Below are 40882 nucleotides of genomic sequence, written 5' to 3'. Positions count from 1 at the left end.
CCAGTCGCCGCGCGAGGACGAACCAGAGGTGAACTTCCTCACGATGTAGACCAGTCCGCCGACCAGCAGCAGTGTGCCGGCGTAGGCGTCGAGGGCGGACTCCAGCTGCTCGATCGCGGGAAGGTCGAGGTGGTTGGTCGGCTCGTCGAGGACGAGGAGGTTGACGCCGCGGCCCTGGAGCAGGGCGAGGGCGGCGCGGGTCCGCTCGCCCGGGGACAGGGTCGCCGCCGGGCGCAGCACATGGGCCGCCTTCAGGCCGAACTTGGCCAGCAGGGTGCGCACCTCGGCCGGCTCGGTGTCCGGGACCGCCGCGCAGAACGCCTCCAGGAGACTCTCGGGGCCGTGGAACAGGCCGCGCGCCTGGTCCACCTCGCCGACCAGCACGCCCGAGCCGAGTGCGGCATGCCCGGCGTCCAGCGGAACCCGTCCGAGCAGCGCGCCCAGCAGGGTCGACTTCCCCGCGCCGTTCGCCCCGGTGACCGCGACCCGGTCGGCCCAGTCGATCCGGAGGGAGACGGGACCGAGGCGGAAACCGCCGCGGTGGACCTCGGCATCCCGCAGCGCGGCCACCACCGCCCCGGAGCGCGGGGCCGCCGCGATCTCCATGCGCAGTTCCCACTCCTTGCGCGGTTCCTCGACGGCGTCCAGGCGTTCGATCATGCGCTGGGTCTGCCGAGCCTTGGCGGCCTGCTTCTCGCTGGCCTCGCTGCGGAACTTGCGGCCGATCTTGTCGTTGTCGCCGGCCTTGCGTCGGGCGTTCTTCACGCCCTTGTCCATCCAGGCCCGCTGCGTCCGGGCACGGTCCTCCAGCGCGGCCCGCTTGCCGGCGTACTCCTCGTACTCGTCCCGCGCGTGCCGGCGGGCGACCTCGCGCTCCTCCAGGTAGGCCTCGTAGCCGCCGCCGTAGAGGTTGATCTGCCGCTGTGCGAGGTCGAGTTCGAGGACCCTGGTGACGGTGCGGGTGAGGAACTCGCGGTCGTGGCTGACGACGACGGTGCCGGCGCGCAGGCCGGTCACGAAGCGCTCCAGGCGCTCCAGTCCGTCCAGGTCCAGGTCGTTGGTCGGCTCGTCGAGGAGGAAGACGTCGTACCGGGACAGCAGCAGCGAGGCGAGTCCGGCGCGGGCCGCCTGGCCGCCGGAGAGGGCGGTCATCGGCTGGTCGGGGCCGACGGCGAGGCCCAGCGAGTCGGCGACCTCCTCGGCGCGCTCCTCCAGGTCGGCGCCGCCCAGGTCCAGCCAGCGCTCCAGGCTCGCCGCGTAGGCGTCGTCGGCGCCCGGAGCCCCGTCGACGAGCGCCCGGGTGGCCTCGTCCATGGCCCGCTGCGCGGCGGCGACGCCCGTGCGCCGGGCGAGGAAGGCGCGGACGGTCTCGCCCGGCCTGCGCTCCGGCTCCTGCGGGAGGTGACCGACGGCCGCGGTCGGCGGAGAGAGCCTGATCTCCCCCTGCTCCGGTGCGGTGAGCCCCGCGAGCAGCTTCAGCAGGGTGGACTTGCCGGCACCGTTGGCGCCGACCAGCCCGATCACGTCACCGGGCGCGACGACGAGGTCGAGCCCGCCGAACAGGGTGCGGTCGCCGTGCCCGGCGCTGAGGTTCTTGGCGACGAGGGTTGCAGTCATCAGAGCGCCGATTCTATGGGGCGCCGCCACCGGCCCGTGCCGTGCTCCCTCAGGGGTCCGCCGTCTCCACCAGCACCTCCGAGGAGGTCCTGGCGACGACGTAGGGGCGGCCCCCGACCGCCCGCGCGTCCAAGGGGATGCGGTGGAGTCCGGCGTCGAGGACGCCGTCGAACACCTCCCGCGCCCGGGTGCGGGAGAGCCGGCCGAGCCGGTAGGCGGTGAGGCGGACCCGGCACGGCGCGGTGACCTCGATCCGCGCCTCGCCGTCCGCGGTGACCAGCCGGGCCAGCCGGCGCTGCTCCGCGGGGCTGCGGTCCAGGGCGTGCTCGATGCGGGCGACCAGGAGCGGCAGGACGGGGGTGCGTGCGTCGACGTAACCGACCTCCAGGCCGGCCGCTTCGAACGCCGCGCGTACGGAGGCGCGTTCCGCCTCGCCGACCGTGTGGCCGAACGCGACGGCGCCGTAGCGGCCCAGTTCGTCGGCGGGCACGCCGTGCGCGTCCCGGGTGATGTCGGCGCCGACGCCGATGGTCCGCAGGACGGCGGCGAGCCTGGCGAGCAGGGCGACGCGCGCGCCGATCAGCAGGACGCGGCGGCGTCCCGGTTCGGGCCGGTCCAGCAGGGAGCGCAGCACGGCCCGGTACTCCTCGCCGCGGAAGCGGAACGGCCCTGTGCCGGGGTAGCCGTTGAGCTCCAGGTCGACGTCCTCGGACGTCTGCCAGGCGAAGTCCCGCCAGACGTAGTCGTCGCCGTCCCGCTCGATGAGCGCGGTGACCGCGCCGCAGCCGAGGTCGGCGCACTCGGGGCAGCCGTAGAGCACGTACCGCCCGCCGGGCAGGAGGGCCCCGCCCTCCAGCAGGAGGCTGCGGACCTGCTCGGTGAAGAGGGCGGGCGGCACGTCGGAGGCGAGCGGGGAGACGGCGTCCAGGTCGGACAGCGACAGCAGCAGCGGCCGGCCGTCCACGACGAAGTCGAGGAAGTCCCGGTGGATCTGGTAGCCACCGCCGGCGAGCACCGAACCGGCGCGCATCGCCGGGGCGAGGCCGAAGGTCGCATACACGGCAGACATACGGTGAGTATCCCCGGCGAAGAGGGAAGCCGGGCACGGTGCGGCCCGTTGTGCCGGGGCCGATGCGTGCGGGGCCCGGGGGTGCCCGTGCGCTGCTGGCCGGCCCTCCGCCGGTCCTCCCCCACGCTCCTCCCCGGCCCGCCCGCGGCACTCCCCCCGGATCCGCTCCGGCCGGCGTGGCCGGACGGCTCCCAGGGTGCCGCGGGCGGCGCACGGATGGTCGAAGGGGCACGGCCGGTACGGAGCTGGACGGGGCGCGCGGAACGGGGGAACGGCGTGCGCCGGGCGGGCTGCGGAGCGGCCCTCCGGCGAGGCGGCAGGAGCGTGTGCACGAGGTTCGGACACGGCGGCCGGATGACGATCGTGTGGTCGCGGGGGCCGTGGACATGCTCCGTGACACAGGGATTCCATAGGGTCCCGACGGACACCGTGCTTCTACCCCTTGGAGCTCTCGTGCACCGCAGAATCCTCGCGCCGGGCGCACTCGCCGCGGCGTCGGTCCTGCTGGCGATCCCGGCATCGGCCGCGAGCTACTCCCCCGGCGCGCCCGGCATCGGCGACCCCTACTACCCGGAGTACGGCAACGGCGGATACGACGTCTCCCACTACGACCTGCGGCTGAAGTACCAGCCGGCCACGGACGAGCTGGAGGGCACGGCGACGATCCTGGCGAGGACCACGCAGGACCTGTCGCGCTTCGACCTGGACTTCCTGCTCGATGTGAGCGAGGTGCGCGTCAACGGCACCGCCGCGTCGTTCGCGGCCTCCGGCGAGCACGAGCTGGCGATCACCCCGAAGAGGCCGCTGCCCAAGGGCACGGCCCTCACGGTGGTCGTCCGCTATCGCGGCGTGCCCTCCACGAAGAAGGCCTACGGCTTCACCAGTTGGCACCGCACGCCGGACGGCGGCATCGGGGCCAACGAGCCCGAGGCGGCCTGGTGGTGGTTCCCGAGCAACGACCACCCCCTCGACAAGGCCACCTACGACGTGTCCGTGCTGGTGCCCGACGGTGTCCAGGCCATCTCCAACGGCCGCTTGAAATCGACGAGATCACGGCTCGGCTGGACGCGCTGGAACTGGCGGCAGGACAAGCCGCAGACCACCTATCTGGCCACCCTGGCGGTGGGCCGGTTCGACATCACGCGCAGCACGTCCGAGGGCGGCATCCCCGTCATCAACGCCTACAGCCGAGACCTGGGCGAGAACGAGGGGGCGGCCCGGGCGAGCGTCGAACGCACCGGCGAGATCGTGGACTGGCTCAGCGGGTACTTCGGGCCCTATCCGTTCGGCACGGCGGGCGGCTACGTGCCCGACACCACGACCGGGTACGCCCTGGAGACGCAGACCCGTGTCTACTACAGCCCACGGCAGTTCGCGAACGGCTCCAACACCTCGGTGGTGGTGCACGAGCTGGCCCACCAGTGGTGGGGCGACAGCGTCTCCGTCAAGGGATGGAAGGACATCTGGATCAACGAGGGCTTCGCGCGCTACGCGCAGTGGCTGTGGTCCGAGCACGAGGGCGAGGGCACGGCACAGGAACTGGCCGACTACGTGTACGCCTCGCACCCGGCCGGCGACCCGTTCTGGACGGTGCTGCCCGGTGATCCGGGCCCGGACCACCAGTTCGACATCGCCGTGTACGACCGGGGCGCTCTTGCCATCCAGGCGCTGCGCAACGAGATCGGCGACAAGGCCTTCTTCGCGCTCCTGAAGGACTGGACGCGGCGGTACCGGTACGGCAACGCCTCCGTCGCCGACTTCCGGCGCCTGGCCGAGAACGTCTCCGGCCGGCCGCTGGCCGCGCTGTTCGACACCTGGCTGTTCCAGCCGGTCCGGCCGGGCGCCCCGGCTGCGCGAGAGGCGTCCGTGGCGATGCGGGCGACGGGCTCCCCGGCTGCCCCGGTGCCGCCGAGGTCCTGGAAGAAGATCGCGGCGACGAACGGGGTGCACGGGCACTCCGGCTGATTCCCCGTCAGCAACCGTCCGGTGCCGGCCGGGTCCCGGCCGCGCGGGCGAACAGCTCCGCGCGGCCGATCGCGGCGGTCCCGGTCGACGGCACCGTACAGGCGTGGGCGCCGGCGATCGCTCCGTGGCGGGCACACCGCGCGGGAGGTTCCCCGTTCAGCAGGCCGTGGAGGAAGGCAGCCGCGAAGGCGTCGCCGGCCCCGTTGGAGTCCACCACCGGGGCGGGCGGCGCCACCGCCGGTATGCGGGTCAGCTCTCCGTCGGTCAGCAGATGCGCGCCCTCGGCGCCGGCCGTGGCGACGACGGTGCGAGCCCGGCCCCGTGCGGCGATGCGGCGCATCACCGGCTCGGGGTCGCCCAGCGCGGCGGCCGACAGGAAGACGACGTCCGCGCCGTGGGCGAACGGCTCGTGGTAGGGGTTCTCGCCGTCCCAGTCGTGCAGATCGGTGGAGACCGTGACGCCGGCCTCCCACAGTACGGGCAGCGCCTGCGCGCACGGCTGGGTGATGCAGACGTGGACGTGCCGGGCACGCGCGGCGAGTCCGCGCAACGTGTCCTCGGGCAGCCGGTCGCCGTCGCGGGTGCGGCTGGTGTCGTACAGCGACAGGCGCCGGCCGTCGGGTCCCACGAGGTTGACCGCGCGTTTGGTGCCGGCCGGCTGCGGGACCGCGGTGAGGCCGATGCCGTGGTCCCGGTGGAGCGCGCGGACCAGGTCGCCCTCGGGGTCGTCGCCGAGCAGGTCCAGGTGGTGGGTGCGCAGGCCGAGCGTGGCCAGGCCCACGGCGACGAAGTCGCCGGTCTGTCCGGCACGGGTGCGGATCCCCGACTCGATCATGTAGCTGTCGGCGTAGGGGAGTGGCAGCTCCGGCACGTACACGATGGTGTCCGCACCGGCCCCGCCCAGGACGAGAACGTCGATGTCCCGGTTCACCGGCGTCCCTCCCGGAGTTCGTGCACCGTCGTGACGATCCCCTTTCCGGCCCACCTGCGGCCGGCGGGCGGCGCGGTGCGGGACCATCGGCCGCCCGCCGGTCCTCGCCCCGTGCGGGGCACCTGGACCGGCGCGCCGAGCTGCTCCGTCCGCCCCGCGAGCCGGCCGAGGGCCTCGTCGATCGCCTGGTGGTGCACGGGTGCGCGCCTGCCGCCGGTTCCGACGCCCCGCTGGCCGATCATGTCGGCGCCCCCCACCTCATGAGCGAGCGGGGCGAGTCGCACGGCGCCCAGCGCGCAGTCGTTCGTCGCACGCGCCCGGTGCCGGGCGCGGTGGGCCTGCTCCGGTTCGGGCCGGCGGCGCGACAGCGACCGCCCGAAGCCCCTCCCCCATCCCCCGATGTCGTTGCGGACATGGGCGATCGCCTGGGCACCCCGGCCCGACGGTGCGGTGGCGTCACCCCGGGCATGCATGGTCTCCGGCATGCCGCCACCGTAGACGACGCCACCGACATCGGCTCCGGACCGCCCGCGCGGCTACCGCGTGAGCTCGCTCAACTCGTCGTCGACGTGCTGGGCGACCCGGCGGCGCACGGCGAACCAGCCGGCGACGAGCAGGGCGGCGAGGACCGGGATCAGCAGCAGCGTCTTGCGGCCGACCTCGGGGTCGTTCCCCATCATGCCGAGGCAGACCAGCAGGAAGACGACGGTCACGATCTCGGTGACCGGGCTGCCGGGCAGGCGGAAGGCCGGCCGCGTCACCAGGCCCGCCCGGGCGCGGCGCACGAAGACCAGGTGGCAGACCATGATGATCACCCAGGTGCTGATGATGCCGAGGGAGGCGACGTTCAGCACGATCTCGAAGGCCTGACCGGGCATGAGGTAGTTCAGGACCACGCCGAGCACGCAGACGGCGCAGGTGAGCAGGATGCCGCCGTAGGGCACCTGGCTGCGGCTCATCACGCGGGTGAACCGGGGGGCGGAACCGGCCATGGCCATGGAACGCAGGATGCGGCCGGTGGAGTACAGGCCGGAGTTGAGCGAGGACATGGCGGCCGTGAGGACGACGAGGTTCATCACGTCGCCGGCTCCCCGGACGCCGATCTTCGACAGCACCGTGACGAAGGGGCTCTCGCCGGCGGAGTACAGCGATCCCGGCAGCAGCAGGGCGAGCAGGACGACCGAGCCGACGTAGAACAGGCCGACCCGCCACATGATCGAGTTCACCGCGCGCGGGACGACCCTCTCCGGTTCGGCGGTCTCCCCGGCGGCGACTCCGACCAGTTCCAGCGCGGCGTAGGCGAAGATCACGCCCTGCATGACGAGGACCACGGGCATCACACCGTGCGGGAGGACTCCGCCGTGGGCGGTGATGACGTGCGGGCCGGGGGTCCGGCCGTCCACCTCGTGCCGGGTGGCCAGCAGGAAGACGCCGACCAGCATGAAGGCGACGAGCGTGGCGACCTTGACGATGGCGAACCAGAACTCCATCTCACCGAAGATCTTCACGGAGATGAGGTTGACGGCGAGCACCACCGCGAGGGCGATCAGTGCCAGCACCCACTGCGGGACGGGGGTGAACGGGCTCCAGTAGTGCGTGTAGAGGGCGATCGCGGTGATGTCGGCGATGCCGGTGGTCGACCAGTTCAGGAAGTACATCCAGCCGGCGACATAGGCGCCCTTCTCACCCAGGAACTCGCGCGCGTAGGACACGAAGGAGCCGGACGACGGGCGGTACAGCACCAGTTCGCCGAGCGCGCGGACGACGAAGAAGGCGAAGACGCCGCAGACGAGGTAGGCCAGGGCCAGTGCGGGCCCCGCGTCATGCAGGCGTCCCCCGGCGCCGAGGAAGAGGCCGGTGCCGATCGCGCCGCCGATCGCGATCATGTTGACGTGGCGGTGCTTGAGGTCCTTGCTGTAGCCGGCGTCGCCCGCGTCCGCGGGCGACGTGGCCGCCTCGGGGTGGGCGGCGGCCTGTGCCGTCTGCACGGCGTCCTTGCTCACGGGTGGTTCAACTCTCTGGTGCGCCCGAGCGGGTTGCCCTCGGGTGTCGTACGTGCCTCGGCCCGCGCCGCCGTCGACGCGGCACGGGCCGGAAGATCATCTTCGCAGAAGGATCAACCGCCCTGCGACGGCCCCTGTCACACGGCGTCGCTCCCCACCCGGCACCACCTGCCGGTTTCCGGTGGTGCCGAGGTGGCGTTCCCGTGTCACAGCGCCGGTGAGACAGCGATACTGCTGCACATGACGACCGACACCGAGCAGCCGACGGATCCGACGCTCACCATCGACGAGCTGGCCGCACGCGCGGGCGTCACGGTCCGCACCGTGCGGTTCTACGGCACGAAGGGGCTGCTGCCGCCGCCGGTGATCGGCCCGCGCCGGGTGGGCCGCTACGGGCCGGAGCACCTCGCGCGGCTCGCGCTCATCGAGGAGCTTCAGCACCAGGGGATGACCCTGGCCGCGATCGAGCGCTACCTCGGGCAGCTGCCGCCCGATCTGAGCGCCCGGGAACTCGCGCTGCACCGGGCCGTGGTGGCGTCGTGGGCACCGGACACGGTGGAGACACTGACCCGTGCGGAGCTGGGACGGCGCGCCGGCCGGCCGCTCGCCGACGCGGACGTGGAACGGCTGGCGGCCATGGACGTCGTCGTGCCGGACGGCGGCGCGTACCGCGTCGACGCCGGGCTGCTGCGGCTCGGCGTCGAACTGCTGGACGTGCCGCTGTCGCAGGAGACGGTCCTCGCCGCCCGTGCCGCCCTGATCGAGCACTCCCGCGCCGCCGCACACGCGCTGTCGGACCTGCTGCGTGCCGCGGTCGGCGACCGCGGCACGCGGGACGTGAAGTCCCTGTCCGCCCATATGCACCCACTGGTCGTGCAGGCCCTGCTCACCACGTTCCAGCGGTCGCTGCGGGAGGAGCTGCGCCAGTGGCTCGACGCCGAGGCCGACCGGACCACCGGGCAGGCCGCCTCGCGCCCCGCGGAGCGCGCCGCCCGGCGGCCGGGCGGCTGAACGGCACGCTGCCGCCCGCTCCCCCGTACGCCCCCGCGCAGCCGGCACCCGCGTCCGGCGGGGTGCCGGCCGGACGGCGCACCCTCCGGGGCGACGCCGCCGGTCGGCGCGTCGCCCCGGCGGCGGCTCAGCGGGCGTCGGTGAAGGTCCCGCCCTTCTCCGCCTTCTCCACCAGCAGCGCGGGCGGCGTGAAGCGGTCACCGTAGCGGTCGGCGAGTTCCCGCGCGCGTGCCGCGAAGCCGGCCGGGCCGCCGTCGTAGCCGTCGATGTACTGCAGGACGCCGCCGGTCCAGCCCGGGAAGCCGATCCCGAGGATCGACCCGATGTTGGCGTCGGCGACGGAGGTCAGCACGCCTTCCTCCAGCAGCCGGACGGTGTCCAGTGCCTCGGAGAAGAGCATGCGCTCCTGCATGTCCTCGAACGGGATCCGGTGGCCCGGCCGTGTGAAGTGCTCACGCAGACCCGGCCAGAGGCCCAGGCGCCCGCCGTCCTCGCCGTACTCGTAGAAGCCCGCGCCGCCACTGCGGCCGGTGCGGCCGAACTCGTCGACCATGCGGTCGACGACGGCCTCGGCCGGGTGCGGCGTCCAGGTGCCGCCGGCCTCCTCCACGGCCCGCTTCGACTCGCCCCGGATCTTGCGCGGCAGGGTGAGCGTGAGGTCGTCCATCAGGGAGAGGACCTTGGCCGGGTAGCCGGCCTGGGCGGCCGCCTGCTCCACGGAGGCGGGCTCGATGCCCTCGCCGACCATCGCGACGCCCTCGTTGATGAAGTGCCCGATGACGCGGGAGGTGAAGAAGCCGCGCGAGTCGTTGACGACGATCGGCGTCTTGTTGATCTGCCGCACCAGGTCGAAGGCGCGGGCCAGCGCCTCGTCGCCGGTGCGCTCGCCCTTGATGATCTCCACCAGGGGCATCTTGTCGACGGGCGAGAAGAAATGCAGCCCGATGAAGTCGGTCTGCCTGCGGACGCCCTCGGCGAGCACGGTGATCGGCAGGGTGGAGGTGTTGGAGCACAGCAGCGCGTCCGGCGCGACGACGTCCTGGATCTCCTGGAACACCTTGTGCTTGAGCGCGGTGTCCTCGAACACGGCCTCGATGACCGCGTCGCAGCCCGCGAGGTCGGCGGCCTCGGCGGTGGGCGTGATGCGGGCGAGGAGCGCGTCGGCCTTCTCCTGGGTCGTACGGCCCCTGGCGACAGCCTTGGCGCACAGCTTCTCGGAGTAGCCCTTGCCCTTGGCGGCGGCCTGGGCGGAGACGTCCTTCAGGACGACGTCGAGGCCCGCGCGGGCACAGGAGTAGGCGATGCCCGCGCCCATCATCCCGGCGCCGAGCACGGCCACCCTGCGGACCCGGCGGGGCTCGACGCCCTTCGGGCGGTTGGCACCGGAGTTGACGGCCTGGAGGTCGAAGAAGAACGCCTGGATCATGTTCTTCGAGGTCTGGCCCGCCGCCAGCTCCACGAAGTAGCGGGCCTCGATGAGCTGGGCGGTCTCGAAGTCGACCTGGGCTCCCTCGACGGCGGCGGCGAGGATGCTGCGCGGCGCCGGGTAGGGGGCGCCGTGGGTCTGCTTGCGCAGGGTGGCCGGGAAGGCGGGCAGGTTGGCCGCGAACTTCGGGTTCGACGGCGTGCCGCCCGGGATCCTGTATCCGGGCCGGTCCCAGGGCTGCTGCGACTCCGGGTGGGCGTCGATGAAGGCGCGCGCCCGGGCGATCAGTTCCTCCCGGGTCGTCACGACCTCGTCGACCAGGCCGTTGTCCAGCGCGCGCCGCGGGTTGTACTGGGTGCCCTGGAGGAGGACCTTCAGCAGTGCGTCGGCGATGCCGAGCAGCCGGACGGTGCGCACGACGCCGCCGCCCCCGGGCAGCAGGCCGAGGGTGACCTCCGGACAGCCGATCTTCGAGCCGGGGGCGTCCAGCGCGATGCGGTGGTGGCAGGCCAGCGCGATCTCGTAACCGCCTCCCAGGGCTGCGCCGTTGAGGGCGGCGACGACCGGCTTGCCGAGGGTCTCGATGCGGCGCAGGTTGCGCTTGATGGCGAGGCCGCCGTCGAGCAGGTCCTGTGCGGTCTCGGGGGTCGCGCGGATGAGGTCGCGCAGGTCGCCGCCGGCGAAGAAGGTCTTCTTGGCGGAGGTGACGACGATGCCGCGGATGCCGTCCTTCTCGGCCTCCAGGCGGTCGGTGACCGCGGCGAGGGAGTCGCGGAACGCCTGGTTCATGGTGTTCGCGGACTGGTTGGGGTCGTCCAGGACGAGGGTGACGACGCCGGTGCCGTCCTGCTCCCAGCGGATGGCGGTGGGCTCAGTGCTCATGGAATGTGGCTCCGTGGGTGATCCGTGGTGATCCGTGGGGAGGAGGTCAGATGCGCTCGACGACGGTGGCGATTCCCATGCCGCCGCCGACGCACAGCGTGGCGAGTCCGTAACGCTTGTCCTGGCGCTCCAACTCGTCGACGAGCGTGCCGAGGATCATCGCGCCGGTGGCCCCGAGAGGGTGCCCCAGGGCGATGGCGCCGCCGTTGACGTTGACCTTGTCCAGGCTGAGGCCCATGTCCTTGACGAAGCGCAGGACGACCGCGGCGAACGCCTCGTTGATCTCGACGAGGTCGATGTCGTCGATGGTCAGCCCGGCCTTGGCGAGGGCCTTGCGGGTGGCGGGCGCGGGCCCGGTGAGCATGATGGTCGGCTCGGAGCCGGAGACCGCGGCGGAGACGATCCGCGCGCGGGGGGTCAGCCCGTGGCGCTCTCCGACCTCCCTGGAGCCGATCGCGACGAGGGAGGCGCCGTCGACGATGCCGGAGGAGTTGCCGGCGTGGTGGACGTGGTCGATCTTCTCGACCCAGTGGTACTGCTGCAGGGCGACGGCGTCGAAGCCGCCGAGTTCGCCGATGTCCGCGAAGGACGGCTTGAGTTTCGCCAGGGAGTCGGCGGTGGTGCCGGGGCGCGGGTGCTCGTCGTGGTCGAGGACGACCAGTCCGCTGCGGTCCTTCACCGGGACGACGGACCGCTCGAAGCGGCCTTCCTTCCAGGCGGTGGCCGCCCGTTCCTGCGACAGTGCCGCGTACTCGTCGACGTCCCGGCGGGAGAAGCCCTCGATGGTGGCGATGAGGTCGGCGCCGATGCCCTGCGGGACGAAGTTGACGGCGAGGTTGGTCATGGGGTCGTTGAACCAGGCGCCGCCGTCGGAGGCCATGGGCACGCGCGACATGGACTCGACGCCGCCCGCGAGGATCAGGTCCTCCCAGCCGGACCGGACCTTGGCGGCGGCCAGGTTGACGGCCTCCAGGCCCGAGGCGCAGAAGCGGTTCTCCTGCACGCCCGCGACCGAGTCCGGCAGTCCGGCGGCGATCGCGGCGATGCGGGCGATGTCGGAGCCCTGGTCGCCGACCGGGCCGACGACTCCGAGCACGATGTCGTCGATCGCCGCCGGGTCCAGGCCCGGGAAGCGGTCGCGCAGCTCGTGGATGAGACCGACGACCAGGTCGATGGGCTTGGTGCCGTGCAGGGCGCCGTCTGCCTTGCCGCGCCCGCGCGGGGTGCGGATCGCGTCGTACACGTACGCTTCGGTGCTCACGAGGTGGCCTTTCGCTGAGGGTGACCGGGCGTGGTTCCCGCGTGCGGGTGCGCGGCCGGGTTTCCGGGCGGGGGAAGCAGGTGGGGTACGTCCCAGTCGCGGGCCACGTCCGCCGTGTGGGCGCCGGGCCGGGCGGGACCGGTGCGGACGGCGGTCGGGGTCGCCGAGAAGCGGGGCGCGGGGGCGGGCTGGGTGAGGCCGGCGTGGTCGGTGAAGGTGCCGCGGGCCGCCAGATGCGGGTGGTGCGGCGCCTCCCGCAGGGACAGCACGGGCGCCACGCACGCGTCCGATCCCTCGAACAGGGCGGTCCACTCGTCCCTGGTGCGGGTCCGGAACCGGGCGGCGACCTCCTCGCGCAGGGCGCCCCAGCGCGAGGGGTCCTCGTGGGCACGGGCCTGGTCCTCGATGCCGAGGATGCGGACGAACTCCTCGTAGAACCGCGGTTCCAGCGCGCCGACGGCCATGTACTGCCCGTCGGAGGTGGCGTAGGTGCCGTAGTACGGGCAGCCGCCGTCCAGGAGGTTGGCGCCGCGCCGGTCCTGCCAGGCACCGGCCGCGAGCATGCCGTGGATCATGGAGGCCAGGTGGGCGGCACCGTCGACGATGGCGGCGTCGACGACCTGCCCGGTGCCGCCCGCGCGTGCGTGGTGGAGGGCGGCGAGGACGCCGACGACGAGGTAGAGGGAGCCGCCCGCGTAGTCGCCGACCAGGTTCGCGGGGACGGCCGGCGGCTGGTCGGCGCGGCCGATCAGGCCGAGGGTGCCGGTGACGGCGATGTAGCCGATGTCGTGGCCGGCGCGCTGGGCCAGCGGCCCCTGCTGGCCCCATCCGGTCATCCGGCCGTAGACGAGTCGGGGGTTGCGGGCGTGGCAGTCGGCGGGGCCGACGCCGAGGCGTTCGGCGACGCCCGGGCGGTAGCCCTCGATGAGGACGTCGGCGCGGGCTGCGAGGTCGAGGACGCGGGCGGGGCCGTCGGCCGCCTTCAGGTCGACCACGACCGAGCGCTTGTTGCGGTTGGTGACGTCGCAGGCGGGGTCGATGCCGAGTCCGGGCCCGCCGGGACGGTCCACGCGGACGACGTCGGCGCCGAGGTCGGCCAGCAGCATGGCGGCGAAGGGGCCCGGGCCGATCCCGGCCAGCTCCACCACGCGCACGCCGCTGAGGGGGCCCTGCCCCGCTGTCGGTGCCGCTGTCATCCAGCCCCCTCGCTGTGACACAAACGATGTAACACCAGTGATGCTAAGAACGTGTTCCAGTGGGCACAAGACCCGGACGAGCAAGCGCTTAGCCAATTATGGATGCGCGGACGGCCGCCCGGGGAGCGACGCGACGGGCGTGGTGTCGCGCGGTCGCACCGGGGGCGCCCGCACCGCGGCCGTCGCCCCGCGCTAGCCTCGGCCCCCGACAGCGGCCCGACGCAGGATCGAGAGGTGTCATGAGCAGGCTGAAAAAAACGGATCGCCCGTACGACATCGTGCTCTTCGGAGCCACCGGCTTCGTCGGCACCCTGACCGCGGAGTACCTCGCCGCGCACGCGCCCGAGGACCTGCGCTGGGCGATCGCCGGCCGCAGCGAGCGGAAGCTGGCGCAACTGCGGGAGCGGCTGCCGGACGGCGAACGGGTGGGGGTGCTGACGGCGGACGTCTCCGACCCCGCCTCGGTGCGCGCTCTCGCCGAGCAGGCGCGCGTGGTGGCGACGACCGTCGGCCCCTACGTCCGGTACGGCGAGCAACTCGTCGCCGCCTGCGCCGAGACCGGCGCCGACTACGTCGACCTGACCGGCGAGCCGGAGTTCGTGGACCTGATGTACGTCCGCCACGACGCACGCGCACGTGAGACGGGTGCCCGCCTGGTGCACGCCTGCGGGTTCGACTCGATCCCCCATGACCTGGGCGTCCTGTACACCGTGCGGCACCTGCCCAAGGGCGTGCCGCTGGCGGTGGACGGCTTCGTGACCGCCGACGCGACGTTCTCCGGCGGCACCCTCGCCTCGGCGCTGAACCAGTTCGCGCGCGGTGGGCACCTGCTGGCCGCCGCGCGGGAGCGCAGGCGGCACGAGCCGAGGCTGCTCGGCCGCCGGGCGCAGGCCCCGGCTGGGGCGCCCCGGTTCGCCAGGGAGGTGGGCGCCTGGGCGCTGCCCCTGCCGACCATCGACCCGCAGATCGTGCGCCGCTCGGCCCAGAAGCTCGCCGCCTACGGTCCCGACTTCCGCTACCGCCACTACGCCGCGGTACGGCATCTGCCCATGGCGCTGGGCGGGGTCGCGGCCGTCGGGGCGCTGTTCGCCGCGGCGCAGGTGCCGCCCGCCCGGCGCTGGCTGTCGGACCGGCTGAAGCCGGGCGAGGGGCCGGACGCCGAGAAGCGGGCGCGGAGCTGGTTCACGGTGCGCTTCGTCGGTGAGGGCGGCGGTCGGCGCGTCCTCACCGAGGTCTCCGGCGGCGACCCCGGCTACGGCGAGACGGCGAAGATGCTCGCCGAGTCGGCGCTCTGCCTTGCCCTCGACGACCTGCCACCGACAGCGGGGCAGGTGACCACGGCGGTGGCCATGGGCGACACACTGGTCGAACGGCTGCGGGCGGCGGGCCTGCGGTTCCGGGTGGCGGCGCAGCGCTGACGAAGTCGCCCCGGGAGCGGGCGCGTCGGGGGCGGACCCCGCGAGCGGGCCGGTCCGGCGGCGTCCGGCCCCACCCGCCGCCGCGGTGCCGGTGCAAGAGCCTACGCCTCGGGCCCGCGGGGCGTGGGTGCCCGCCGGGTCGTCGCCTCCCGAAGCGCCCGCCGGCACAGGGAGTCCGCCCGGCGGGTCGTCTCGGGCAGGCGGTGGGCCGGGGTGAGCGCCAGGACGTGGGCGCAGGCGTTGCCCAGGGCGACGCGGTGCCCCACGGACACGAAGACCGGCTTGACCCCGTCCCGGGTGCGCAGGGCCCGGCCGACCACCTCCTCGCCCGCGAGCAACGGCGAGGAGGAGCCGCGCCGTGGGCCGGGATCGTCGTACGAGAAGGTGAACGGGTTCTTGGCCACCCCGATCACCGGCAGGCCGGTGAGCACGCCGAGGTGGCTGGCCAGGCCGAAGCGGCGCGGGTGGGCGAGGCCGTAGCCGTCGCACACGACCAGGCCGGGCGGACGGGGCAGGGCGTCCAGCGCCGCCAGCACCGCGGGAATCTCCCGGAACGCGAGCAGACCGGGCACGTAGGGGAAGGACACCCGGCCGACCGCGGTGGCCTCGGCCGCGACGTCGAGGCTGGCCGCGTCCAGGACGACGGCCGCCGCCACGACGACGTCCCGTTCGTCGTCGTAGGCGACGTCGACACCGGTGACATGCCCGGTCCCCGGTTCCGGTCCCGGCTCGTCGATCACCACTCGGGCCCGCAGCTCGTCCTGGACGGCGCGGGCCTCCTCCTCGGTCGCGGGCCATCCCGCGGGAATGCGCACGGTCATGATGGGGCGAGCCTACGGGGCGCCACCCGGACGCCGTAGGCTCTCGATCATGTTCGTACTGGAGCTGGACTACATCGCCCCACTCGACGCCGTGGACGCTCTTCTCGACGCGCACGTGGCGTGGCTCGACGGGCACTACGCCCGGGGGACCTTCCTGGCGTCGGGCCGCAAGGAGCCCCGCGAGGGCGGGATCATCCTCGCCGTGGCCGAGAGCCGGGCACGGGTCGAGGAACTCACCGCCGGCGACCCGTTCGTCGTCGCGGGGGTCTGCACCTACCGGATCACCGAGTTCATCGCCACCAGGACAACGCCCGCGCTGGCCGCCTTCCGGGAGACGCTCGGCTGAGCCCGGCGGCTCCCCGGGACGCTACGAGCCCTCACCGGCCACGGCGGAACCGGCTGCCCGGCCGCGGCTGCGCACGACTGCGGTGACAGAGGTCACTCGGCTCCGGGGTGCACGCTGGGGCCGGTTCCTACGTCTGTTGAAGTGCCGGTGCCCTCCACCCGTCCAGGGCCGAGCCGTCACAAGGGAGCAAGGCGTTGTCCACCGTCATCGCGCAGCCCGTCGAGGCGCGGCTCGTCGCCGCCGCGCCCCGCATGCCGAACATCCCCGCCACGCTGCACTACGACCGGCGGGACCCCTTCGCGGTCCGCATGACCTTCCCCGCCCCGGCCACGCTGGAGGGCGTGGACGTCTGCTGGACCTTCGCCCGTGAGTTGCTCGCGGCCGGCCTCGACGGCCCCGAGGGCCACGGCGACGTCCGGGTGTGGCCGTACGGGTTCGACCGCACGGTCCTGGAGTTCCACGCTCCGGAGGGCACCGCGGTCGTCCATGTCCACTCCTCCGACATCCGCCGGTTCCTGGAAGCGACCGGCGCCCTGGTGCCGGTCGGCCTGGAGCACGTGCAGCTCGATCTGGACCACCACCTGGCGGAGTTGATGCGCGACGCCCGCTGACGGGCGGAGTCGGCCAACGCGTCGTACCCGCCGCGGTCGAGGCCACCGGCCAGGACCCGTACGCCCCGTGCCCAGCAGCTCCCCTGCGGCGCGGCGGACCACGGCCTCCGCGGCCCGAGCGAGTCACGCACCGGCGCTGATCCGCGCGGCACCAGGGGCCGCCGGCACTAGTAGCCGTCCAGAGGCGAGGTTATTCGCCGGGAGCCGCCGCCGACCTGGTGGTCCGTTCCGCTGAGCAGGGTGTTCGTGGCGCGGAGCGACTCCTTCTCACCGCCCAGCCGGGTCAGCAGGGCCTGAACCTGAGTACCCCAGGTGTCGTGTGCGGCCCTGAGGGCGCCCGAGGTCGCCCAGCCGTCTCCGTCCCTGGCGGAGAACGCCTTGATCGCGGTGCCGGTCGCCTCGTCCGCCAGGTCGCCCGCCCTGCGGGTGCCCGGCTCGATGGTGACCTCGATGGATCTGGCGGCCTTCTTCTTCTCCGCCGGGGTGGAGGCGAGGCAGGGACCCTGCGCGCTGCCGCCGTTCCCGCCTGTCCCGCCCGGATCCATCGGTACCTGGTTGAGCTGCATGCCGACATCGCCCATCGCGTGTCTCCTCCCCCTTGCGCCGGTTGGCTGCGTCACGCGCACCGCATGGCCGTGCCGGCCGCCTCGGTGAACTCCTCGGTGAACCCTGCCGCGTCCGGCAGGTGTGTGGCGGCACGTTCGGATGCGTCGAAGTACCTGAGGTCGAGCGCGAAGACCGTGGCCCTGCCCGCGCACTCGGCCCGATTGACGTCGCGTCCGGTGAAGGCGGCGGCGAGAGCGGGATCGCTGACGACGGCGAGGTGGGCGAAGGCGCCGTCCTTGTCACCGTCGAACGAGAGGTCGCAGTACAGGCTGCCCCGGTCAGGCGATCCGATGACCTGCTCGATCACACGGCGGCCCGTGGGCCCTTGCGCCTTCGCGAGCTGGAACCCTGCGATGCCGCACACCTTGTCGAGATCCGCTGCCCGGGCGGGCGACGGCGCCAGTGTACGGGTGACCGCGTCACCGTAGCCGGGCGCGGCGCAGCCGGCGGACCCGTCGATCAGGGCACGTGAGGCCGCTGCCAGCAGATCCCGCATGCCGTCTGCGTCGCCTGTGGTGTCCTGACTGGTGACGCTGGCGTGCAGGACCGGGCTCGCTCCCTGACTGTCACCGGACTTCGCGCAGGCGGCCGGCAACAGCGCCCACCCGCCGTAGGCGTCGTACGCGCCGTGTGTGCCGCCCGACATGACGTGTCGGTCCGCGGAGATCTCCCAGGTGCCCCTTCGGAAGGGGAAACCGGCCTGCTCCGTCACGCTGCGCAGACTGAGGCGCTTGTCCTGTCCCGGCAGCCACCCGGCCTGCCGGATCGTGCATGTGGTGGCCGAGTCCTCGGAGGCCGACACTCTGCCGAGGCCACCGCCCAGGGCCCGGGCCGCCTCGTCGGGAGTCACCCAACCGTGACAGATCCGACCGGAGTTGAGGACGTTCGTGTTGAAGTACGCGAACGCCCCGCCCAGGAGCACGGCCATCGCGGCCGCACCGGCGGTCCAGGCCCCCCGGCGGGATCGTCGCCGGGGCGGATCGCCGACCGCCGTGTCGTCCACCGACTGCGTGTTGTCCACCGTGTCCTACTCCCAACCGAGATAGACGGCCGCGTCTCCGCGCGACGCTCCGTACGACTGCTTGGCCTCGTCCCGCATCGCCTGCCACGCGTCCCAGTCGGGGTCGTGCCCGGAGTTGGTCTGGGCGTGGATGTCCACGCCGCGTTCCTCGGCCCAGCGGTCGATCATGTCGTACGTGCCGTTGACACCGGACGCGTAGTGGGCCGAGTTGTTCTCCTGCGCCTGTGAACTCGCCGCGTCCGCTACGTCCTTGGACCACTCGTAGGTGGCCGCGTCGATCAGGCGCTGCGTCGTGTCGCCGAACACGGGCAGGCCGGTGACGGGGGCGCCCGCGAAGTGGTAGGCGTACCGGGCCATGTCGTTGACGGCGGCGATCTTCCCGTCGCGCTCGTCGAGGATGACGTCGGAGCCGATGGAGTTCATCGCCCCGGTCACCGCGCCAAGGTCGCGTGCGGGGTTCTTCCAGGCGTCGTTGCCGGCACCTGCCGACTCCGGAGCATGCGTCAACTGGTCCATGGCGTAGTGACGTTGGGTGTCCTGCAACAGCGCGTAGGTCTGGTCGTCGGCGGACAGGCCGCGCATGACACGCATCAGGCTGTCCTTGCCGACGGTGATTCCGGCCTTGTCGCCGTCGGTCCAGATCTCGTCCTTGCCCTCGGGGCTGCCGTACTTGGTGCCGTTCTCGGCGAGGATGTTGTGGTTGTCCGCCGCGTAGTCGGCCATGGCGTGCCCCAACGGCCTGCGCAGATTGGCGTGGACGTCCTCGCCACCGGCGCCGGCGTCAAGGATGTTGATCGCGGCCTGCATGACGCGGGCCTGCGCGGCGGTGTGCGCACTCGGCCTGCCGCCCGGTTCGCCCTCGTGAAGCGGCTCGTGGCCCGTGGTCGCCGCCTCCAGGGCCCGGCCGAGGCCGATGCGGCTGGTCGGATCGTCCAGATCGGTCACGCTGATGCCCGTGATCGTGTTCTTCGGCCACTCTCGTGCGCCGTCGCCACTGCCCGCCAGGTACTTCACATGGTCGTTGCCGACATGGTCGGATCCCGAGCCGTTGCCCTGCGGGTCGAAGAACGCCGTCGCGGCGTCCGGGTTACGGCTCATCAGGTCGAGGACGCCGTCCACAGCGTCCGTCTCCACGCCCTTGTGGCCGGGACCCCACATGGTGAAGATGCCCGGGTGGTCCTTCTCGGCCCGGATCATCCGGTCGCCCAGGTCGTACAGGAACTGGTCGTCGAAGTCCTGGTCGGCGTGCTGCATCAGGCTGACGTAGGACTGATAGCCGTACAGGGGATTGGTGTTGGGGCCGAAGTTCTTCGTCCCCTCCTTCTTCATCCCTTCCGTCCACTCCCTGTAGAAGGAGCCGTCCTTGCTGTTCACCCAGGCGGCGAACGCGGGCGAGCCGGGCGGCATGTCCTTCACGCTCCCGGGCACGGCCGTCGCCGTGGCCACGGAGTTGGCGAGGTTCTTCTCCGTCTCGGCCAGCTGGAGCCTCTGCGCACCGTCGGCGTCCTGGAACCGGTCGTTGAGCTCGTTGCCCAGTTTGATCACCGCCTGCGGGCCGAGATCGTGCAGCAGCTCCTGGCTGAACGCCCTGTCACCGCGGTTGTCACGCAGCGCCCGCCGCAACTGCTCCATCTCCTCGGCGGAGACCTCCTCGCCGTCGGCCACCCGCCGGGCGACGCCCTCGATCGCGTCCTCCTCGTACGACTCGATGTCGCCCTTGGCGCCGGCGTTGAACCCGCCCGGCATTCCGTGAAGCGGGTCGCTGTCCTTCACCACCGCGTTCAAGGCGATCTTCACGCCCTCGTCCGCGTCGGCGACCGCCCGGACCGCAGCATCGATGTGCGCGGTCCACGACCGCTCGGTCTCGGGCAGGTCCGGGTCGTGATGGATGGCGAAAGCTTCCTGCTGACTCACCTTCGAAAAGTCGAAGTGACACACGCCCTGGTCGGAGACCTTCATCCCGGCCTCGATCGCGTCGTCACGGGCCCGCGCCACACGCATCTTGAGGTCGACGAACTGGGTATGGGCGTCCCGCAGCAGCGAGGCGACGGCCCTGGCCTCCGTCTGCGCGGCCTGAATCTCCCTGAGCGTGACATCGAAGCGCGTGTTGGCCGCGTTCGCGCTCAAGCCGCTCCAGACCGGCCCACCCAGCGAGATGCCGTGCACGTCGTCCCGGTACGAGGGCTCCACGTTGTCGTGGAGGTCCTTGGCCATGTCGTCCCACTTCTGCGCCGCCGTCGTCAGCGCCGACAGATCAGTGGCCATCACTTCGTGATAGGTCGGCATCGCCCGCCCCCCCAACTTGATCAGTACGATCCGCCCGCCATGCTAACCATGGGCTTCCGGTCTCCCGCACGACCGGGCTGGTGGCGGCCGGTGGCAGCCGGGGGAGATCCGCCGCCTGCGGGCGCCCTCGGTGGGTCCGCCCGGCACGGTCCGCGGACCCGCCGAAAACGCTTTGACGCCCCACAAGTCCCCTTCGTACGGTGCTCTCGGTTCTGTTGCCGTCGACAGGAGAAGGACGTTGCTCGTCTGAGGTTCTGAGACACCGCGTCACACACGTGCAGTGTGTCTACGTGGCGTGCGACCTCGACGTCCGAGCCGTCCTCCGGCGCAGGGGCCCTTCCGTGCTCCCTGCCTCCAGGACCCGCCTCCCCGTGGTGGCCGCCGTGCGGTGTCTCGACATGTGTTCGTCCCCGACCCGCACCGACGCACCTGCGAGGCCTCATGTCCGCGTCCATGTCCCCGTCCATCACGTGCACGTCCCTGTCCTTCGCCTGGCCCGACGGCACCGCCGTCCTCGACGGCCTCGACGCCGCCTTCGGCCCCGGCCGGACCGGGCTCGTCGGCGTCAACGGCTCCGGCAAGTCGACCCTGCTGAAGCTGATCGCCGGGGAACTCGCCCCGGCCGGCGGCACCGTCCGGGTCGCCGGAGACGTCGGGTGGCTCCCGCAGAACGTCACGCTCGACACCGCCCTGCGGGTCGACGAGGTGCTCGGCATCGCCGAACGACGTGCCGCGCTGCACGCCATCGAGTCCGGCGACGTCGGCGAGGAGCACTTCGAGAGCGTCGGCGACGACTGGAACGTGGAGGAGCGCGCCCTGGCCACCCTGGGCGAACTCGGCCTCGGCCACATCGGCCTGGACCGCACCATCGGCGAGTTGTCGGGCGGCGAGTCCGTGCTGCTTCGGCTGGCCGCACTGCTGCTGCGCCGCCCGGACGTGCTGCTCCTCGACGAGCCCACCAACGACCTGGACCTGTACGCCCGCAGGCGGTTGCACGCCGCCCTGGAGGCGTGGTCCGGAGTCCTCGTCGTGGTCAGCCACGACCGGGAACTGCTCGGCCTGGTCGACCAGATCGCCGACCTGCGTTCCGGGGAGATCACCTGGTACGGCGGCAACCTCCCGGACTACGAGGAGGCCCTCGCCGCCGAACAGGACGCGGCCGAGCGGATGCTCCGGGTCGCCGAGGCGGACCTGAGGAAGCAGAAGCGCGAACTGGTCGAGGCGCACTCCAAGCTGGCGCAGCGCAAGCGCTACGCCGACAGGATGTACGAGACCAAGCGCGAGCCCCGCGCCGTGATGAAGCTGAGAAAGCGCGCGGCCCAGGTCTCCGCCGGCAAGCACCGGCTCCTGCACGAGGACCGGCTGGCGGGGGCGAGGCAGCGGCTCGACGAGGCGGTGGAGGCGGTACGGGACGACGACGAGATCCGCGTCGACCTGCCGTACACGGCGGTGCCGCCCGGCCGGTCGGTGCTCACACTGCGGGATCTGTCCCTGGCGCACGGCGCTCGCCTCGACGGCGGGCTGGAGCTGCGCGGCCCGGAACGGATCGCGCTGGTCGGCCGCAACGGGGCGGGCAAGACAACGCTGCTGCGCACGATCGCCGGGGAGTTGGAGCCGGTCTCGGGTGAGGTGGCGGTGCACGTTCCACTGCGTTTTCTGCCGCAGCGACTCGACATCCTCGACGACGAGCTGACCGTCGTGCAGAACGTGGCCCGGTTCGCTCCGGACGCCACCGACAACCGGATCCGTGCGCGCCTGGCCCGCTTCCTGTTCCGGGGTGCCCGTGCCGACCGGCAGGTGGCCACGCTGTCCGGCGGAGAGCGTTTCCGGGCGGCACTGGCGGCGTTGCTGCTGGCGGAGCCGGCCCCGCAGCTGCTGATGCTGGACGAACCGACGAACAACCTCGACATGGCCAGCGTGCGGCAGCTGACCACGGCCCTGGAGTCGTACGCGGGGGCGCTCGTCGTGGCCAGCCACGACCTGCCGTTCCTGGAGTCGATCGGCATCACCCGCTGGCTGGTGCTGGAGGAGGGCGCGCTGAGGCGGGCCACGGGGGAACATCCGGGCAGGACCGCCGGCTGACCGCGCGGGCCGGCGCCCACCGGCCGGCCGCGCGGGCCGGGTCCCCGTGGGCCCGGCCTGCGCCCCGGCCCACCGGTGCCGCATGATGGGTTGCGCAGACCCGCACGTCGATACGGAGGCCAGCTCGTGCCCAGCAAGAAGGCCCTCGTCCGCCGCCCCGGCCCCCGCCTCGCCGAGGGCCTGGTGACGCACAGGGAGCGGGAGAAGGTCGATGCGGAACTGGCCGCCGAGCAGTGGGAGGCCTATGTCGCCGCCCTGCACGGGCACGGCTGGGAGACCTTCGAGGTGGAGCCCGCCGACGACTGCCCGGACTCCGTGTTCGTCGAGGACACGGTGGTCATGTACAGGAACGTGGCGCTGATCACCCGGCCGGGTGCCGAGTCCCGGCGGGAGGAGACCGCGGGGGTCGAGGAGGCCGTGGCGGCGCTGGGTTGCTCGGTCAACTGGGTCTGGGAGCCGGGAACGCTGGACGGCGGTGACGTGCTGAAGGTCGGCGACACGCTCTACGTCGGCCGGGGCGGCCGGACCAACGCGGCCGGGGTGCAGCAGCTGCGGGCCGTCTTCGAGCCGCTCGGGGCACGGGTCGTCGCCGTGCCGGTGAGCAGGGTGCTGCACCTGAAGTCGGCGGTCACCGCGCTGCCGGACGGAACGGTGATCGGGCACATCCCCCAGGTGGACCGGCCGGCGTTGTTCCCGCGGTTCCTGGCCGTGCCGGAGGAGTCCGGCGCCCACGTGGTGCTGCTGGGCGGCAGCACGCTGCTGATGGCGGCGAGCGCCCCGCAGACCGCGGAGCTGCTGACCGACCTCGGCTTCGAGGTGGTCACGGCGGACATCGGCGAGTTCGAGAAGCTCGAAGGCTGTGTGACGTGTCTCTCGGTGCGTCTGCGGGAGCTGTACGCCTGACGGGTGATGCCTTCCCGCTTTCAGCCCTGGGACCTGCGGGTGCCGGGGCTCTTCCGCATGCCCGCGTCACCCTTGGCCGCCCTAGCTGATCAGCACTCTTTACGCGGATCTTAACCTACGGCTTCGTAACCTACGGTCTCGTAGCCTACGATCCCGTAGGTTCCGGCACCGCTCGCCGGACGATTCCGCTCCGTTTTGCCGTTCCACCTCCCCTGGAGTTCCCGTGACGTTCACCTCTCCTCACCTCGGCAGCCCCGCCGTCTGGACCGACGCCCGGCTGCTGTACGCGCTGGAGGAAGTGGTCGAGAAGGAGCTGAACCGTCACCTGAAGGCCGCCAGGGACTGGATGCCGCACGACTACGTGCCCTGGGGCGACGGCCGCAACTTCCCCGCCTTCTTCGAGGACGGCGAGGCCTGGGACAAGGAGCAGTCGAAGGTCACCGACATCGGCAGGACCGCACTCGTGGTGAACCTGCTGACCGAGGACAACCTGCCCAGCTACCACCACGAGATCGCCAGCCTCTTCGGCCGCGACGGCGCCTGGGGCACCTGGGTGCACCGCTGGACCGCCGAGGAGGGCCGGCACGGCATCGTCATGCGCGACTACCTGCTGGCCTCCCGGGCAGTGGACCCGGAAGAGCTGGAACGTTTCCGTATGTCGCACATGAGCGAGGGCTTCGAGTCCGACAACCGGCACTCGATGCTCCACTCCGTCGCCTACGTCGCCTTCCAGGAGCTGGCCACCCGCATCTCGCACCGCAACACCGGACACCAGTCGGGCGACCCGGTCTGCGACCGCATGCTGGCCCGCATCGCGACCGACGAGAACCTGCACATGGTCTTCTACCGGAACCTGCTGAAGGCCGCCTTCGAGATCGCCCCCGACCCGACCATGCAGGCGGTGCGGGACGTGGTCGTCAACTTCCGGATGCCCGGCCACGGCATTCCCGGCTTCGAGCGGGCAGCCGCGCAGATGGCGATCGGCGAGGTCTACAACCTGCGCATCCACCACGACGACGTCCTCCAGCCGGTGCTGCGCTTCCTGAAGATCATGGACATCGACGGCCTCGGCCCCGAGGGACAGCAGGCGCAGGAGGAACTGGGTCTGTTCATGGGCGGGCTGGACGCGGAGGCCACGAAGTTCGACGAGCGGCTCGCCGCCCGCAAGGCCCGGATGGCCGCGCGCGCCGGCCGCTGACGCGGCCGGACGCGGACCGGACCGGACCGCGGCGGGCCCGCGAGAGCGGTGAGCGCGGCCCGGGACGTCCGCGGGGCCCGCGGGGCACCCGGAAGCGGCGCACGCTGTTCCCTGCGACCGGGACGGACACCCGGCACCCCGGCGGGGAGGGCCGCCCGCCCCGCCCGCCCCGGAGCCCCGCCCGCCCCGGAGCCCCGTCCGGACCCGGCCACCCGTTCGGCGGCCCACGGCTCCCTGGAGGGCCTCCGCCCTGCGCTTCACGCCCGCGCCCCGGGCGGAGGACGGAGCCGTTCCCGGCCGGCGGAGCAGCCCGCGGGCCGCCGGGCAGCGCGGCCCGAGCCCCCGGTCGGCCGTGCCGTGAGGGGTGGGCAGCCGGACAGACCGCCCCCAAGCGCCCCCGCCGGGCTCCCGCCGCGCCGGACGCGGCCGATCGGTCGCATCCGCAGCGCGGCGCTCAACGCGCGGCGCGACGCAGCGCCAGGCGCTCCTTCTCGGACAGGCCGCCCCAGACACCGAAGCGCTCGTCGTGCTCCAGGGCGTACTCCAGACAGGCCGAGCGGATCGGGCACCGACCGCAGATCCGCTTCGCCTCGCGTACGGAGCTGCCGGGCTCGGGGAAGAAGAAGTCGCCCCCTGTCTGCGCGCACAACGCGTCCTGCTGCCAGGCAGGACCGGTGGGTGCGGGAATCGTGTCGATGTGCATGACCGTGAGCTTCGCCGACGAAACGAAACGTTCGCTCAACAAGTGATCAACGCGAGGCCTGCACCGCCCCCGTGGTTTCCCCGGCCGGCCGATGATGCCGCCCGTACGGGCACCCCCGCACGGCGGCGCGCCGACGCGCTGCGGCGGCGGCTGTCAGTGGGCGGTGCGAGACTCGGCAGAGCAGGCAACGCGACCCCTTCGAAGAGAGGGAGGGCGAACATGCTCACCAACCGATTTGTCGACGGTGCGCCGAACTGGGTCGACGTCGGCACCCGCGACATCGAGGGCGCCACCCGTTTCTACGGCGCGCTCTTCGGCTGGCAGTTCCGGTCCGGGGGCCCGGAGGCCGGCGGCTACGGCTTCTTCCAGCTGGACGGGAAGACCGTGGCGGGCGGGATGCAGACCACGCCGGAACAGGGCCCGCCGTCCTGGACCGTGTACTTCCAGAGCCCCGACGCACAGGCCACGGCCAAGTCCGCCGAGCAGGCGCACGGCCGGGTGCTGGTGCAGCCCATGGAGGTGATGGACCAGGGCCACATGGCGCTCCTGGCCGATCAGGCGGGCGTGCCGTTCGGGATCTGGCAGCCCGGGCGGACCAAGGGCGTCGACGTGGCCGGCGACCCCGGCTCGCTGTGCTGGGTCGAGCTGTACACGCCGGACATCGCGGCGGCCGCCGCCTTCTACCGCGCGGCACTGGGGCTGGAGACCTCGGCGGTGCCGTTCCCCGGCGGCACCTACACCTGTGTCAATCCGGCGGGAGGCGGACAGGACACCATGTTCGGCGGGTTCGTGCCACTGGCCGACGACCCGTCGGAACCGGACGCGTACTGGCTGCCGTACTTCGAGGTGCCGGACCCGGACGGCGTCGTGGCCACGGCGCGGGAGCTGGGCGGCACGGTCCGGATGCAGCCCACCGACTTCGAGAGCGTCGGCCGTATCGCGAAGCTGGCCGACCCGTACGGCGCCCGCTTCGCGGTGATCAGGAGCGCGTCGCCACAGGAGTGACCTCGGCTCGGCCCGGCAGCTCCACCCGGTGGCCCGTCTGCTCCCGCTCGGCCCGCTCGTACGCCACCCGGGCGACGGTGAGATCCCGCCAGGGCGGGCCGACGGGGGCGTGGACCGGGCGGGTCGCGGGGCCGGAACGGCAGGGGCGTCCACCCCGCAGCACCCCGGCGAGGGCCGCGTCGGCGGCCGAGCCGGGCAGACCGGCCGCTGCCGGCGCGCCGGTGCGTGCCGGCGGGTCACGGTCGTCGACGACGAGGAGCCCGGCGGTCGGCGGGTCGGCGGCGAGTTGCTGCGTGCCCGGCTCGTCGGCCCCCGGACTCGGACGGGTCACACCCTCATGACCCACCGGCTGCCGGCTCGTCCTTCCTGGCCCGGCTCGGCTGCACCCGCTTCGGCTCGCCCGGCATCTTCGGGTGTTCGGGCGGATAGGGCAGATCACCCAGTCCGTGGTCGCGCTCGTCCTTGGCGGCCAGTTCGAGGAGGGCGTCCAGGTGGAAGTGGTGGTCGTCCATGTCGGCGTGGACGTCGCCCAGTTCGGCGAAGCGGGCGGGCATGGTGGCGAGGTCGAAGTCACGGGGGTGGGCGTCGTCGACCTCGTGCCAGCGCAGGGGCGCGGAGACCGGGGCGTGCGGGCGGGGGCGTACGGAGTAGGCGGAGGCTATGGTGCGGTCCCGCGCGGTCTGGTTGTAGTCCACGAAGATCTTCTCGCCCCGCTCCTCCTTCCACCACCTGGTCGTGACCCGGTCCGGCATGCGCCGCTCCAGTTCCCGTCCCACCGCGATGGCGGCCCGGCGGACCTGCGCGAAGGTCCACCGCGGCTCGATCGGCACGAAGACGTGCAGGCCGCGTCCCCCGGACGTCTTGGGCCAGCCTCGAAGCCCGCCGAACTCCTGGAGGACGGTGCGCAGCTCACCGGCGGCGCGGACGGCGTCGGCGTACTCGGTGCCGGGCTGCGGGTCCAGGTCGATGCGGAGCTCGTCGGGCCGGTCGACGTCGTCGCGGCGCACCGGCCAGGGGTGGAAGGTGAGGGTGCCGTACTGGGCGGCCCACACGACGGCGGCCTCCTCCGTCGGGCACATCTCGTCGGCGCTGCGCCCGCTGGGAAAGGTGATGTGCGCGGTGGGGATCCAGTCGGGCATGTGCTTCGGGGCCCGCTTCTGGTAGAACCACTCTCCGGTGACACCGTCGGGGTGGCGCTCCAGGGTGGTGGGCCGGTCCCTCAGGGCCCGCAGGATGCCCGGTCCGACGGCCAGGTAGTACCGCGCGAGATCCAGCTTGGTGTAGCCGCGCGCCGGGAAGTAGACCTTGTCCGGGTGGGACAGCCGCACGGTCCGGCCGCCCGCCTTCAGTTCCACCGCGTCACCCATGCGGCCACGGTAGGCGCACCCCGCACACCGCGCATACCGGGCGTACAGCGCTGTATCACCGCAGAATCGGAGCATGGATCTGCCGGTGATGCCTCCTGTGAAGCCGATGCTCGCCAAGTCGGTGGCGAAGATCCCGCCGGGCATGCAGTACGAGGCGAAGTGGGACGGGTTCCGCGCGATCGTGTTCCGCGACGGCGCGGAGGTGGAGCTCGGCAGCCGCACAGGAAAGCCCCTGACCAGGTACTTTCCCGAGCTGGTGGCGGCACTGGAGGAGCGGGTGCCGACGCGCTGCGTGCTGGACGGGGAGATCGTGATCGCCCGGGAGGGGCACCTGGACTTCGACGCGCTCACCGAGCGCATCCACCCCGCCGACTCCCGTGTGCGGACCCTCGCGCAGCGGACCCCGGCCTCCTTCATCGCCTTCGACCTGCTGGCACTCGACGACGACTCCCTCCTCGACGTGCCGCTGGCCGATCGGCGGGCCCTGCTGACGCTTGCGCTCCGTGAGGTCTCGCCTCCGGTGCACCTGGCACCGGCGACCACCGACATCGACGTGGCACGGCGCTGGTTCGAGCAGTACGAGGGCGCCGGACTCGACGGCGTGATCGCCAAGCCGCTCACGCTGCGCTACCGCCAGGACCAGCGCGCCATGTTCAAGATCAAGCACGAGCGCACGGCGGACGTGGTCGTCGCGGGGTACCGCTTCCACAAGTCCGGCCCGGTGGTCGGCTCCCTGCTGCTCGGCCTGTACGACGAGCAGGGCGCCCTCCAGCACGTGGGCGTCTCGGCGGCGTTCCCGATGAAGAGGCGCGCCGAACTCGTCGAGGAACTGGAGCCGCTGCGGATGGAGGACGCGGCGGGGCACCCGTGGGCGGCCTGGTCGGAGGAGGACGCCCATGAGCGGGCCCGTCTGCCGGGGGCACCGAGCCGCTGGTCGGGCAGGAAGGACCTGTCATGGGTGCCACTGCGCCCGGAGCGGGTGGCCGAGGTGGCGTACGACCACATGGAGAACGGCGTGCGCTTCCGGCACACGGCCCGTTTCCGCCGCTGGCGTGCGGATCGCACCCCGCAGAGCTGCACCTACGGGCAGCTGGACGAGCCGGTCCGCTACGACCTGGCAAAGGTGCTGGGCTCGGGCGCCTGAGGCGCGGCACATCGACGTGTGGCGGGGCCGCGCCGGTGCCCTCACACGGGGAACGGGCGCCGGCGCGGCCCCCGGTCCGGCGGGCCTCACGGCTTCAGCAGTACCTTCACCACGCCGTCCTGCTTGTGCTGGAACATCTCGTAGGCGTGCGGCGCCTCGTCCAGCGGCAGCCGGTGGGTGGCGAAGTCGTCGACCCCGAGAGGGTCCTCGTCGGTGAGGTACGGCAGGATCTCGTCGCTCCAGCGGCGCACGTTGGCCTGGCCCATGCGGATCTGGATCTGCTTGTCGAACATGGTGAGGAGCGGCAACGGGTCGGCCGTGCCGCCGTACACGCCGGTCAGGGACAGCGTGCCGCCGCGGCGCACCAGGTCGATGGCGGTGTGCAGGGCGGCGAGCCGGTCGACGCTGAACCGCTCCGCGAGCGGCCCGCCGATCCTCCGGGGCAGGATCGAGGCGGCCTGCTGGGCCAGGCGCGCCGCCGCACTGCCGTGGGCCTCGGTGCCGACGGCGTCGATCACGGCGTCGGGCCCCCGCCCGTCGGTCTCGTCGCGGATCGCGGCGACCAGTTCCTTCTCGCTGTCGAAGCTCCGGAGGTCGAACGTCTCGACGCCCCGTTCGCGCGCCCGGTGCAGACGCTCGGGCACCAGGTCGACGCCGAGCACCCGCCCGGCACCGCGCATCCCGGCCACGCGGCAGGCCATGTCGCCGATCGGTCCGAGTCCGAGGACGGCGACGCTCCCGCCGGGGGGCACGTCCGCGTAGGCGACCGCCTGCCAGGCGGTGGGCAGCACGTCGGAGAGGTAGACGAACCGGTCGTCGGGCGGCCCGTCGGGGATCTTGATGGGGCCGAACTGCGCCTGCGGGACACGCAGGTACTCCGCCTGGGCGCCCGGTACGGCGCCGTACAGGCGGGTGTAGCCGAACAGGGCGGCGCCCATGCCCTCGCCGGCGACCTGGGTGGTCTCGCACTGGGTGGGCAGTCCGTTCAGGCACATCCAGCAGTCCCCGCAGGCGATCTGGAAGGGCACGACCACCCGGTCGCCCGCCGCGAGGTCGAGCACGCCCGCGCCGACCTCCTCCACGATGCCGATGGGCTCGTGTCCGAGGATGTCGCCCGGTGTCATGAACGCCGTCAGGACCTCGTACAGGTGCAGGTCGGAGCCGCACAGCCCGCTGGAGGTGACCCTGATGACGGCGTCCGTCGGCTCTTCGATCCTCGGATCGGGAACGTCCTCGACCCGTACGTCCCGCCTGCCCTGCCACGTCACTGCCCTCATCTGCCCGCTCCTTAAGCCGTGTCCGTGAAGCCGTGTCCGTGTCGTCGGCCGTGACCGGGCACCGGATCCGGCCGTGCCGCCGGGTACCCGCAGGCCCGCACGCGAACCCCCTGCCCGGCCCCGGACCTGACCTGGACCACCGGTCCGGTCCCGGTCCCGGAGACCAGCGACGGCGGCCCGGCCAGGGCCGTCAGAGCCGTTCGGCGGATTCCGCGTACATATCGCTCATGTCGGTCACACCCATGAATGGCCTGAATGATCCGATGAGCGCACAATCGATGGCGACACACGACTGGGCGGGTAACCGTGGGCATGAGACGAGGAGCGCGCGTCCCGCGCGCAGGAACGGCGGCGGCCCTGCTGGCCGCGTCGCTGACGATGTCGCTGGCGGCGGCCTGCACCTCACCGCACCGCGCGTCCGACGACGGCCGCGCGCCGGCCCCCTCCCCTACGGCGGACCGGTCCACGCACCCTGGCTCCGTGCTCGCCGTGAAGATCGACAACGTGCCGGCCGCCCGGCCGCAGACGGGCCTGGACTCCGCGGACGTCGTCTACGCCGAACAGGTCGAAGGCGGTCTGAGCCGGCTGATGGCGGTGTACGCGACACACCTGCCCGAGACCATCGGCCCGGTACGCAGCGCCCGTGAGTCCGACCTGGAGCTGCTGCGCCAGTTCGAGGAGCCGACACTCGCGTTCTCCGGGGCGCAGAGCAAGCTGCTGCCGCTGATCGACAAGGCACCGCTGCGGGCGGAGACCCCCGACAACGCGTCCGGCGCCTTCTACCGCGGTGGTGACAAGCCCGCACCGCACAACCTGTATCTGCGGCCGGACCGGCTGATGCCCTCCGCTCCCGGCGGGTCCGCCCTGACGACCGGCTTCCGCTACGGCGACAGGCCGCCCGGGGGCACGGACGGGACCACGCGCACGGTCCGCTACCCCGCCGCCCGCTTCACCTTCACCTGGTCCCCGGACCGCCACCGCTATCTGGTCGCCATGGACGGCACCCCCGCCCTGACGACCGACGGCCGCCGGGTGGCCGCCTCGACGGTGGTGGTGCAGTACGTGGAGATGCGCACGTCGCGCTTCCACGACTTCCTCGGCAACGGCACGCCGTACACACAGACGGTCGGCTCGGGGAAGGCCGAGGTGCTGCGGGACGGCCGTGCCTACGACGTCACCTGGAAGAGGCCGAAGGCCACGGACGGCACGGAGTTCACCACGAAGGGCGGCAACCCGATGACCTTCGCCGACGGACAGGTCTGGGTGGTCTTCGCGCCCTCTCCGTGACCCGGTCCTGGCAGCACGCCGCCCCACCGGACGGGACCGGACGTGTGCCGCTCCGGGCGCACGAGCCGCTCGCGGCGTGACCCCCGCCGGGCTACGCCGGCGGGGGCGGGAGGGACTGCTGCGCGTCAGGCAGGGTGGTGCCCCGTGCCCAGTTCGCGCTGGGCACGGGCGACGAGGCCGTCCGCGCCGCACGAGCGGGCCAGGCCGAGACCGCGCCTGAGCTCGGCGTCGGAGCGGGCGGCGATGCCGTACTCGACGCGCGCGGCGGCGTGTTCGTACTGGCAGGGCGATGACTCCAGGAACGTGACGGCCTGTTCGGCGAGGCGGACCGCGCGCTGGCCGGTCTCCAGCGCGGCGGCACAGCGCAGGGCCTCGCCGATGGCGGTGTCGGTGCCGAAGCGCTCGGCCTGACGGCGGGCGTCGGTGGCCAGCCGGGCGGCCCGGGCGGGGTCCTCGGTGGCCAGGGCACGAGCGAGGTCGACCGCCCAGGGGACCATCACCGGGTTGTGGTGACCGCGGGTGCCCGCGGCCTTCTCGGCGGCCTCCAGTTCGTTGATGCCGTCCTTGGTGCGGCCGACGGCGAGCAGCAGCCTGCCGCGCACCGACTGCGGGTCGGGCAGCACGATCGTGGACGGGTACGGCGGGCCGAAGCCGTACTGCTCGGCGACCGACCAGGCCTCCTCGACGTGACCGCGGGCGAGGAGGGTGTCGACGAGGTTGCAGGTCGCCGACCAGTACAGGGGAAGGCCGCGGCCCACGCGCTCGGCGAGCCGCAGGGATTCGCGCAACGAGGCCTCGGCCTCCCTGAGCCGGCCGCGACGGCGGTGGCCGAGACCGAGGTAGGCGTGGGCCAGGGCGAGGTGGCCGCCGCTCCAGCCCGCGCTCTCGTAGGTGCGCAGGGCGTCCGTGAAGAGAGCCTCGGCCCGGTCGAGGCGGTCGGTGTAGGCGTAGGAACTGGCCAGCATCATCGGCAGTTCGATGCCCCACTCGGTGTCGGTCCAGCCCAGGCCGGGTGCGAGCCGGCCGTTCACGAGGGCACGGTCGCACATCTCGACGACCTCCTCGGCGTTCTCCCCGCGGGTCATGGCGTCGAAGCCGCGCAGGATCAGCAGGGCGCGTTCGGAGTTGTCGCGGCCGGTGCACGTGCGGGCGAGGTCGGCGAGGCGTTCGGAGCGGCCCGGGGAGGCGGACTCCCCGGCGTGGATGCCCTCCCACATGTACTGGACGGCCTGTAGCCGCAGCCTGGCCGGACCGTCGGGGTGGCGGGCGGCCTCGGCCTCGACGGTGCGGACGGCCTCCTCCAGCTGGTTGTTGTGGAGGAGGGCCTGGGAGAGGCGGAAGACGGCGTCGACGCGTTCGGCGCTGTCCAGACCGGGCAGGGAGAGGGCGGTCTGGAGGTGGCCGATGGTCCTGGCGGGTGCGGTGAGCAGGGTGGCGCAGCCCAGTTCGTAGAGGACGTGCGCGTGGACCTCCGGCAGCGGCGGTTCCACCAGAGCGCGCTCCAGGCAGCGGCGTGCCGCGTCGGGAGCGCCGACGGCAAGGTGTTCGCGGGCGGCCTCGCGCAACTGCTCGACCAGTTCCTGGTCGTCGTCGGGGTGCACCTGGAGGAGGTGACGGGAGGCGGCCGCGGGGCCGAGCCCGCTGTCGGTGACGACCTGGGCGGCCACGCCGTGCCAGGCACGCCGCAGGGCGTCGGGGATGGAGTTGTAGACGGCGGTGGCGATCAGCGGGTGGACGAACTCCAGCGCGTCGGCGCCGGCGGACCCGGTCGCCGGGTCGGGCGCGGTGAGGATACGGGCGGCCTTGAGAAGGCCGGCGCAGCGCTCGGCGTCCTCGCGGCTCATCGTGGCGAGCCGGGCCACCAGGTCGACGGTGATGCCGTCGCCGAGGATGGCTGCGGCCCAGGCCAACCGGGTGGCGTCGATGCCGAGTTCCTCCAGGCGGGCGACGAGGCCGCCGCCGCGGGCGGAGCGGTTCAGGGCGCGCAGCTCGCCCGCCGAGGACTCGGTCGGATCCAGCTCGCTGTCGTGCACCTTGGCGAGGAGTTCGACGGTCTCGTAGGGGTTTCCGCCGGTGACGGCCCACACCTCACGGCAGAACGGGGCGTCCGCGTGCTCACCGAGGGCGGCGCGGGTGAGACCGGCGACCGCGTCCGGGGTGAGGGCGCTCAGCGTGCTGATGGCGCGGCCGGCGGCGGTGATCGCCTCCAGCAGGGGCGCGCCCGCGCCGCGGATCTCGCCGGGCCTGCGCGCGACGACGACCAGGACGGACAGGTCGTGGAGGCGGTCGGCGAACGCCGCGAGGAAGCGCAGGGTCTCCTGGTCGGCCCAGTGGGCGTCGTCGACGAGCAGGACGAGCGGCCAGTCCCGCTTGGCCAGCCGGCGCACGGCCGCCACGAGTCCGTCGCACACGCCCTGCGGGTCGGCCGGACGCTCACTCGGCTCGGCTATGCCGAGGGCGGGGCCCGCGATGTCGTACCAGTCGCCGAGGTACTCGCGGGCCTCCTCCGGCATCAGCGACACGAGCGCCGGCTGCAGCAACTGGCGCACCACGTTGAAGGGGACGGAGCGGAGGGTCTCTCCGCTGCGGGCCGACCAGACGGTGCAGCCGCGGGCCTCTGCCAGGCGGCGCGTCCGGGTCAGCAGGGCGGTCTTGCCGAGGCCCGCCTCGCCCTGGAACACCAACAGGGCACCCGAGGACGACCGATCGGCACACAGGGCGTCGATCGCCTGTGCGACCACGCCGACTTCGTGGTCTCGCTCCCACAGGGAAGCCGAGGCGGCCGGCGTGGGCCGAACCTCCGTCATCCCGCTACCTCCCCAAGTCGCCCTCACCATGTGCAGGCTTGAGCGTAGTCCCCCGCCACCCAGGGCGGAGGCCGGTCGGCGCAGCAGTTGCCGTAACGGATGAAAGGGAGTAAGGGGAACAAGCGGCAGGGCCCGGGCGCCGCACGGCCGGCTGTGACCGACAACGCCCTTTGCAGGGAAGCGAGTTGACGGCCGATCGGCCGGAAGTCGACTCGGTACGCGGGAACGGGGCACGCCGTCGGCGCACCGGTGGCACCCGCGGAAGCGCGGCAGGAGCCCGACCGCCGCCCGGGCCGGCGACGGGGGGCGGCTCGAAGGCGACGCCCAATCGAAACCGAACCGAAGCCGAACCGGCACCGGGGCGCCTGCGGGACCGACGAGCGGGGAGGTCACCGGGCCGCCTGCCCCCGGTGCCCCCGTCCGGCCGAGGGCGATCGGCCAGCCCCACGGGCGCGGGAGCCCCGCCCCCGGAGGCGCACACGCCTCACCCGCCCGCCGCACGCGCTGCGGCGGGCGGGTGAGGCGAGCACCGCGCCGCGGACCGTCGAGGCGGGTCACCGCGGCGGTGAGCGCGGCCAGAAGCGCACCCTCTCATGTCGCTTTCACAGATGCCTCATACGGTTGACCCATGACGCAGGTGACTCCCCCCGGGTGGTACCCCGACCCCGGACAGACAAGTGACGGCCCCGCCACCGAGCGCTGGTGGGACGGCAAGGCGTGGACGGACCGGACACGCCCCGCGGGGTCCGCCGCCGCATGGGGACCACAGCAGCCACCGCCCGGCGGGGCGCATCCGGGAGCGACGGAGCGGCCGGGACACATCGGAGCGGCCGGGCAGCCGGGGCCGGCCGGGGCACCCGATCAGCCGGTAGCGCCCCCGGGGCCGGGGGCGTTCGGGCAGCCCGGGTACGGCGGGCAGCCGGTGTTCGGCGGGCAGCCCGGCTATCCGGTCCACCCGGGCTACCCCGCTCAGCCGGCGGAATCCGGCGGGCGACGCGGGGTGCGGGTCGGGATAGCGGTGGCCGCGGCCGTCGCGGTGCTGGCGAGCATCGGGGTCGGTGTGTGGGCACTGGCCAAGGACGACGGCGGGGGCCGCGACGACGCCCGGCAGGGGCAGGGCGGACCGGGCGGGCCCGGTGGCGGACCGAGCGGCGGCCCCGGGGGCCGCGACGGCGGCGCGGCACCCTCGCCGAACCGGACGCAGCCGCAGCGGATCGAGAGCGGCTCCGTGACGGACGTGGCGGACGGCATCAGCCTCCCCATCCCCGAGGGCTGGTACGGACAGCAGGGCACCGGCGGTGCGGCCGTGACCTCGAACGACAGTTACCCCTGCCCCGGTGACACCGGCAAGTCCTGCACCAAGGGCGGCGCCTACGCGGCGCCGGCGTCGGTGGTGGGCACCCGCGGGGCCACGGCGGAGCAGGTCGCCAAGGCGGACATCCGGGCCAACGCGGAGGAGTCCTACGGCGGCACCACCTACGGCAGCATCACCTCGCACCAGGAGCTGGCCGCCAAGGCCGTCACCGTGGCCGGGCAGAAGGGCTACCTGGTCCGGTGGAAGGCCGTCACCAGCAAGGGTGCCGACGGCTACGTCGAGTCGCTGGCGTTTCCCTCGCCCACCGTCCCGCGCCACATGGTCGTGGTCCGCTTCGGTGTCGACACCGACCAGGACGCGTCCGTGATCGACGAGATCATCCGGGGCATCAAGGTGGCCCGGGGCGGCGGGAGCGGCCAGAACGTCTGATTCGGCGTCGCCGCCCCGCACCGGGGGCCCATCCGCCGGCGCCCAGGACCCGCCCGGGCGGGAGAACGGCCGGGCGGGAGAACGGCCGGGCGGGAGAACGGCCGGGCGGGGCCCTCTCCGCTCAAGGGGGCCCTGCCCGGCCGGGGTGCGCCGCCCCCGTCCCCACGGTGCGGCGCGACCAGGCCACCGTCCAGTCATCCCGTGGACGGCGGCCCGGGTCTCAGGTCAGCCCGAGGGCCGGCAGCACGGCGGCCTCGGTGAAACGGGCCAGGTACTCCTCGTCGGCGTACCTGCCCTCCAGGATCGGCCGGACCCGCAGCATGCCGAACAGCTGCGCGGGCACGTACTCAAGCGCCGGATGGTCCGCGGCGATCTCGCCGCGCTCGACGCCGCGGCGCAGGATCTCCTTCAACGCGGCGATCTCCGGCTCGACGAGCGCCTCACGCAGGGCCCCCGCCAGCTCCGCGTCCTGGGTGACCGCGTGGCCGAGCGCCTGGAGCAGCTTGGTGTCCTTCACCGACCACTCCCCCGCGGCCCGCGCGGCCTCGCGCAGGTCGTCGGCGAGCGAGCCGGTGTCGATGCCGCTCAGCCGTGAGCGGCGGCGCGAGCGCAGCGCGGCCACCACGAACTGCGGCTTGGTCTTCCACTGCCGGTAGAGGGTGGATTTGCTGCACCGCGTGCTGGCGGCGACGCCGTCCATGGTCACGGCGTCGTACCCGCACTCGCGGATCTGGTCGAGGACGGCGTCGAAGAACTCCTGCTCGCGCTCGGGCGTGAGCTTGGAGCGGCGCGACGCGGCAGCCTGCTCCGGCTCTTCCGCGGCCTGCGACGTCATCGGTGTCTCTCCTCGCCGGTCTTCCGGGGGCCGTGCGGCGGCCCTGCCGTCCATGGTCGCTTCCCGTGTGTGTCGCATGTCAATCGATACACCAGTGTACCGGTACTGAACCGTATCGGTACACTGGCGTATCGGTACGATGTCGTATCGATTCCTTTGCGCCACCGCACGGCGCGCACCACACACGCACCACCGTCAGCGAGGGGGCCGGGGGATGAACGCCCGCACCGAGCCCGGGGAAGAACCCGGGCAAGCAGCGCGGACCGGCGCGGCAGCACGGCCCGCGCTCGTCCGTGAGCTCCTGCTCGTCGCGGGTCTCTTCCTGGTCTACAAGCTCGGCCGTCAGCTGGCCGCCGGCCACACGGGCGAGGCCTTCCGCAACGCGGACCGCGTCTGGGACGCCGAACGGGCCGTCCACCTGCCCGGCGAGGGCTCCGTGCAGTCACTGCTGCTGCACGGCGACCTCCCGGCGCACCTCGCGAACACGTACTACGCCGCCGTGCACTTCTCCGCCACGGCCGCCTTCCTGGTCTGGCTGTACCTGCGGCGCCCGGCCCACTACCTGTGGGCCCGACGGGTGCTGGCCGCCGTCACCGCCTGCGCCCTGGTACTGCACCTGGCGTTCCCGCTGGCGCCGCCCCGGATGCTCGCGGCCACCGGTCTGATCGACACCGCGCGGGTGTACGGCCCCTCGGTGTACGGGCCGCCACGCGCCGACCACCTGTCGAACCAGTTCGCGGCGATGCCGTCCCTGCACTTCGGGTGGGCGCTGATGGTGGCGATCGGGCTGATCGCGGCGACCCGGTCGCGGTGGCGCCTGCTGTGGCTGTCGCACCCGCTGCTGACGCTGGTGGTGATAGTCGGCACGGCCAACCACTACTGGCTCGACTCGATCGCCGCCGCCGCACTGCTCGGCGCCGCACTCGCCCTGGTCCCCCGGCCGCACGGCGCGGCCATGCCGCCGCGCCGCCGGCGCGCGAGGACGTTGCCGGCCCAACGGCCGGGGCGGGAGCGGGAGCAGGTCCTGGCGGGGGCGAACCGGTGAGCGCCGCCCTGACGGCCGTCGTCCTGTCACTGTTCTCCGCCGTCGCCTACGCGGCGGCCGCGGTGGCCCAGCAACGCCTCGCCGCCCGGTCCGCCGGCCCGGGTGTGCTGCGGCTGCTCGGCAGCGGCGCGTGGTGGTGGTCGGTGACGCTGAACGCCTCGGCCGCCCTGCTGCACGTGGTGGCCCTGAAGTACGGTCCGCTCACCGTGGTGCAGCCGCTCGGGGCACTCACCCTGGTCGCGGCGGTACCGATGGGTGCGCGGCTCGCGGGGCGCGGGGTCAGCGTCGCCGAATGGCGTGGCACCGGGTTCACCCTGCTCGGCCTGGGCGCGATCCTCGTCACGGCCTCGGGCCCGGCGCCCGACGACGTGCTCAGCCTGCCCGAGGCGCTGGTGGTGGCCGGGGCTACCGCCACGCTGATCGGCATGCTGTCCAGGCCGGGCGCCCGGCCTGGCCTGCGGCACGCCACGGCTTCCGGGGTGGCCTCCGGGGTGGCCTCGGCACTCACCCAGACCGTGACGGTCGCCGCGGCCAACCGTTCGGGGCCGCTGCTGAGCGTGCAGGTGATCGGGGTGGCGCTGCTGGTCGCGGCCTTCGCCACGGGCGGGCTGCTGCTGTCGCAGACCGCCTACCGGGGCGGACTGGGCGCGCCGTTGGCCGTGGTGACACTGGCCAACCCGGTGGCCGCCGCCGTCATCGGCGTCGCTCTGCTCGGCGAACGGCTGCAGGGCGGTGCGGTGGGGGCGCTGCTGGCGCTGGCGGGCGCGGGGCTCGCCGCCCGGGGGGTGCTGCTGCTGACGCGGGCCGCGCCCGGCCCGCAGCCGGCGGCCGGTGCGCCGGCCGAGTCCGGAGGGCGCGCGGTGGGCGGGGGCCGACCGGTCGGCGAGGCGCATCCGGTGGCCGCGGCCCTCGCCCTGGACGCCCGGGCGTCGTCGGCGGAACCGGCGCTGGTGCCCCGCCCGTCCGATCCGGGGCACCTCACTCCGTGGTGAACGGCCGCCGGTGAGGCGGCGACGCGTCAGCCGAGGCCGCGCGCGTCCTGCTTGAGCGCGGTGTCGACGGTCAGCGCCGTCGCCACCACCAGGCTCAGCAGGGGCTCCGGCAGCTGGTAGTGCACCTGCAGGACGTAGTTGTCCGCGGTGGTGAACATGGTCTTGGCCAGGCCTTCCCAGGTCTTGGTGATCCGGGCGACCTCGTTGCCTGCGTGGTCGACGATCGCGAAGTTCCAGGCCCGCCAGTTCTCCGCCCTGATGGCGCCGACCTGCTGGCCGTTGACGTTCATCGCGAAGTTGATCTTGCCGAAGACGTTCTGCTGGACGATCTCGCCCACCGGCTGCCCGTCCGGGCGCTGCACGATGACGCGCGACTTGAAGATCTTGGCCGGGCGGGTCAGCAGCAGGACCGGCCGGCCGTGGTTGTCGCGGATCTCCAGCTTGACCGGCAGGAACTGGTCGATGCTGGACAGGAAGCGCAGGATCTTGCGCAGCGCGCTCTGTCCGACCTGCACGACGGAGCCGAGCTGGGCGCCGTTCTGATCCATGACCGTGTACTCGTTGGTCAGCTCGATCAGCTTGGCCTTCTGGTTCACCACCAGGACCGGCTCGGAGAACAGGGTGCCGCCGCCGGCACCGCCGGCGGCGACCCCGGCCTCCTGCTGCACCTGACGCTGCACGCGTGGGTCGGGGCCGCCCTGCTGCGGCGGCATGCCCTGCTGCTGGGGTATGTGCGGGGCCTGCTGGGACGGGGCTGCCGCCTGCTGGTCGGGGTTGGTGTGCTGGGTCCACTGCGCGCCGTCCCAGTAGCGCAGCGTCTGAGGCGCCCCGTGCGGATCGGGGTACCAGCCTGCAGGTGTGTTCGATTGCGTGGTCACCGGGGCACACTACCCCGAGCCAACCGGCCCGCGACCAGCGCCTACGGCCCCCCGGTCAGCGCTGTTCCGCGCAGGTCACGCGGCGGCGATCGCGGGATCGCTCACACCGGCCCGGCCGTTCTCGACGTGTCCGGCGAAGCGCCGCAGGAAGGCCGCGTCGCCGTCGGCGGTGACGGTGAGGTCGTACCAGCGCCGGCTAGCGGTGAGGTCGATGACCTGCCGGACGGCGGTTCCCTGACGCACCGTGACGGTGCGGAGGGCGCCACCGTAGCCGTCGGCGACGGTCAGCCTCGCCGTGCCGGAGCCGTGGTGGGTGAAGGTGAGTTCGATGTCGTCGCCGCTGCGGCGCGCGGTGACCTCGGGGCCGGACACCTTGTTGCGGCCTCTGAAGGTGCGCAGGAAACCGTTCGGGCCGTGGACCGTCAGATCGTACGAGCCGCCCGAGTACACCGAGTTCCAGGTGTCGGAGAGCGTCGTGCCCGCCGCGGTGGTGTACATCCAGGGACCGTCGGTGCGGTTGCCGGAGGTGACGTGGAAGGCGGCACCGGCCCCGGCGCCGGAGGCGAAACTCAGGGTGAACTTCCCGGCCGCCGTGTCCGCCGAGCCGTCCACGGACGGGTCGTACGTCAGGGGCCGGGCGGGCCGCTGACCACACTCCTGCCGGGGCATGGCCGGGTCGGCCGGGGGCGCCGGGCGGTAGTCGGGGTGGCGGTTGCGGTCCTGCGGCTCGTACGCGGCGGTGTCCGGCAGCGCGGCCGGGCTGCTGTCCCTGCGGGAGAAGTCGAACGCGGAGGTCAGGTCGCCGCATACGGCCCGGCGCCAGGGCGAGATGTTCGTCTCCTCGACACCGAACCGGCGTTCCATGAACCGCAGGATCGAGGTGTGGTCGAAGGTCTCCGAACAGACGTAGCCGCCCTTGCTCCACGGGGAGACGACGAGCATCGGCACCCGCGGGCCGAGGCCGTAGGGGCCGGCGGGGTGCCTGGCGTCGCCGGGAAAGAGGTCGGGCGAGACGTCGACGGTGGACCTGCCCTGCGCCGCGGACCTCGGCGGCAGCGGCGGCACCACGTGGTCGAAGAAGCCGTCGTTCTCGTCGTAGGTGATGAACAGCGCCGTCCTCGCCCAGACGCGCGGGTTGGCGGTGA

At 73.0% G+C, this 40882-nt stretch carries 34 protein-coding genes (1 of these 34 cut by a window edge); 14 read left to right on the top strand and 20 right to left on the bottom strand.

The genetic code is table 11. The features are described 5' to 3' along the window. Together I3F54_RS10115 and I3F54_RS10110 are read right to left on the bottom strand one after the other, a co-directional pair. Positions 1–1617 (bottom strand): ATP-binding cassette domain-containing protein (locus tag I3F54_RS10115; protein WP_240118319.1); only part of this gene is annotated, 1617 nt, incomplete at its 3' end. Between the two features lie 49 nt (positions 1618–1666). Then, on the bottom strand, positions 1667–2686 hold the full coding sequence (locus I3F54_RS10110) for an oxidoreductase (RefSeq protein WP_240118318.1): 1020 nt from the start codon (positions 2684–2686) through the stop codon (positions 1667–1669). Between the two features lie 453 nt (positions 2687–3139). On the opposite strand from I3F54_RS10110, the gene I3F54_RS10105 reads away from it, so the two are divergent. Continuing rightward, positions 3140–4651: a M1 family metallopeptidase gene (locus I3F54_RS10105; RefSeq protein ID WP_240118317.1), complete on the top strand. Its 1512-nt coding sequence runs from the start codon at positions 3140–3142 to the stop codon at positions 4649–4651. Positions 4652–4658: 7 nt separating this feature from the next. Here I3F54_RS10105 and I3F54_RS10100 read toward each other — a convergent pair whose 3' ends face one another. Genes I3F54_RS10100 through I3F54_RS10090 form a run of 3 tightly spaced genes read right to left on the bottom strand, consistent with a single transcriptional unit; the run spans position 4659 to position 7585 of the window. Beyond that, positions 4659–5582 (bottom strand): PfkB family carbohydrate kinase, encoded by a 924-nt coding sequence (locus tag I3F54_RS10100; RefSeq protein WP_240118316.1) that lies wholly within the window; start codon positions 5580–5582, stop codon positions 4659–4661. Next, positions 5579–6067 carry an Appr-1-p processing protein gene (locus I3F54_RS10095; RefSeq protein WP_240118315.1) on the bottom strand — a complete coding sequence of 163 codons (489 nt, stop codon included), beginning with the start codon at positions 6065–6067 and terminating at the stop codon, positions 5579–5581. Before I3F54_RS10095 ends, I3F54_RS10100 begins: the two co-directional genes overlap by 4 nt. 51 nt (positions 6068–6118) lie before the next feature. After that, entirely contained in the window at positions 6119–7585 is a 1467-nt protein-coding gene (locus I3F54_RS10090) for an amino acid permease (RefSeq protein ID WP_240118314.1), read from the bottom strand. Positions 7586–7825: 240 nt separating this feature from the next. Here I3F54_RS10090 and I3F54_RS10085 point away from each other — a divergent pair, with 240 nt between their 5' ends. Further along, on the top strand, positions 7826–8596 hold the full coding sequence (locus tag I3F54_RS10085; RefSeq protein WP_240118313.1) for a MerR family transcriptional regulator: 771 nt from the start codon (positions 7826–7828) through the stop codon (positions 8594–8596). A gap of 127 nt (positions 8597–8723) precedes the next feature. On the opposite strand, the gene I3F54_RS10080 is transcribed toward I3F54_RS10085, so the two are convergent. The 3 genes from I3F54_RS10080 to I3F54_RS10070 are packed head-to-tail and all read right to left on the bottom strand — an operon-like array spanning position 8724 to position 13361. Beyond that, positions 8724–10904: a 3-hydroxyacyl-CoA dehydrogenase NAD-binding domain-containing protein gene (locus I3F54_RS10080; RefSeq protein ID WP_240118312.1), complete on the bottom strand. Its 2181-nt coding sequence runs from the start codon at positions 10902–10904 to the stop codon at positions 8724–8726. Positions 10905–10950: 46 nt separating this feature from the next. Then, complete coding sequence (locus tag I3F54_RS10075; RefSeq protein WP_240118311.1) at positions 10951–12165, bottom strand: acetyl-CoA C-acetyltransferase; 1215 nt, start codon at positions 12163–12165, stop codon at positions 10951–10953. Then, positions 12162–13361 carry a CaiB/BaiF CoA-transferase family protein gene (locus I3F54_RS10070; protein WP_240118310.1) on the bottom strand — a complete coding sequence of 400 codons (1200 nt, stop codon included), beginning with the start codon at positions 13359–13361 and terminating at the stop codon, positions 12162–12164. Before I3F54_RS10070 ends, I3F54_RS10075 begins: the two co-directional genes overlap by 4 nt. Positions 13362–13600: 239 nt before the next feature. On the opposite strand from I3F54_RS10070, the gene I3F54_RS10065 reads away from it, so the two are divergent. After that, complete coding sequence (locus tag I3F54_RS10065; protein ID WP_240118309.1) at positions 13601–14779, top strand: trans-acting enoyl reductase family protein; 1179 nt, start codon at positions 13601–13603, stop codon at positions 14777–14779. Between the two features lie 101 nt (positions 14780–14880). Here the strand turns inward: I3F54_RS10065 and I3F54_RS10060 are convergent, their stop codons facing one another. Further along, positions 14881–15603 carry an endonuclease V gene (locus tag I3F54_RS10060; RefSeq protein WP_240118331.1) on the bottom strand — a complete coding sequence of 241 codons (723 nt, stop codon included), beginning with the start codon at positions 15601–15603 and terminating at the stop codon, positions 14881–14883. 46 nt (positions 15604–15649) lie between these two features. On the opposite strand from I3F54_RS10060, the gene I3F54_RS10055 reads away from it, so the two are divergent. Together I3F54_RS10055 and I3F54_RS10050 are read left to right on the top strand one after the other, a co-directional pair. After that, positions 15650–15946, top strand: coding sequence for a YciI family protein (locus I3F54_RS10055; protein WP_240118308.1), 297 nt, complete (start codon positions 15650–15652; stop codon positions 15944–15946). Between the two features lie 194 nt (positions 15947–16140). Next, complete coding sequence (locus I3F54_RS10050) at positions 16141–16557, top strand: SsgA family sporulation/cell division regulator (protein ID WP_240118307.1); 417 nt, start codon at positions 16141–16143, stop codon at positions 16555–16557. Positions 16558–16724: 167 nt separating this feature from the next. On the opposite strand, the gene I3F54_RS10045 is transcribed toward I3F54_RS10050, so the two are convergent. Genes I3F54_RS10045 through I3F54_RS10035 form a run of 3 tightly spaced genes read right to left on the bottom strand, consistent with a single transcriptional unit; the run spans position 16725 to position 20449 of the window. Next, positions 16725–17138: a hypothetical protein gene (locus I3F54_RS10045; RefSeq protein WP_240118306.1), complete on the bottom strand. Its 414-nt coding sequence runs from the start codon at positions 17136–17138 to the stop codon at positions 16725–16727. A 35-nt stretch (positions 17139–17173) separates the two neighbouring features. Next, positions 17174–18184 carry a hypothetical protein gene (locus I3F54_RS10040; protein ID WP_240118305.1) on the bottom strand — a complete coding sequence of 337 codons (1011 nt, stop codon included), beginning with the start codon at positions 18182–18184 and terminating at the stop codon, positions 17174–17176. A gap of 6 nt (positions 18185–18190) precedes the next feature. Next, complete coding sequence (locus tag I3F54_RS10035) at positions 18191–20449, bottom strand: hypothetical protein (RefSeq protein ID WP_240118304.1); 2259 nt, start codon at positions 20447–20449, stop codon at positions 18191–18193. Between the two features lie 474 nt (positions 20450–20923). Between I3F54_RS10035 and I3F54_RS10030 the strand changes: the two genes are divergently transcribed. The 3 genes from I3F54_RS10030 (at position 20924) to I3F54_RS10020 (ending at position 24653) form a co-directional block, all read left to right on the top strand. Next, entirely contained in the window at positions 20924–22552 is a 1629-nt protein-coding gene (locus I3F54_RS10030) for an ABC-F family ATP-binding cassette domain-containing protein (protein WP_240118303.1), read from the top strand. A 126-nt stretch (positions 22553–22678) separates the two neighbouring features. Then, positions 22679–23455, top strand: a complete 777-nt coding sequence (gene ddaH, locus I3F54_RS10025; RefSeq protein ID WP_240118302.1) for a dimethylargininase — start codon at positions 22679–22681, stop codon at positions 23453–23455. 223 nt (positions 23456–23678) lie between these two features. Then, a complete protein-coding gene (locus I3F54_RS10020) occupies positions 23679–24653 on the top strand; it encodes an acyl-ACP desaturase (RefSeq protein ID WP_240118301.1) in 975 nt (324 codons plus the stop codon). A 454-nt stretch (positions 24654–25107) separates the two neighbouring features. Here the strand turns inward: I3F54_RS10020 and I3F54_RS10015 are convergent, their stop codons facing one another. After that, the gene (locus I3F54_RS10015; RefSeq protein WP_240118300.1) at positions 25108–25356 is read right to left on the bottom strand and encodes a WhiB family transcriptional regulator; all 249 of its coding nucleotides are present in this window, start codon (positions 25354–25356) and stop codon (positions 25108–25110) included. A gap of 219 nt (positions 25357–25575) precedes the next feature. Here I3F54_RS10015 and I3F54_RS10010 point away from each other — a divergent pair, with 219 nt between their 5' ends. Next, positions 25576–26361 carry a VOC family protein gene (locus I3F54_RS10010; RefSeq protein WP_240118299.1) on the top strand — a complete coding sequence of 262 codons (786 nt, stop codon included), beginning with the start codon at positions 25576–25578 and terminating at the stop codon, positions 26359–26361. Here the strand turns inward: I3F54_RS10010 and I3F54_RS10005 are convergent. Beyond that, positions 26336–26692 carry a hypothetical protein gene (locus tag I3F54_RS10005; protein WP_240118298.1) on the bottom strand — a complete coding sequence of 119 codons (357 nt, stop codon included), beginning with the start codon at positions 26690–26692 and terminating at the stop codon, positions 26336–26338. The two genes, I3F54_RS10010 and I3F54_RS10005, sit on opposite strands and share 26 nt — an antisense overlap. Before the next feature lie 4 nt (positions 26693–26696). Then, complete coding sequence (gene ligD, locus I3F54_RS10000; RefSeq protein WP_240118297.1) at positions 26697–27728, bottom strand: non-homologous end-joining DNA ligase; 1032 nt, start codon at positions 27726–27728, stop codon at positions 26697–26699. 73 nt (positions 27729–27801) lie between these two features. On the opposite strand from ligD, the gene I3F54_RS09995 reads away from it, so the two are divergent. Next, on the top strand, positions 27802–28872 hold the full coding sequence (locus I3F54_RS09995; protein ID WP_240118296.1) for an ATP-dependent DNA ligase: 1071 nt from the start codon (positions 27802–27804) through the stop codon (positions 28870–28872). Positions 28873–28958: 86 nt separating this feature from the next. Here I3F54_RS09995 and I3F54_RS09990 read toward each other — a convergent pair whose 3' ends face one another. Continuing rightward, positions 28959–30149, bottom strand: a complete 1191-nt coding sequence (locus I3F54_RS09990) for a zinc-dependent alcohol dehydrogenase (RefSeq protein WP_240118295.1) — start codon at positions 30147–30149, stop codon at positions 28959–28961. Positions 30150–30461: 312 nt separating this feature from the next. Between I3F54_RS09990 and I3F54_RS09985 the strand changes: the two genes are divergently transcribed. After that, entirely contained in the window at positions 30462–31436 is a 975-nt protein-coding gene (locus I3F54_RS09985) for a DUF3048 domain-containing protein (protein ID WP_240118294.1), read from the top strand. 125 nt (positions 31437–31561) lie between these two features. On the opposite strand, the gene I3F54_RS09980 is transcribed toward I3F54_RS09985, so the two are convergent. Then, a complete protein-coding gene (locus I3F54_RS09980) occupies positions 31562–34243 on the bottom strand; it encodes an AAA family ATPase (protein WP_240118293.1) in 2682 nt (893 codons plus the stop codon). Positions 34244–34871: 628 nt separating this feature from the next. Between I3F54_RS09980 and I3F54_RS09975 the strand changes: the two genes are divergently transcribed. Beyond that, entirely contained in the window at positions 34872–35987 is a 1116-nt protein-coding gene (locus I3F54_RS09975; protein ID WP_240118292.1) for a DUF2510 domain-containing protein, read from the top strand. Positions 35988–36207: 220 nt separating this feature from the next. Here the strand turns inward: I3F54_RS09975 and I3F54_RS09970 are convergent, their stop codons facing one another. Beyond that, complete coding sequence (locus tag I3F54_RS09970) at positions 36208–36822, bottom strand: TetR/AcrR family transcriptional regulator (RefSeq protein ID WP_240118291.1); 615 nt, start codon at positions 36820–36822, stop codon at positions 36208–36210. Positions 36823–37036: 214 nt separating this feature from the next. Between I3F54_RS09970 and I3F54_RS09965 the strand changes: the two genes are divergently transcribed. After that, the gene (locus I3F54_RS09965) at positions 37037–37867 is read left to right on the top strand and encodes a phosphatase PAP2 family protein (RefSeq protein WP_240118290.1); all 831 of its coding nucleotides are present in this window, start codon (positions 37037–37039) and stop codon (positions 37865–37867) included. Then, positions 37864–38859, top strand: coding sequence for a hypothetical protein (locus I3F54_RS09960; protein WP_240118289.1), 996 nt, complete (start codon positions 37864–37866; stop codon positions 38857–38859). The genes I3F54_RS09965 and I3F54_RS09960 overlap by 4 nt, the downstream gene beginning before the upstream one ends. Positions 38860–38885: 26 nt before the next feature. On the opposite strand, the gene I3F54_RS09955 is transcribed toward I3F54_RS09960, so the two are convergent. Further along, positions 38886–39737: a phospholipid scramblase-related protein gene (locus I3F54_RS09955; protein ID WP_240118288.1), complete on the bottom strand. Its 852-nt coding sequence runs from the start codon at positions 39735–39737 to the stop codon at positions 38886–38888. Positions 39738–39812: 75 nt separating this feature from the next. Continuing rightward, positions 39813–40882, bottom strand: the 3' portion of a protein-coding gene (locus tag I3F54_RS09950; RefSeq protein ID WP_240118287.1) for a phosphocholine-specific phospholipase C. It continues 982 nt past the right edge of the window; 1070 of the gene's 2052 nt are visible here — the last part of the coding sequence; the start codon falls outside the window, past its right edge; its stop codon occupies positions 39813–39815.

Source organism: Streptomyces sp. MUM 2J, assembly GCF_022414535.1.
In the GTDB taxonomy this organism is placed as follows: Bacteria; Actinomycetota; Actinomycetes; order Streptomycetales; family Streptomycetaceae; genus Streptomyces.
The sequence above is the reverse complement of the archived record's forward strand: the minus strand, read 5'-3'. Positions and strand labels throughout refer to the sequence as shown.

What these genes read in the sequence shown, in the direction of transcription:
- I3F54_RS09990 (WP_240118295.1), bottom strand. Translation starts at nt 30,149, where the DNA reads ATGAGGGCAGTGACGTGGCAGGGCAGGCGGGACGTACGGGTCGAGGAC.
- I3F54_RS10035 (WP_240118304.1), bottom strand. Translation starts at nt 20,449, where the DNA reads ATGGCCACTGATCTGTCGGCGCTGACGACGGCGGCGCAGAAGTGGGAC.
- I3F54_RS10045 (WP_240118306.1), bottom strand. Translation starts at nt 17,138, where the DNA reads ATGGGCGATGTCGGCATGCAGCTCAACCAGGTACCGATGGATCCGGGC.
- I3F54_RS10015 (WP_240118300.1), bottom strand. Translation starts at nt 25,356, where the DNA reads ATGCACATCGACACGATTCCCGCACCCACCGGTCCTGCCTGGCAGCAG.
- I3F54_RS10095 (WP_240118315.1), bottom strand. Translation starts at nt 6,067, where the DNA reads ATGCCGGAGACCATGCATGCCCGGGGTGACGCCACCGCACCGTCGGGC.
- I3F54_RS10010 (WP_240118299.1), top strand. Translation starts at nt 25,576, where the DNA reads ATGCTCACCAACCGATTTGTCGACGGTGCGCCGAACTGGGTCGACGTC.
- I3F54_RS10055 (WP_240118308.1), top strand. Translation starts at nt 15,650, where the DNA reads ATGTTCGTACTGGAGCTGGACTACATCGCCCCACTCGACGCCGTGGAC.
- I3F54_RS10085 (WP_240118313.1), top strand. Translation starts at nt 7,826, where the DNA reads ATGACGACCGACACCGAGCAGCCGACGGATCCGACGCTCACCATCGAC.
- I3F54_RS09985 (WP_240118294.1), top strand. Translation starts at nt 30,462, where the DNA reads ATGAGACGAGGAGCGCGCGTCCCGCGCGCAGGAACGGCGGCGGCCCTG.
- I3F54_RS10065 (WP_240118309.1), top strand. Translation starts at nt 13,601, where the DNA reads ATGAGCAGGCTGAAAAAAACGGATCGCCCGTACGACATCGTGCTCTTC.
- ligD (WP_240118297.1), bottom strand. Translation starts at nt 27,728, where the DNA reads ATGGGTGACGCGGTGGAACTGAAGGCGGGCGGCCGGACCGTGCGGCTG.
- I3F54_RS09970 (WP_240118291.1), bottom strand. Translation starts at nt 36,822, where the DNA reads ATGACGTCGCAGGCCGCGGAAGAGCCGGAGCAGGCTGCCGCGTCGCGC.
- I3F54_RS09975 (WP_240118292.1), top strand. Translation starts at nt 34,872, where the DNA reads ATGACGCAGGTGACTCCCCCCGGGTGGTACCCCGACCCCGGACAGACA.
- I3F54_RS10070 (WP_240118310.1), bottom strand. Translation starts at nt 13,361, where the DNA reads ATGACAGCGGCACCGACAGCGGGGCAGGGCCCCCTCAGCGGCGTGCGC.
- I3F54_RS09995 (WP_240118296.1), top strand. Translation starts at nt 27,802, where the DNA reads ATGGATCTGCCGGTGATGCCTCCTGTGAAGCCGATGCTCGCCAAGTCG.
- I3F54_RS10080 (WP_240118312.1), bottom strand. Translation starts at nt 10,904, where the DNA reads ATGAGCACTGAGCCCACCGCCATCCGCTGGGAGCAGGACGGCACCGGC.
- I3F54_RS09965 (WP_240118290.1), top strand. Translation starts at nt 37,037, where the DNA reads ATGAACGCCCGCACCGAGCCCGGGGAAGAACCCGGGCAAGCAGCGCGG.
- I3F54_RS09980 (WP_240118293.1), bottom strand. Translation starts at nt 34,243, where the DNA reads ATGACGGAGGTTCGGCCCACGCCGGCCGCCTCGGCTTCCCTGTGGGAG.
- I3F54_RS10110 (WP_240118318.1), bottom strand. Translation starts at nt 2,686, where the DNA reads ATGTCTGCCGTGTATGCGACCTTCGGCCTCGCCCCGGCGATGCGCGCC.
- I3F54_RS10030 (WP_240118303.1), top strand. Translation starts at nt 20,924, where the DNA reads ATGTCCCCGTCCATCACGTGCACGTCCCTGTCCTTCGCCTGGCCCGAC.